The 55,796-nt window shown below is 36.2% G+C and carries 67 protein-coding genes (2 of these 67 running past the window's edge); 51 read left to right on the top strand and 16 right to left on the bottom strand.

What is annotated here, in order from left to right:
• The 5 genes from ACFO3O_RS03390 to ACFO3O_RS03370 form a co-directional block, all read right to left on the bottom strand.
• A protein-coding gene (locus ACFO3O_RS03390) for a hypothetical protein (RefSeq protein ID WP_379977090.1) crosses the window boundary here: on the bottom strand, positions 1–167 show its 5' portion. The gene continues 433 nt to the left of window position 1, outside the view; only the first 167 of its 600 coding nucleotides appear in the window; the start codon lies at positions 165–167; its stop codon lies off the left edge, out of view.
• A gap of 11 nt (positions 168–178) precedes the next feature.
• The gene (locus ACFO3O_RS03385; RefSeq protein ID WP_379977089.1) at positions 179–751 is read right to left on the bottom strand and encodes an anthranilate synthase component II; all 573 of its coding nucleotides are present in this window, start codon (positions 749–751) and stop codon (positions 179–181) included.
• 34 nt (positions 752–785) lie between these two features.
• Positions 786–2,183, bottom strand: a complete 1,398-nt coding sequence (locus tag ACFO3O_RS03380) for an anthranilate synthase component I family protein (protein WP_379977088.1) — start codon at positions 2,181–2,183, stop codon at positions 786–788.
• A 246-nt stretch (positions 2,184–2,429) separates the two neighbouring features.
• The gene (locus ACFO3O_RS03375) at positions 2,430–2,996 is read right to left on the bottom strand and encodes a YceI family protein (RefSeq protein ID WP_379977087.1); all 567 of its coding nucleotides are present in this window, start codon (positions 2,994–2,996) and stop codon (positions 2,430–2,432) included.
• Positions 2,997–3,014: 18 nt separating this feature from the next.
• A complete protein-coding gene (locus ACFO3O_RS03370) occupies positions 3,015–3,464 on the bottom strand; it encodes a MarR family winged helix-turn-helix transcriptional regulator (RefSeq protein WP_379977086.1) in 450 nt (149 codons plus the stop codon).
• 175 nt (positions 3,465–3,639) lie between these two features.
• Between ACFO3O_RS03370 and ACFO3O_RS03365 the strand changes: the two genes are divergently transcribed.
• The 5 genes from ACFO3O_RS03365 (at position 3,640) to ACFO3O_RS03345 (ending at position 7,180) form a co-directional block, all read left to right on the top strand.
• A complete protein-coding gene (locus ACFO3O_RS03365; RefSeq protein ID WP_379977085.1) occupies positions 3,640–4,119 on the top strand; it encodes a TlpA family protein disulfide reductase in 480 nt (159 codons plus the stop codon).
• Positions 4,116–4,763, top strand: coding sequence for a thioredoxin family protein (locus tag ACFO3O_RS03360; RefSeq protein WP_379977084.1), 648 nt, complete (start codon positions 4,116–4,118; stop codon positions 4,761–4,763). The genes ACFO3O_RS03365 and ACFO3O_RS03360 overlap by 4 nt, the downstream gene beginning before the upstream one ends.
• Positions 4,764–5,079: 316 nt before the next feature.
• Positions 5,080–6,468: an MBL fold metallo-hydrolase gene (locus ACFO3O_RS03355; RefSeq protein ID WP_379977083.1), complete on the top strand. Its 1,389-nt coding sequence runs from the start codon at positions 5,080–5,082 to the stop codon at positions 6,466–6,468.
• Between the two features lie 21 nt (positions 6,469–6,489).
• Entirely contained in the window at positions 6,490–6,792 is a 303-nt protein-coding gene (locus ACFO3O_RS03350; protein WP_379977082.1) for a rhodanese-like domain-containing protein, read from the top strand.
• A gap of 4 nt (positions 6,793–6,796) precedes the next feature.
• On the top strand, positions 6,797–7,180 hold the full coding sequence (locus ACFO3O_RS03345; RefSeq protein WP_379977081.1) for a rhodanese-like domain-containing protein: 384 nt from the start codon (positions 6,797–6,799) through the stop codon (positions 7,178–7,180).
• A 154-nt stretch (positions 7,181–7,334) separates the two neighbouring features.
• Here ACFO3O_RS03345 and ACFO3O_RS03340 read toward each other — a convergent pair whose 3' ends face one another.
• The 4 genes from ACFO3O_RS03340 to ACFO3O_RS03325 form a co-directional block, all read right to left on the bottom strand.
• Positions 7,335–8,165 (bottom strand): hypothetical protein, encoded by an 831-nt coding sequence (locus ACFO3O_RS03340; protein WP_379977080.1) that lies wholly within the window; start codon positions 8,163–8,165, stop codon positions 7,335–7,337.
• A 12-nt stretch (positions 8,166–8,177) separates the two neighbouring features.
• Complete coding sequence (locus ACFO3O_RS03335) at positions 8,178–9,656, bottom strand: RagB/SusD family nutrient uptake outer membrane protein (protein WP_379977079.1); 1,479 nt, start codon at positions 9,654–9,656, stop codon at positions 8,178–8,180.
• Between the two features lie 21 nt (positions 9,657–9,677).
• A complete protein-coding gene (locus ACFO3O_RS03330) occupies positions 9,678–12,716 on the bottom strand; it encodes a SusC/RagA family TonB-linked outer membrane protein (protein WP_379977078.1) in 3,039 nt (1,012 codons plus the stop codon).
• A 402-nt stretch (positions 12,717–13,118) separates the two neighbouring features.
• On the bottom strand, positions 13,119–14,816 hold the full coding sequence (locus ACFO3O_RS03325; protein WP_379977077.1) for a BamA/TamA family outer membrane protein: 1,698 nt from the start codon (positions 14,814–14,816) through the stop codon (positions 13,119–13,121).
• Positions 14,817–15,003: 187 nt separating this feature from the next.
• Between ACFO3O_RS03325 and rpsL the strand changes: the two genes are divergently transcribed.
• The 39 genes from rpsL to ACFO3O_RS03130 all read left to right on the top strand — a co-directional run bounded on the left by rpsL (position 15,004) and on the right by ACFO3O_RS03130 (position 40,505).
• Entirely contained in the window at positions 15,004–15,378 is a 375-nt protein-coding gene (gene rpsL / locus ACFO3O_RS03320) for a 30S ribosomal protein S12 (RefSeq protein WP_379977076.1), read from the top strand.
• A gap of 25 nt (positions 15,379–15,403) precedes the next feature.
• Positions 15,404–15,880, top strand: coding sequence for a 30S ribosomal protein S7 (gene rpsG / locus ACFO3O_RS03315; protein WP_379977075.1), 477 nt, complete (start codon positions 15,404–15,406; stop codon positions 15,878–15,880).
• A 3-nt stretch (positions 15,881–15,883) separates the two neighbouring features.
• Positions 15,884–18,007 (top strand): elongation factor G, encoded by a 2,124-nt coding sequence (fusA, locus tag ACFO3O_RS03310; protein WP_379977074.1) that lies wholly within the window; start codon positions 15,884–15,886, stop codon positions 18,005–18,007.
• An 11-nt stretch (positions 18,008–18,018) separates the two neighbouring features.
• A complete protein-coding gene (gene rpsJ, locus ACFO3O_RS03305; RefSeq protein ID WP_013073266.1) occupies positions 18,019–18,324 on the top strand; it encodes a 30S ribosomal protein S10 in 306 nt (101 codons plus the stop codon).
• Between the two features lie 149 nt (positions 18,325–18,473).
• Entirely contained in the window at positions 18,474–19,085 is a 612-nt protein-coding gene (gene rplC / locus ACFO3O_RS03300; protein ID WP_379977073.1) for a 50S ribosomal protein L3, read from the top strand.
• Positions 19,085–19,714, top strand: a complete 630-nt coding sequence (gene rplD, locus ACFO3O_RS03295) for a 50S ribosomal protein L4 (RefSeq protein WP_379977072.1) — start codon at positions 19,085–19,087, stop codon at positions 19,712–19,714. The genes rplC and rplD overlap by 1 nt, the downstream gene beginning before the upstream one ends.
• A gap of 6 nt (positions 19,715–19,720) precedes the next feature.
• A complete protein-coding gene (gene rplW / locus ACFO3O_RS03290; protein ID WP_379977071.1) occupies positions 19,721–20,011 on the top strand; it encodes a 50S ribosomal protein L23 in 291 nt (96 codons plus the stop codon).
• Positions 20,012–20,020: 9 nt separating this feature from the next.
• On the top strand, positions 20,021–20,845 hold the full coding sequence (rplB, locus tag ACFO3O_RS03285) for a 50S ribosomal protein L2 (protein ID WP_379977069.1): 825 nt from the start codon (positions 20,021–20,023) through the stop codon (positions 20,843–20,845).
• Between the two features lie 6 nt (positions 20,846–20,851).
• A complete protein-coding gene (gene rpsS / locus ACFO3O_RS03280) occupies positions 20,852–21,130 on the top strand; it encodes a 30S ribosomal protein S19 (protein WP_299209067.1) in 279 nt (92 codons plus the stop codon).
• Between the two features lie 8 nt (positions 21,131–21,138).
• Positions 21,139–21,549, top strand: a complete 411-nt coding sequence (gene rplV, locus ACFO3O_RS03275; RefSeq protein ID WP_379977068.1) for a 50S ribosomal protein L22 — start codon at positions 21,139–21,141, stop codon at positions 21,547–21,549.
• Between the two features lie 4 nt (positions 21,550–21,553).
• On the top strand, positions 21,554–22,270 hold the full coding sequence (rpsC, locus tag ACFO3O_RS03270) for a 30S ribosomal protein S3 (protein WP_089373246.1): 717 nt from the start codon (positions 21,554–21,556) through the stop codon (positions 22,268–22,270).
• A 20-nt stretch (positions 22,271–22,290) separates the two neighbouring features.
• Positions 22,291–22,713: a 50S ribosomal protein L16 gene (gene rplP, locus ACFO3O_RS03265; protein ID WP_299209080.1), complete on the top strand. Its 423-nt coding sequence runs from the start codon at positions 22,291–22,293 to the stop codon at positions 22,711–22,713.
• 11 nt (positions 22,714–22,724) lie between these two features.
• Positions 22,725–22,913, top strand: coding sequence for a 50S ribosomal protein L29 (gene rpmC, locus ACFO3O_RS03260; protein WP_379977067.1), 189 nt, complete (start codon positions 22,725–22,727; stop codon positions 22,911–22,913).
• A gap of 11 nt (positions 22,914–22,924) precedes the next feature.
• Positions 22,925–23,182 (top strand): 30S ribosomal protein S17, encoded by a 258-nt coding sequence (rpsQ, locus tag ACFO3O_RS03255; protein ID WP_089373243.1) that lies wholly within the window; start codon positions 22,925–22,927, stop codon positions 23,180–23,182.
• Positions 23,182–23,550 (top strand): 50S ribosomal protein L14, encoded by a 369-nt coding sequence (rplN, locus tag ACFO3O_RS03250; RefSeq protein WP_089373242.1) that lies wholly within the window; start codon positions 23,182–23,184, stop codon positions 23,548–23,550. Before rpsQ ends, rplN begins: the two co-directional genes overlap by 1 nt.
• 12 nt (positions 23,551–23,562) lie before the next feature.
• Positions 23,563–23,874 carry a 50S ribosomal protein L24 gene (gene rplX, locus ACFO3O_RS03245; protein WP_379977066.1) on the top strand — a complete coding sequence of 104 codons (312 nt, stop codon included), beginning with the start codon at positions 23,563–23,565 and terminating at the stop codon, positions 23,872–23,874.
• Positions 23,875–23,876: 2 nt separating this feature from the next.
• The gene (gene rplE, locus ACFO3O_RS03240; protein WP_379977064.1) at positions 23,877–24,428 is read left to right on the top strand and encodes a 50S ribosomal protein L5; all 552 of its coding nucleotides are present in this window, start codon (positions 23,877–23,879) and stop codon (positions 24,426–24,428) included.
• A 2-nt stretch (positions 24,429–24,430) separates the two neighbouring features.
• Entirely contained in the window at positions 24,431–24,700 is a 270-nt protein-coding gene (gene rpsN, locus ACFO3O_RS03235) for a 30S ribosomal protein S14 (RefSeq protein WP_379977063.1), read from the top strand.
• A gap of 60 nt (positions 24,701–24,760) precedes the next feature.
• Positions 24,761–25,159: a 30S ribosomal protein S8 gene (gene rpsH, locus ACFO3O_RS03230; protein WP_379977062.1), complete on the top strand. Its 399-nt coding sequence runs from the start codon at positions 24,761–24,763 to the stop codon at positions 25,157–25,159.
• Between the two features lie 20 nt (positions 25,160–25,179).
• Positions 25,180–25,722 carry a 50S ribosomal protein L6 gene (gene rplF / locus ACFO3O_RS03225; RefSeq protein WP_379977061.1) on the top strand — a complete coding sequence of 181 codons (543 nt, stop codon included), beginning with the start codon at positions 25,180–25,182 and terminating at the stop codon, positions 25,720–25,722.
• Positions 25,723–25,732: 10 nt separating this feature from the next.
• A complete protein-coding gene (rplR, locus tag ACFO3O_RS03220) occupies positions 25,733–26,086 on the top strand; it encodes a 50S ribosomal protein L18 (protein ID WP_379977060.1) in 354 nt (117 codons plus the stop codon).
• 7 nt (positions 26,087–26,093) lie between these two features.
• Complete coding sequence (rpsE, locus tag ACFO3O_RS03215) at positions 26,094–26,618, top strand: 30S ribosomal protein S5 (RefSeq protein ID WP_379977059.1); 525 nt, start codon at positions 26,094–26,096, stop codon at positions 26,616–26,618.
• Between the two features lie 11 nt (positions 26,619–26,629).
• Complete coding sequence (gene rpmD / locus ACFO3O_RS03210) at positions 26,630–26,809, top strand: 50S ribosomal protein L30 (RefSeq protein ID WP_379977058.1); 180 nt, start codon at positions 26,630–26,632, stop codon at positions 26,807–26,809.
• Between the two features lie 12 nt (positions 26,810–26,821).
• Positions 26,822–27,274 carry a 50S ribosomal protein L15 gene (gene rplO / locus ACFO3O_RS03205; protein ID WP_299217563.1) on the top strand — a complete coding sequence of 151 codons (453 nt, stop codon included), beginning with the start codon at positions 26,822–26,824 and terminating at the stop codon, positions 27,272–27,274.
• Positions 27,275–27,287: 13 nt separating this feature from the next.
• Entirely contained in the window at positions 27,288–28,643 is a 1,356-nt protein-coding gene (gene secY, locus ACFO3O_RS03200) for a preprotein translocase subunit SecY (protein WP_379977057.1), read from the top strand.
• Positions 28,643–28,858: a translation initiation factor IF-1 gene (gene infA / locus ACFO3O_RS03195; protein ID WP_013751343.1), complete on the top strand. Its 216-nt coding sequence runs from the start codon at positions 28,643–28,645 to the stop codon at positions 28,856–28,858. The genes secY and infA overlap by 1 nt, the downstream gene beginning before the upstream one ends.
• 18 nt (positions 28,859–28,876) lie before the next feature.
• The gene (gene ykgO, locus ACFO3O_RS03190; RefSeq protein ID WP_013305171.1) at positions 28,877–28,993 is read left to right on the top strand and encodes a type B 50S ribosomal protein L36; all 117 of its coding nucleotides are present in this window, start codon (positions 28,877–28,879) and stop codon (positions 28,991–28,993) included.
• Between the two features lie 5 nt (positions 28,994–28,998).
• Entirely contained in the window at positions 28,999–29,373 is a 375-nt protein-coding gene (rpsM, locus tag ACFO3O_RS03185) for a 30S ribosomal protein S13 (protein ID WP_379977056.1), read from the top strand.
• A 12-nt stretch (positions 29,374–29,385) separates the two neighbouring features.
• Entirely contained in the window at positions 29,386–29,769 is a 384-nt protein-coding gene (gene rpsK, locus ACFO3O_RS03180; RefSeq protein WP_089373230.1) for a 30S ribosomal protein S11, read from the top strand.
• An 83-nt stretch (positions 29,770–29,852) separates the two neighbouring features.
• Positions 29,853–30,458, top strand: coding sequence for a 30S ribosomal protein S4 (rpsD, locus tag ACFO3O_RS03175; RefSeq protein ID WP_379977055.1), 606 nt, complete (start codon positions 29,853–29,855; stop codon positions 30,456–30,458).
• A 26-nt stretch (positions 30,459–30,484) separates the two neighbouring features.
• The gene (locus tag ACFO3O_RS03170; RefSeq protein ID WP_379977054.1) at positions 30,485–31,477 is read left to right on the top strand and encodes a DNA-directed RNA polymerase subunit alpha; all 993 of its coding nucleotides are present in this window, start codon (positions 30,485–30,487) and stop codon (positions 31,475–31,477) included.
• A gap of 48 nt (positions 31,478–31,525) precedes the next feature.
• Positions 31,526–31,993 carry a 50S ribosomal protein L17 gene (gene rplQ, locus ACFO3O_RS03165; protein ID WP_379977053.1) on the top strand — a complete coding sequence of 156 codons (468 nt, stop codon included), beginning with the start codon at positions 31,526–31,528 and terminating at the stop codon, positions 31,991–31,993.
• Between the two features lie 136 nt (positions 31,994–32,129).
• The gene (locus ACFO3O_RS03160; protein WP_379977052.1) at positions 32,130–32,834 is read left to right on the top strand and encodes a hypothetical protein; all 705 of its coding nucleotides are present in this window, start codon (positions 32,130–32,132) and stop codon (positions 32,832–32,834) included.
• 571 nt (positions 32,835–33,405) lie between these two features.
• A complete protein-coding gene (locus ACFO3O_RS03155; RefSeq protein WP_379977051.1) occupies positions 33,406–34,110 on the top strand; it encodes a hypothetical protein in 705 nt (234 codons plus the stop codon).
• 111 nt (positions 34,111–34,221) lie between these two features.
• A complete protein-coding gene (gene carA, locus ACFO3O_RS03150; protein WP_379977050.1) occupies positions 34,222–35,334 on the top strand; it encodes a glutamine-hydrolyzing carbamoyl-phosphate synthase small subunit in 1,113 nt (370 codons plus the stop codon).
• A gap of 118 nt (positions 35,335–35,452) precedes the next feature.
• Entirely contained in the window at positions 35,453–36,742 is a 1,290-nt protein-coding gene (gene eno, locus ACFO3O_RS03145) for a phosphopyruvate hydratase (RefSeq protein ID WP_379977049.1), read from the top strand.
• 891 nt (positions 36,743–37,633) lie between these two features.
• The gene (locus tag ACFO3O_RS03140) at positions 37,634–38,920 is read left to right on the top strand and encodes a citrate synthase (protein ID WP_379977048.1); all 1,287 of its coding nucleotides are present in this window, start codon (positions 37,634–37,636) and stop codon (positions 38,918–38,920) included.
• 95 nt (positions 38,921–39,015) lie between these two features.
• Complete coding sequence (locus ACFO3O_RS03135; protein ID WP_379977047.1) at positions 39,016–39,492, top strand: GyrI-like domain-containing protein; 477 nt, start codon at positions 39,016–39,018, stop codon at positions 39,490–39,492.
• Positions 39,493–39,590: 98 nt separating this feature from the next.
• Positions 39,591–40,505, top strand: a complete 915-nt coding sequence (locus ACFO3O_RS03130) for a dimethylarginine dimethylaminohydrolase family protein (protein ID WP_379977045.1) — start codon at positions 39,591–39,593, stop codon at positions 40,503–40,505.
• Positions 40,506–40,559: 54 nt separating this feature from the next.
• Here the strand turns inward: ACFO3O_RS03130 and purT are convergent, their stop codons facing one another.
• On the bottom strand, positions 40,560–41,723 hold the full coding sequence (gene purT, locus ACFO3O_RS03125) for a formate-dependent phosphoribosylglycinamide formyltransferase (protein ID WP_379977044.1): 1,164 nt from the start codon (positions 41,721–41,723) through the stop codon (positions 40,560–40,562).
• Positions 41,724–41,783: 60 nt separating this feature from the next.
• Between purT and ACFO3O_RS03120 the strand changes: the two genes are divergently transcribed.
• A complete protein-coding gene (locus ACFO3O_RS03120) occupies positions 41,784–43,547 on the top strand; it encodes a T9SS type A sorting domain-containing protein (RefSeq protein ID WP_379977043.1) in 1,764 nt (587 codons plus the stop codon).
• A 47-nt stretch (positions 43,548–43,594) separates the two neighbouring features.
• Here the strand turns inward: ACFO3O_RS03120 and ACFO3O_RS03115 are convergent, their stop codons facing one another.
• The 4 genes from ACFO3O_RS03115 to ACFO3O_RS03100 form a co-directional block, all read right to left on the bottom strand.
• Positions 43,595–45,376, bottom strand: coding sequence for a DUF885 domain-containing protein (locus tag ACFO3O_RS03115; protein WP_379977042.1), 1,782 nt, complete (start codon positions 45,374–45,376; stop codon positions 43,595–43,597).
• Positions 45,377–45,501: 125 nt separating this feature from the next.
• Positions 45,502–45,789: a hypothetical protein gene (locus ACFO3O_RS03110; protein ID WP_379977040.1), complete on the bottom strand. Its 288-nt coding sequence runs from the start codon at positions 45,787–45,789 to the stop codon at positions 45,502–45,504.
• A 110-nt stretch (positions 45,790–45,899) separates the two neighbouring features.
• Positions 45,900–47,084 carry a pyridoxal phosphate-dependent aminotransferase gene (locus ACFO3O_RS03105; protein WP_379977039.1) on the bottom strand — a complete coding sequence of 395 codons (1,185 nt, stop codon included), beginning with the start codon at positions 47,082–47,084 and terminating at the stop codon, positions 45,900–45,902.
• 41 nt (positions 47,085–47,125) lie between these two features.
• Positions 47,126–48,226 carry a fatty acid desaturase family protein gene (locus ACFO3O_RS03100; protein WP_379977038.1) on the bottom strand — a complete coding sequence of 367 codons (1,101 nt, stop codon included), beginning with the start codon at positions 48,224–48,226 and terminating at the stop codon, positions 47,126–47,128.
• A gap of 195 nt (positions 48,227–48,421) precedes the next feature.
• Between ACFO3O_RS03100 and rsmG the strand changes: the two genes are divergently transcribed.
• The 5 genes from rsmG (at position 48,422) to dnaG (ending at position 53,896) form a co-directional block, all read left to right on the top strand.
• The gene (rsmG, locus tag ACFO3O_RS03095; RefSeq protein WP_379977037.1) at positions 48,422–49,051 is read left to right on the top strand and encodes a 16S rRNA (guanine(527)-N(7))-methyltransferase RsmG; all 630 of its coding nucleotides are present in this window, start codon (positions 48,422–48,424) and stop codon (positions 49,049–49,051) included.
• Positions 49,052–49,187: 136 nt separating this feature from the next.
• Entirely contained in the window at positions 49,188–49,760 is a 573-nt protein-coding gene (locus tag ACFO3O_RS03090) for an RNA polymerase sigma factor (RefSeq protein WP_379977036.1), read from the top strand.
• Entirely contained in the window at positions 49,735–50,559 is an 825-nt protein-coding gene (locus ACFO3O_RS03085) for a hypothetical protein (protein WP_379977035.1), read from the top strand. Before ACFO3O_RS03090 ends, ACFO3O_RS03085 begins: the two co-directional genes overlap by 26 nt.
• A gap of 71 nt (positions 50,560–50,630) precedes the next feature.
• A complete protein-coding gene (locus tag ACFO3O_RS03080) occupies positions 50,631–51,743 on the top strand; it encodes a porin family protein (protein WP_379977034.1) in 1,113 nt (370 codons plus the stop codon).
• 173 nt (positions 51,744–51,916) lie between these two features.
• The gene (dnaG, locus tag ACFO3O_RS03075; RefSeq protein ID WP_379977033.1) at positions 51,917–53,896 is read left to right on the top strand and encodes a DNA primase; all 1,980 of its coding nucleotides are present in this window, start codon (positions 51,917–51,919) and stop codon (positions 53,894–53,896) included.
• Here the strand turns inward: dnaG and ACFO3O_RS03070 are convergent.
• Both ACFO3O_RS03070 and nadE read right to left on the bottom strand, forming a co-directional pair.
• Entirely contained in the window at positions 53,893–54,534 is a 642-nt protein-coding gene (locus tag ACFO3O_RS03070) for a response regulator (protein ID WP_379977032.1), read from the bottom strand. The genes dnaG and ACFO3O_RS03070 overlap by 4 nt on opposite strands.
• Before the next feature lie 122 nt (positions 54,535–54,656).
• Positions 54,657–55,448 carry an NAD(+) synthase gene (gene nadE / locus ACFO3O_RS03065; RefSeq protein WP_379977031.1) on the bottom strand — a complete coding sequence of 264 codons (792 nt, stop codon included), beginning with the start codon at positions 55,446–55,448 and terminating at the stop codon, positions 54,657–54,659.
• A gap of 105 nt (positions 55,449–55,553) precedes the next feature.
• Between nadE and gldB the strand changes: the two genes are divergently transcribed.
• Positions 55,554–55,796: the beginning of a gliding motility lipoprotein GldB gene (gldB, locus tag ACFO3O_RS03060; RefSeq protein ID WP_379977029.1), read on the top strand. 705 nt of this gene lie beyond the right edge of the window; the window shows 243 of its 948 coding nt (coding positions 1–243); it begins with the start codon at positions 55,554–55,556; the stop codon falls past the right edge of the window.

Here is a 55,796-nt window from a genome sequence, read left to right as displayed (position 1 = left end):
GGTGGTTCTGGAATCGTATCTGTTTCATGAACTTCTGGTACCTCAGGAATTTCAGGAACTTCCATAGTAGTTTCTGGTGGCGTAGGAGGTTCTATTGTTTTGGGTTTGTCTTCTATACAAGAGGTTAACATACACAATAGCAAAACATAGAAAAAGATAGTTCTCATAACGGTCGGTTTTATTCGTTAGTAATCCAGTTTTTTATCATTGTTTTTCCATCAGGAGTTAATACACTCTCTGGATGAAATTGTACACCGCGTACATCATATATTTTATGTCTTAATGCCATAATTTGTCCTGTTTCATCTATTGCAGTCACTTCTAGGCTTTCTGGAAACCCTTCTTGTGAGACAACCCAAGAGTGGTATCTTCCAACAGCGATTTGTGGATCAAGTCCCTGAAATAATACCGTATCTTCTTTAATAATGTTAATTTGCGTTGCGACACCATGAAACACTTTATCAAGGTTGATAAGCGTACCACCAAAAACTTCTCCAATAGCTTGCTGTCCTAAACAAACCCCTAAAATGCTTTTGGTTGCTGCATATTTCTGAATCACTTCTTTAAGCAGTCCAGCCTCTTCAGGAATACCAGGTCCAGGTGACAATAAGATTTTTGAATAATCTTCACAGTCATCTATATGAAACTGATCATTACGCTTGACAACAACAGTACAATCTAACTCCTCTAAATAATGAACGAGGTTGTAAACGAAGCTATCATAGTTATCTATAACGAGTACTTTTTTCATCTATTTTATTTTTGGTCTATAAACGGGTCATAAATTATATATCCTCTGCAAGTTCTAGTGCTTTTGTTAAGGCGCCTAATTTATTATATACTTCTTGTAATTCTTTTGCTGGATCGCTACCTGAAACAACACCTGCTCCCGCTTGGTAATGTAGCGTATGATTTTTGCTCAGGAATGACCGTATAATGATGGCATGATTGAAATTGCCGTTAAAATCCATAAAACCAATAGCACCCCCATAAAATGTACGATTTCGGTTTTCATATTTTTCTAATAATTGCATGGCCATATGCTTAGGCGCACCACTAAGCGTTCCTGCTGGAAATGTATCTGCCACGACTTGTAAGGTACTTGAAGATTTATGTTTTTGCGCTGTTACTTTGCTTACAAGATGGATCACATGAGAAAAAAACTGTACTTCTCTATAGGTTTCTACCTGAACGCCATGCCCATTTCTAGAGAGATCATTGCGTGCAAGATCCACAAGCATGACATGTTCGCTATTTTCTTTTTCATCTACGGCAAGTTCTTTAGCAAGTACCGCGTCTTGTTCATCGTTTCCTGTACGTTTGAAGGTGCCTGCAATGGGATGGATTTCGGCTTTTCCTTCACTCACAATAAGCTGCGCTTCTGGCGATGATCCAAAAATCTTAAAATCACCGTAGTCAAAATAGAATAAATAGGGGGAAGGGTTGACGCTTCTCAGTGCTCTATATACATTAAATTCGTCACCTTTAAATTTTTGAGAGAATCGTTTGCTGGGGACAATTTGAAAAACATCCCCTCGTTGGCAGTGTTTCTTACACGTATTGACAAGATCTTTAAAACCTTGGTCAGAAATATTGGTAGTAACTTTGCCCTCTCTATTAAAGTCATACTCAGCAAAATTTTTGACTTTGAGAAGTTGTTCTATATCTGTGATGTTGTTTTGATCTCCTGTGGTATGGCAAAAAATATAAGCTTCATTATTAAAATGATTGATCGCTATGATATTTTGATATACTGCATAATACATATCGGGAATGGCGAGATCTGCTTCTTTCTTTAAGATGTTTATGTCTTCAAAATAATGCACCGCATCATAAGACATATATCCAAATAGGCCATTGTGGATGAATTTATAATCGGATGATGGGGAGGAGAACGCTTTCGCGAAAGCGTCCAAAATACCCACTACATCAGTTTCAGGAGTCATCTTCTGAGTCGTTGTGACGCCATCTGGAAATTGCTGCACAATCTCATTACGATCTACTTTGATCGAAGCAATCGGGTTGCAACAGATATAACTAAAACTATTGTCGTTTGCATGGTAGTCACTACTTTCTAATAATAGACTATTCGGAAAACGATCACGCAGACGAAGATATACAGATACCGGTGTAATGGTGTCTGCGAGTAGTTTTTTTGAATATGTTTTTAATGCGTATGTCATGATGTATACTTTTGTAAAAACTATTTTTTCTAAAAAAGAAAAAGCCTGTCGTAAGACAGGCTTTTGATATATAAATATACATAGGAGCTTCCTTACGAGAACGATTGTTTCGTATTCCACCACCAAGTATGTACTGTATTGTTTTTCATTTGAGGTGTAAATATAGGAAGCTAGTTTAAATAAAAAAAGCCCTGTTGCCAAATTTTATAAAATTAGTTGTAGGGCTCATGTTTTTGTAACCTTATATTAGAATGTTAAACTTACGGCAAGCTCAAAATCATCGTAGATAGCTTTGTCTTTTAAATCATCAAAAAAGCTTCCTGATCCGTATGTGATTCCAAATTTTGTACGATCTACTTCTAATTTTGTAGTCGCCTTGTTTCCATTAATGTTCATGCGTATTTTCATAGGCTGAGTGATTCCCTTGATGGTCATATTGCCAGAGACACTATAGCCGTCTCCACTTTTTGCAACATCCGTAATGGTAAATGTAGCGGTAGGGAAGTTGTTGACGCCAAAAAACTCATCTGTTTTCAAGTGTCCTTCTAATTTTTCTTTTCCTTTTCCAGCTTCTAGATCGGTTACTTCTAATGAAGTCATATTAATAATGAAATTTCCTCCTACAAGCTCATTTCCTTCCATAATTAAGGTGCCTTCTTGTAAGTCAATAGTTCCAGTATGTGATCCTGTTACTTTTTTACCCACCCATGTAATAGTGGCATCTTTTACTTTTACTTCTTTTTTAACTGGGTTTGTGGCAAACGCTCCTGTTACGATAAGGGCTAAAATTGCTGTAACTAATTTAGTTTTCATGTGTTTTTGTTTATATAATTAATGTCTGAGTTTATTGAGTAGTTTATTGAGCATCTCAAGCTCATTATCGTTTAATTGTGATGTGATTTTTTTTTCAGCGTGATCTATAACGGGATCTATAGTTTCTAATAAGGATAATCCTTTTGGAGTAATTGTGATTTCTACTTTTCTTCTATTGGAAGGACAAATCACACGATCTGAATATCCCTTTGCTATTAACTTATCTACGAGTCTTGTGGTATTACTCGTTTTGGATACCATGCGGGAGTTGATAGTAGATAAGTTTGCAGGTTTATTTTGTTGTCCCCTTAATATGCGTAATACATTAAATTGTGCTAGCGATATACCAAATGGCTTTATAGCTTCACTTACTATATCATTCGCCCAATTTGCTGAATACAAAAGGTTAATGGTTAGCTTTCGCGAAAGCGGTAACGTTTTGGTTTGTATGAGGTTTTCTATTGTCATTACAACTGTTGTATGTACAAATGTAATGTATCTTTTAGTATGTTTTGAGATTTTAACATTTTTTTTAAAATTTGATGCTAGAATCTACAGGGGTTTTTCTCATTTTTTAACGAATGAATGCCAAAGTTTGTTAATACATGATCTGAAATGGAAACCATACAATACTTTTGTTGCGATGAAATTTTATGTACTTATAGGACTGGTTCTTTTTTTAAGTTGTAGCAAGGATCATCAAAAAGAGGTTTCTTTCGTAACGGTAGATTATGAGGGATTAGAAAACTATTTAGAAGCGTCAGATGCTGCTGTTCATGTCGTAAATTTCTGGGCTACTTGGTGTAAGCCTTGTATAGAAGAATTGCCTCATTTTGAAACCATACGCGAAGAGTATCGTGGAAAAGATGTAAAAGTCATTTTGGTGAGTTTAGATTTTCCAGATCAAACAGAACGCCTAACAAATTTTATTAAGAAAAGAAATATCCAATCAGAGGTTGTATTCTTAGATGATGGGGATGGTAACAGTTGGATTCCTAAGGTAGATGTGAGTTGGTCAGGTGCTATTCCTGCTACTATTATATACAATAAAGAGAAACGTTCTTTTTATGAAAAATCGTTTACATATCAAGAACTAGAAAAAGAACTTAAATTATTTTTATGAAAACATTAAAAATCTTGACAGGTATTGCTTTTGTTGTGATTTTATCTGCTTTTGTTGTAAAATCAATCAATCCTACTAAAGTAGGCAGTACTAGAAACGGATATGGAAACGGCTACGCAATAGGAGACATTGCAAAAGATATTCACTTAAAGAATGTGGACGGTACCTTTGTGTCTTATTCAGATTATCCAAACGCCAAAGGCTTTATTGTTGTTTTTACGTGTAATACCTGCCCTTTCTCTGTGGCTAATGAAAATCGTATTATAGCATTAGATACTAAATACAAAAATGTTGGATTTCCTGTGATAGCTATCAATCCAAATGATCCAGAAATACAGCCAGGGGATAGTTTTGAAGCGATGCAAAAACGAGCAAAGGAAAAAGGGTTTACATTCCCTTACCTTCTAGACGAAGGACAAAAAGTATATCCTTCATATGGAGCTACAAAGACGCCTCACGTTTATTTACTTCAAAAAACCGAAAAAGGGAATGAGGTAAAATACATAGGCGCCATAGATGATAACTCTAGAAATCCTAACGCTGTAAACGTAAAATATCTAGAAAATGCAGTAGACGCATTACTTTCTGGTAACACCATAGAAATTACAGAAACAAAAGCTATAGGTTGTTCTATTAAATCGTAACTCTTTTTTCATCAACACATAAAAAAATCGAAACCTATAGGTTTCGATTTTTTTTATTCCTCTGTTTTACTAATGAGATAGTGTTTTAAAAAGGTGTGAAGCAATATCTCTAAAATAGCTAGTTGAACCTGCCTTTGCCAGCAGGTATGCTACTCCCTCTAAACAAGCAACACCTAAACCTTGTTCTATTTTAAGGTTGGAATCTAATATCGTAAAGTTTAGTTCAAAAATATAAAAAACATATTCTGTTGAATACTTTGTAGCTTGCTTAGAGGATTATTTATTTCCTTAAATTTGCAATAAATTAAATGCCCGAATGATCTTAGAACAGATATACACAAAATGTTTAGCTCAGGGAGCTTATTTTATAAGTTCACAAGGAGAAGCGATTATCATAGATCCTTTAAGAGAAGTGCAGCCTTACCTAGATCTTGCCAAAGAAAATAAGAGTGAGATCAAGTATATTTTTTTAACGCATTTTCATGCAGATTTTGTGAGTGGTCAAGTTGATTTAGCTAAAGCTACAGGAGCTACAGTTGTTCTTGGACCGAATGCAAAAGCAGGGTATTCTTACCACGGTGCAAAAGACGGAGAGGTTTTTCAAGTGGGAGCACTTCAAATAGAAGTGATCCATACGCCTGGACATACCATGGAGTCTAGCTGTTATTTGTTGCGTGATGAAGAAGGGAAGGAACAAGCACTGTTTACAGGTGACACTTTGTTTATTGGAGACGTAGGGCGCCCGGATCTTGCAGCAAAATCAACGCTTACCACAGAAGACTTAGCGGGACACTTATACGATAGTTTACACAATCGTATCATGCCATTACCAGATCATATTATCATATATCCTGCGCATGGGGCAGGATCTGCGTGTGGTAAAAATATGAGTAGTGAGACAAGTGACACGCTAGGGAATCAAAAGGAAACAAACTACGCTTTTAAATTACAGAAGCAAGATTTTATAAAAGAATTGATTACTGGACTCGCGGCACCTCCTGGTTATTTTCCAGAAAATGTAGCGATGAATAAGCGGGTGAATACAGATTTTGATACGATTATAGAAAGAGGAACTACCCCACTTTCTGTTTTGGAATTTGAAAAATTAGCGCTTCAGGAAGATGTGTTAGTGTTGGATACGAGGAGTGTTTCCGCTTTCGCGAAAGCGTCTCTACCCCAAGCTTGGTTTATAGGATTGAGTGGTCAGTTTGCGCCATGGGTAGGAGCTGTTGTGCAGGACATCAATCAAAAAATTATATTTATAGCAGACGAAGGAAAGGAAGAAGAAGTAGCGATGCGACTCTCAAGAGTTGGTTATGACCATAGTCTAGGATATCTCAAAGGAGGTATGGAAGCATGGATTGCAGTAGGTAAAGAAGTGGTAGAAACGCAAGAAGTGACCGCACAAGAATTTGTAGATGGACTCTCAAACGGAAGTATTGCTCACCCTGTAGATGTGCGGAAAGATGGAGAGTTTGCCACAAGTCATATAGAAGGAATACAGCATCTATCACTAGATGAAATTCATAAAAATAGCAAGGAATTAGATCCTGCTAAGACCTATCACGTACATTGTGCGGGAGGATATAGATCATTAATTTATGTGTCTATTGCTCGATCACAAGGGATAGATATGGTCAATGTCTTGGGAGGATATGCTGCCATCAAGAAAACAACATTAGGAAACGTTACATTAATAGCGTAAAAACAATTAAATTTTAGATAAATGAAAGATATAACAGTAGCCGAGTGGAAATCACTCATCGCAACCGATGACAATGCAGTTGTTCTGGATGTGCGTACGCAAGATGAAGTAGATGAGGGAGCTTTAGAAAATTCTAAACATATAGATATTTTTATGGGGCAAGGTTTTATTAACGAAGTCAAAAAACTTGATCCTGAAAAAAATTACTATATTTATTGTCGCTCGGGAGGCCGTAGCGTCCAGGCTTGTACTATTATGGAGCAGCTTGGTTTTAAAAACACTTATAATATGCTAGGCGGTTATAATGCTTGGGTAGAAAATTAAAAATATGCGTTTTACGATATCTCTATGTCTTTTTGTGCTTTTTCTTTCCTGTAAAGAAAAAACAACAACGCCTCGAGTAGAGGTTATCTCTGTGCAAGAGATGAAAGAAATACTTAAAGAAGAATCTGTACAACTCATTGATGTGCGTACACGCAACGAATATGCAACCAATCATATTAAAAATGCAAAAAATATCGTGTATCAAGGAGATGATTGGGAAGACCAAGTAGCAAAGCTTGATAAAGAGAAACCTGTGTATGTATACTGTCAAAAAGGAGGCAGAAGTGCTAAATGTGCTTCTTTACTAGAAAAAGCAGGGTTTGAAAAAGTATACGACTTAAATGGAGGAATCTCACAATGGATTGCAGAGGGTAATGCTGTGGAGTAGCTGTATTATTTCGTAAAAAAAATAGAAAAGTTTAATAAAAAAGCGTGCTTATAAGCACGCTTTTTTATTCTAAAAAGGCAATACAATGGAGTTTACCTAGCGAGTCATTATTTAAAAGTTTTAATCTTTCTTGTAATAACTCATCATCAATGAATTATTCAATGAATTTTAAATTAAACGAATGAACATTGCCATTGAACGGGGAGTAATTAAGTATTAATTCAAATCTTCCTATACAAGACAAAACAGTTCCTTCTGATGAACCTAATAAATAAAAATTAGGGGGAAAGTTGTTATCTGCAGAGACTGGACCATTTCCAAAAGCTAATCCATCCTCATTTACGGCAATGACGTTTCCAGCATCATTTAGTGTAATTATTAATGGATCGCTGCCTTCTATAGGAAATTCACCTTCAAGAATAGTAACTTGATTTTCTCCAGGGCCAAGTTCAATAGTTCTTGTCGTAGTTGTGTCTCCAAAGAAATCTCCAAAATCAGATTGTGTAACTTCATAAAGACCTTCTGGAATTTCTGAATATACAAAAGGACAGTTTATGCCAACAGAAAGTGTTGTGGTTACACTAGATCCTGTAACAAAGTCATCTTGAGATACGATTTCTAATATAATTGTTTCTGGATCTGCTACATTACCCACTACATCTTGAATGGTTACTGTCGTACTACCAAAAAACTCGTTAGCCGGAATAGTAATAGACATGGAGGAAATACTATAAAAGCTAGGGTCTAGCGTAGACAAATCACTTATTGTAAAAATGATAGTTCTTTCAGAATCAGATAGCGTCGTGCTGTTTATTTGTATCTCAAAATCTTGTGTTTCATCTATTTGAATAGAAAGATCTTGGGTTGAATTACTAAAACCGATAAGTGTTTGGTCAACTCCAGAACCAAATTCGGAGTCATCATCACATGATATACATGTGATGATACTCAATGTTACTAATAGTAAATATTTAATTTTTTCCATTTTTATTATTTTTTAGTATCCAATATTTTGAACATAGTTAGAATTTGCATTGATTTCAGCAATAGGTATTGGGAGTTGAAATCTAAAATCTCCCGCGGTAAGCGTGAATACTTCGGCTGGGGTTCCAGTGCCATCTCTTAAGTCTCCAAATGAAGATCTTTCAATAGATTCTCCTCTACGTTTTAAGTCAAAGAAGCGATGTCCTTCAAAGGCTAATTCTACTCTTCGTTCAAATTGTATGGCATCTTCAAGTGCTTGTCCAGTTTCTGTTCCTGGTGTAAATGGAGTATACCTTAATGCTCTTAATTCATCAAGTGTTGTAAGAGCTTGCCCCTCAAGACCTAATTCAAATTGCGCTTCTGCTTTATTAAGTACTACTTCGGCAGCTCTCATCACTTTAATGTCAAGTCTTCCGTTTACTTGTCCAGCCTCTCCTAAGAATTTTTTTATTCCATTGTGTTCAGCATCTCCATTAGCGCTGTCAAACTGTATCACATCTTTTCTTGCATCATCATCACTAATGCTATTGAAAAACTCAAAATCTACGGCGTATTCAGAAATTGTATTCGTAATTTCTCCAGCTTCTAGACTACCTTGACTATAAATGACACCTACATTATTAAAATTGGCTTCTGGACCTGCCGTATTTACAGAAAGTTCTATCACAATACCGTCATTAGAGGCATCAATATAAATATTAGGGAGCTCTTCTTGAGTTGCAAGTGATGTAGTTACTTCATTTGAAGCATCTATTGCATTTTGGTATTGACCTAGATAGAGATATACTCTTGATAGTAAGGCAAACACTCCATTACGCGTTAATCTGCCTTCAGAATTTGATTCTGAAATCAATGTGCTCGCTGTAAGAAGGTCTTCAACGATTTCTTCGTAATTTGTACCTATGGATTCTCTTTCGGGAAAAATAGGAGCAGGCTCTTCAAAATTCACATCACCGTCCTCTACTTTAATGTAAGAAATACCCAAAGCATTAATTGCGTCACTGGATTGCGTTGGAATAGGGCCATATACGCGTGCTAAGTCAAAATGAGCAAGTGCTCTTCCAGCGAATGCTTGTCCTAAAATATTATCTCTTGTTTCGCCAGCTTCTAATTTATCTATTTGAGAAATAACAATATTTGAAATATTGACAGCATTATATGCTTGACTAAAGTATAAGCTTATGGCGCCTCCAGTGGCTGCGGTATATTGATAATCATAATATACTTCGTTAGATCTTCTACCAGTGGTTACTAAAACAGCATTGTCAGACATAATATCTGGGATTCCTTGCAAAGCAGATCCTGGTGCCGAATAATAACCAAATAATTGGTTGTACATACCATCTACAGCCGTTTGAAATTCTGTAGGCCCTTGTAAAAAGTCTAAAGGGTTCACAGAAGTAAATGGTTCTAAATTGTCTATTTCATCACTACATGAGTATGTTATTCCCAGTAATAATGTTGCTACTATTATTAATTTTATTTTTTTCATTTCTGTTTTTTTTATTGTGATTTAAAAACCTATTTCTACGCCAAACGTATATGAACGTGTTTGTGGATAACTAAATAAATTAAAAGCGCCCGTTACAAATCCTGCTGCACCAGGTGCTGAGGTCTCAGCAGAGCCAATCCCTACTTCTGGATCTCCTTCAAAACCAGTGATAGTTAATATATTTTGCCCTGTCCCATAGATTCTCAAGGAACTAATGAATAATTTTTCAGTAAAAGCGCTTGGAAGGTTGTATGCTAAGGTTAATGATCTTAAGCGTAAGAAATCTCCTTTTTCAAGGAATCTAGTTGATGTTTGATCTGCTGTAGCTTGAAATAATGGGCTTGGAAGAACATCAGTGTCTCCTGGTTGTCTCCAGAAATTTAATGCTTCTGTTCGTAAGTTAGCATCTATGTTTCCAATGGCTACACCGGCTTGCCTCTGAAAATTAATAATATAGTTTCCAGTTTGAAAAGCCCAATCTGATCGTAAACTAAAGCCTTTCCAACTCACATTAGTATAAAAACCACCTTGAATATCTGGTGCAGGTGACTTACCTTCTAAAAGTGTTTGGAAGTCAGCACTGAAATTATCAGTAATTATATCGTTTTGATCAAGGTATAATGGAGCCCCATTTGCTGGGTTCACACCAGCATATCTAGGTAAGAAAAATGTGTTTAACTCTTCACCTTCTCTTAAAATAGTAGTTCCGTTAATAATATCTGCTCCATCAAGAAGTGATACCACTTCATTATTTAATTGGAATGAGATATTACCTCCTACAGAAAACCTTAGGTCACTATTTCTTAAAACGTCATAATTAAGAGAAATTTCTAATCCCTGATTTTCAATTTCACCTACGTTTGTTGTCACAGAATTATCAAGATCTCCTTGTGTTAAGGAAAGCGGTCTAGGTAATAAAAGCTCGTCAGAGTTTCTTTGGAAAAAATCTACAACTCCATTGAGACGATTATTAAATAACCCCCATTCAACACCTACGTCAAATGTTCTTTGTGCTTCCCATTGGATATCAGGATTTCCTAACCCAAAAGGAATTAGTGCTGCATTTCCATTAAATGTACTAAAACCCGCAAGGTTTAAAAACTGAAAATCTCCAATGGCTTGGTTGCCTGCTGTCCCTAATGAAGCTCTTAACTTTAAGTTACTTATAGTGTTGTTGTCAGTAAGGAAATCTTCATTTGAAAGGTTCCATGCGACACTAGTACTCCAGAAGTACCCTTCTTGATTATTTGGGCCAAACCTAGTGGATGTATCTCTACGGATACTTGCAGAAGCAACATATTTTCTGTCGTAATCATAGGTTAGAAATAGTCCTTGAGAAAAGAGTCTATTTCTAGCTTCATTAGAGCCTGCTGTTTGTGCTTCTGTAGCGACATCTTGAAATGGAATGTCTGGTGAGGGAAAACCTCTACTGGTAGAAAATTGGCTAGTAAAAACGCGTTCAATATATTCTAAAAGAAAATCAGCTTGAAGGTTATGTACTCCATTAAAAGTGTCTTTATAACTTAATGTGTTTGTCACATTGTAGCGTAAATCAATAGATGCGTTGTCTGTTTGGGTTCCAGGAAAATTCGCATCCCCTACAAACCCCTGGAGGACACCACCAGGCAATGATCTGTTTGTTCTATTGAATCTATTGGATGTGGCCCCTACTAGAAAATTGTTAGAAAATTTGTCAGAGATTTTGATATCTGCTCCTAGGCTACCAATAATTAAGAAATTTCTGTTGTCTTCTGGTTCTGTTTGCAGAGCTCTCGCAACAGGAAATCCAGTAGATGTAGGGTTAAATACATTTTCACCAGTATCATCAGTTACAATAGTGCCATCGTCATCTCTTAAAAAGAGAGGTTCATATGGATTGTAATCATATAAAGCTCTAAATGGGTTTTGTACATTATTTCGATCTCTAGGTAAATCTGATGTATTTCGAGATAAAGAGATGTTTGTGGTTACTTTTAACCATTCTTTAGCTTGGTATGAAGTATTTAAACGTACCGATGTTCTTTCAAAACCATCAATACGATCTATAATACCTGTGTTTTTGCTATATGCAAGAGATAAAAAATAATTTAGTTTCTCATCTCCTCCTGAAATGGAAAGCGCATTATTTTGAATAAACCCTTGTCTAAGAAGTTCGTTTTCCCAATTTGTATCTAAATCAATAAGCGCAGCAAGTTCTTCTGGCGTAGAGGTTGCTCCTGGTAAACTCTGTGCGGCAGTGACCCCTAATTCAGCAAATTGTCTTTCAATGTCAAGTTTTCCTCTTGCATCTAAAAGGTCAAATGGATCTGGAGTTCGTTGAGAAAAACCTATAGAGGAATTAAAACTAATTCTAGCTTCTCCGCTTTTTCCTTTTTTGGTTGTAATTAAAACAACCCCATTAGCTCCCCTAGAACCGTATAAACTTACTGTAGCTGCATCTTTTAAGATAGAAAAACTATCAATGTCATTTGGGTTAATGTTGTTAACGTCATTGGCGTCAATGGGAACCCCATCTACAACATATAAAGGAGTGGTCGAAGCGCTCAAAGAACCAATACCACGTATTTGGACAAATGCAGTTTGCCCAGGCCTTCCATTTGCTCCTACAACTTGCACTCCAGCCGCTTTGCCTTGCAGCGCGTTGTCTAAACTTGTAGAAGGCACCAAGTTTTCTATATCCTTGCCAGTAACGGTAGATATGGCTGATGTCGATAACTCTTTGGTTCTGCTTCCAAAACCTACAATGACGACTTCGTCGAGTGTATTGTCCACTTTTAAAGTAACCGTGATAGACGTTTGATTACCTACAGGTATTTCTACATTTTTGAACCCTACATAACTAAAGACAAGAATGTCTGTAGGGGTTATATTAGATAAGGAAAACTTACCATCAAAATCTGTTTGTGTACCATTGGACGTGCCTTTTACTAAAACGTTAGCTCCCGGTAAAGGACCTTCGGATTCGAGGACTGTTCCTGATACTGTTTTCTGTTGTGAAAAAGCAGTTTGAACTGCAAACACTAGAAATAGTGTTAACACTAGGCATGATTTTTTTTTCATTTTTTCAAGTATTTTTTATTACTAAATATTCACCATTTATTAGTCCTATGGTGAATTGTCTCTGAGTGAAATAGATGTATACTGTAGCATTTATGTTGAAGTGTAGAATTACGCTGCATTCAGTTTATGAATAGCTTCTAGTGAATTTATTTTATGTAATTCTTTTAAAATGCGTATCGGGTCATTATTTATCGTCCAAAATGGATTAAAATGGTAAGAAGGTGCAGCCCGATATTTTTCTATTTCGATTTAAATTTTGCCTTTTTGTAGCAGTTTGTAGATAATGCCGATAAAGACTTACTATTATGTTAATTTTAACATAATAACAAAAGAGAGGTGTTGCTTGAAAAGAATAGCAATAAGTGGTGTTTGTTGAAAATCAACACCTTGAGGAAATGTTGTTTAAAAACGAATTTCTAACTGAAAATGAAGCTTAGTATTTGAAAAACGAAAGACTTGATTTTCTGTTTTACCATTCGCTAGGTTTATTTTAAAAATTCCCGCTTTTGTTCGTAAACCAGCGCCCACTCCAAAACTGATTAGTTTTTCTCTTTGATTGGTGATCTCATTTTCAAAGTAGGCGAGATCTATAATGCTATGTACATAAATACTAGAGTTCAATACGTACCTATATTCAGTATTTAAAGTGCTAACAAGATTTGCGAAAATGCTATTTTCTTCAAAACCTCGAATACTCGTAATTCCCCCAAAACGATATTGCTCATTGGTAAGGTATGAGTCTGAGAGTAATACTTGCGTTCTATTTTTTAGATAAATCTGATTTGCCTCATTCAGTTTAAAGATATGACTTGCGATGGTGTTGACGCTTATCTGCTCTTCTTTTGTCTGTGATGAAACTCTGTTTCCAATTTCGCCATTCAGAATCAGTTGTGATTTAATGGGGAAGAAAAAGTCCGATTGTAACTTTGAAAAGGTAAAACCACCTAAAACTCTTTGCTGAGTGTAATCCTCTATGATTTCAACAGAAGTGTTTTCTGATTCAATGAGATCTTCAGATTGTTTTGATTTGTATCCTAGCGATACTGTGTTATTCGAATTGATTTGGTAAAATAAGCTCACTTCTTGGCTGTTTTCTGAAAATGTACTATCCCTTCTGAATAATGATAATTGTGTTTCAACACCCAGCGGACTTCTAAATAAATAGGGTAAGGTCGCTTTTACATGTAGCTGTGTCTGGTCGTCTCCATCACTTTTGTAATTAAGTAAGAGGGTTTCTCCATAATTCAGATTATTGGTTAGTATAAGATCTATGTATCCATCCAGTTGAAGTCTATTAGTCTCTTCATTGGTAGCAAACCCTAAAAACCCATCAAAGCGATTATTGACTTTTCGTTCTAAATAAAAATACACCGTTGTGCTGTCTTTTGTAAACAATACTTCAGGATCTTTCCTGGAAGAAATAAAACTCAGATCGTTTAGTCGTTCATTTTGTTCTAGCAATTCTTTTTGATTAAACAGTTTTCCTTCCCGTATTCTCGCATAGTGTTTTATAAAACCCTTGGGTGCTTTATCATATCCATTGATGACGATACGATTTGCATACCGATTTTCATCTTGCTCTACAACGAGGATGCCAGTAAGGGTGTTTGTTTGATTTTTGGCAAGGGATTGTAGTTGAAAGCTTGTAAATGGATTTCCACTATTTGCAGCAATGGCGGTTAAATTTTCTAAAACCGCTTTCGCGAAAGCGGTCTCCACAAGAATACTATCGTTCTCTATATTGATTTTTGCTTTCTTAAGATATTCCTTAATGTTTGGTTGTTTTTCCACATAGATTTTGACATATTTATAGTGCTTGCCTAATTGCATGTTGGAGGTATAAGAAGAATCGGTGTCTTTATTCCTGTTTTCTATAATATCTATGTACCCTAATTGAGATAGATTGATTTTTAGGCTGTCAATAGTGTTGAATAAAGGGGTTAGCTCTTTAAATTTTTTTGGATATCCAACACTGTCAATTATTTTGGTCTCGATTGGAGATGCGCCTTTTATGGTTAAGGAGATTTTTTCTTCTTGTGCATTTGTATAAGAAGTGCTTGTAATATATAAGGAGAAAAGAATGTAAATATAGCGTCTCAAAAAGTCTAGTAATTATAATGTAAAGCTAACGGTTTTTGTGGGTAAAAAGTGCTTTGAGGAGTATTTAATGAGAAACCCATTTAAAATAAGTGAAGTAATATTTGATTAATCTCAAAATAGTTGTACTTTTGCAAGCCCTTAAATAAGGGATAATTAATTTATAACAAATTTTAGGTAGAAAGAAATTATGCCAACAATTTCACAATTAGTACGAAAAGGAAGAGCCAAAATAACCAAGAAGAGTAAATCGGCTGCTTTAGATTCGTGTCCACAACGCCGCGGCGTATGTACTCGTGTTTACACGACTACACCTAAGAAACCAAACTCGGCAATGCGTAAAGTAGCGCGTGTCCGTCTTACAAATGGTAAAGAGGTGAATGCATACATCGGAGGAGAAGGTCACAATCTTCAGGAGCACTCGATAGTATTGGTTAGAGGTGGAAGGGTAAAAGATTTGCCAGGAGTTAGATATCACATTGTACGTGGAGCTTTAGACACCGCAGGTGTTGCAGGAAGACTACAATCGAGATCTAAATATGGTGCAAAACGCCCTAAAAAGTAATCATCAACACTTTTAAAGAGAAGAAATGAGAAAAAGACAGGCCAAAAAGAGACCACTTTTACCAGATCCACGCTTTAACGATCAGTTAGTAACTCGATTCGTTAATATGATGATGTGGGATGGAAAAAAATCGGTAGCCTTTAAAGTTTTTTACGATGCAATTGATATCGTAGAAGAAAAGAAAACAGACGACGAAAAATCTGCATTAGAAATGTGGAAAGATGCATTATCTAATGTAATGCCGCACGTAGAAGTACGTAGCCGTCGAGTAGGAGGTGCGACCTTCCAAATCCCTATGCAAATCCGTCCAGATCGTAAGATCTCAACAGCTATGAAATGGTTGATCGGATATGCAAGAAAAAGAAACGAAAAGTCAATGGCTTCTAAACTTGCTGCAGAAATTCTTGCTGCTGCAAAAGAAGAAGGTGCTGCAGTTAAAAAGCGTACTGATACGCATAAAATGGCTGAAGCAAACAAAGCATTCTCACACTTTAGATTCTAAGAAATGGCAAGAGATTTAAAATTCACTAGAAATATAGGTATTGCTGCTCATATTGATGCAGGAAAAACTACGACTACTGAACGTATCCTTTATTATACAGGAGTGAGTCACAAAATAGGTGAGGTTCATGATGGTGCTGCTACCATGGACTGGATGGAGCAAGAGCAAGAGCGTGGTATCACGATTACTTCTGCTGCAACAACTTGTGAGTGGAGATTCCCTATGGAAAATGGTCAGCCTACTGACGAAACCAAAGGATATCATTTCAATATTATAGATACTCCAGGTCACGTTGATTTTACCGTTGAGGTAAATCGTTCATTACGTGTACTTGATGGGTTAGTATTCTTGTTTAGTGCAGTTGATGGTGTTGAGCCACAATCTGAAACTAACTGGAGACTAGCTGATAATTACAAAGTGCCACGTATTGGTTTTGTAAATAAAATGGACCGTCAAGGGTCTAACTTTCTTGAGGTTTGTCAACAAGTAAAAGATATGTTAGGTTCTAATGCAGTGCCTATCGTATTAAATATTGGTGACGAAGAAGATTTCAAGGGAATCGTAGATTTAGTAAAAAACCGTGCTATTGTATGGCATGAAGAAGGGATGGGATCAACATTTGATGTGATCGATATTCCTGAAGATCTTAAAGAAGAGGCTAAAATGCTTCGTGGTAAACTTATTGAAGAGGTTGCTGCGTATGATGAGGACTTACTTGAGAAGTACATGGAGGATGAGGATTCTATCACAGAAGAAGAAGTGCATGCTGCGCTTCGTGCTGCTGTAATGGATATGTCTATCATTCCTATGATTTGTGGATCTGCATTCAAAAACAAAGGTGTTCAGTTTTTACTTGACGCCGTATGTCGTTACTTACCTTCTCCAACTGATAAGGAAGGTATCACTGGTATAAACCCAGAGACAGAAAAAGAAGAATTACGTAAGCCAGATGTAAAAGAGCCTTTTGCGGCTTTAGCATTTAAAATTGCAACAGATCCTTTTGTAGGTCGTTTAGCATTTTTTAGAGCGTATTCAGGTCGTTTAGATGCTGGTTCTTATGTATTAAATAACCGTTCTGGTAAGAAAGAGCGTATCTCTCGTATCTATCAAATGCACGCTAACAAGCAAAAAGCAATTGATTATATAGAGGCTGGAGATATCGGGGCTGCTGTTGGATTTAAATCTATCAAAACAGGAGATACACTTACAGACGAAAAGCATCCTATAGTTCTTGAATCTATGGACTTCCCAGATCCAGTAATTGGTATTGCAGTGGAGCCTAAGACAAAGGCAGATGTTGATAAATTAGGTATCGGATTGGCTAAATTAGCTGAAGAAGATCCAACATTTACAGTACGTTCTGACGAGGCTTCAGGCCAGACAATTATATCTGGAATGGGTGAGCTTCACTTAGATGTAATTGTAGATCGTTTAAAGCGTGAATTTAAAGTAGAAGTAAATCAAGGTCAGCCTCAGGTTGAGTACAAAGAAGCTATTACTGCAGCAGCAGATCATAGAGAAGTGTACAAAAAGCAATCGGGTGGACGTGGTAAATTTGCTGATATTGTATTTACAATTGAGCCAGCAGACGAAGGTGTTGTTGGACTTCAGTTTGAATCTGTAATTAAAGGTGGTAACGTTCCTAAGGAATTTATCCCTTCTATTGAAAAAGGATTCAAAATGGCGATGGTAAATGGACCATTAGCAGGTTATGAAGTAGATTCTATGAAAGTAACGCTTAAGGACGGATCTTACCATGATGTGGATTCTGATCAGTTGTCTTTCGAGCTTGCTGCTAAATTAGGATTTAAAAACTCTGCAAAAGCTGCTAAGGCAGTAATTATGGAGCCAATAATGAAACTAGAAGTGATTACTCCTGAAGAAAACATGGGAGATATCGTAGGAGATTTGAACCGTCGTCGCGGACAAGTAAGTGACATGGGAGATCGTGCTGGAGCAAAAACAGTAAAAGCAACGGTACCTCTTTCAGAAATGTTTGGATATGTAACTACATTAAGAACATTATCTTCTGGACGCGCAACATCAACAATGGAATTTTCTCACTATGCAGAAACACCTTCTAATATTTCAGAAGAGGTTATTGCAGCATCTAAAGGAACAAACTAATTACTAAGGATATGAGTCAAAAAATAAGAATCAAATTAAAGTCTTACGACCACAACTTAGTAGATAAGTCTGCTGAGAAAATCGTAAAGACAGTAAAAACGACAGGAGCTGTAGTAACTGGACCAATTCCACTTCCTACGCACAAGAAAATTTTTACAGTACTACGTTCTCCACACGTAAATAAGAAATCTCGTGAGCAGTTTGAGCTTAGCTCTTACAAGCGTTTGCTAGATATCTATAGTTCTTCTTCAAAAACGATTGATGCGTTAATGAAGTTAGAGTTACCTAGTGGAGTAGAAGTAGAGATAAAAGTGTGATAGATTGAGTACGCTTTCGCGAAAGCGTACTCATCTCTATAAAATGTCCTGAGCTGCGTGCAAGGGAAAAACGGAAAAAATACATTCAGGGTTGAAGGTATTTAACCCTGTTTTTTTGAGTTGAATTTTAATAATTAATATATATAAATATGTCTGGGTTAATCGGAAAAAAAGTAGGTATGACCAGCATCTTTGACGAAAATGGTAAGAATATGCCATGTACAGTCTTAGAAGTAGGTCCCTGCGTAGTTACCCAAGTCAGAACCACAGAAACTGACGGGTATGAAGCCCTTCAACTTGGTTTCGATGACGCAAAAAAGGCAAACAAAGCTGCTAGTGGTCACGCTAAAAAAGCAGGTACGGTTGCAAAACGCAAAGTTGTCGAGTTTCAAGGATTTGAAGGAGAATTTAAATTAGGAGATACACTTACGGTAGATCACTTTGAAGAAGGTGAATTTGTAGATGTATCAGGAACATCAAAAGGAAAAGGTTTCCAAGGAGTTGTTAAGCGTCACGGTTTTGCTGGAGTTGGACAAGCAACTCACGGTCAACACAACCGTTTGAGAGCGCCAGGTTCTATTGGGGCTGCATCATATCCTGCACGTGTATTCAAAGGAATGCGTATGGCAGGTCGTATGGGAGGTGATCAAGTGAAAGTTCAAAATTTAAGAGTTTTAAAAGTAGTAGCAGATAAAAACCTACTTGTTGTAAAAGGATGTGTTCCTGGTCACAAAAACGCTTATGTAACCATTCAGAAATAATGAAAGTATCAGTTGTAGATATTAAAGGAAAAGAAACAGGGAGAGAGGCAAACCTTTCTGATGCTGTTTTTGCTATTGAGCCTAATAATCATGCTGTATACTTAGACGTTAAGCAATATCTTGCTAATCAACGTCAAGGAACTCATAAGGCAAAAGAGAGAGCTGAAATTTCAGGGTCTACTCGTAAGATAAAAAAACAAAAAGGAACTGGTACAGCTCGTGCGGGAAGTATTAAGTCTGGTGTTTTTAAAGGAGGAGGAAGAATGTTTGGTCCAAGACCAAGAAACTATTCCTTCAAACTTAATAAAGGAATGAAAAGATTAGCACGTCGTTCAGCACTTTCTTTAAAGGCTAACGATAAGGCTATTATGGTTGTAGAAGACTTTAATTTTGAGTCTCCAAAAACAAAAGATTTTATAAATGTTCTTAAAGCTTTAGGGCTTGAGAATAAAAAATCCTTGATAGTGTTGGGAGAGTCAAATAATAATGTATATTTGTCGTCACGCAATTTAAAGAGCTCTGAAGTTATAACAAACTCAGAATTAAGTACTTATAAGATTATGAATGCTAATAATGTTGTATTGCTTGAAGGTTCTTTAGAAGGTATTGAGACAAACTTAGCAAAATAAGACGTCATGAGTATTTTAATAAAACCTGTTATTACGGAAAAAGCTACGATGGATAGTGAGGTTAATAATCGCTATACTTTCGAAGTAAGTATGAGAACAAATAAGGTTGAAATTAAGAAAGCAGTTGAGTCTGCTTATGGCGTTTCAGTTGAAAAAGTTCGAACAATGAATGTCCGTCCTGATCGCAAATCTCGTTATACGAAATCTGGGGTCATTACTGGTAAAACAAATGCTATTAAAAAAGCAATTGTACAGTTGGCGGAAGGTGATACAATAGATTTTTATAACAACATTTAATGTAAAAAAATGTCAGTAAGAAAACTAAAACCTATCACTCCAGGGCAGCGATTTAGAGTTGTAAATGGTTTCGACCAGATTACAACTGACAAGCCGGAAAAGAGCCTATTGGTTCCGAAAAAACGCTCAGGGGGTAGAAACAACACGGGAAAAATGACCATACGCCAAGTTGGTGGAGGTCATAAGCAAAGGTACCGTATTATTGATTTTAAACGTAACAAGGAAGGAGTTCCTGGTACCGTAGCTTCAATTCAATACGATCCAAACAGAACAGCATTTATTGCATTGCTTCATTATCAAGATGGTGAAAAGCGTTATGTAATTGCTCAAAACGGTCTTCAGGTAGGTCAAAACCTAGTGTCTGGTCCAAATGTGGCTCCAGAAATAGGAAATGCAATGCCTCTTTCAGATATTCCATTAGGTACAATTATTTCATGTATTGAGTTACGTCCAGGTCAAGGAGCTGTTATGGCTCGTAGTGCTGGGGCATTTGCTCAATTAATGGCGCGTGATGGGAAATTTGCAACAGTTAAATTACCATCAGGAGAAACAAGATTGATTCTTCTTACGTGTATGGCAACAGTAGGCGCTGTGTCTAATAGTGATCATCAGCTTTTAGTATCTGGTAAAGCAGGTAGAAGCCGTTGGTTAGGAAGAAGGCCTCGTGTACGTCCAGTAGTGATGAACCCTGTCGATCACCCAATGGGAGGTGGGGAAGGTAAATCTTCTGGAGGTCACCCTCGTAATAGAAACGGTGTTCCTGCAAAAGGATACAGAACACGTTCTAAGACGAAGTCGAGTAATAAATATATTGTAGAACGTAGAAAGAAATAATAAGATATGGCACGTTCATTAAAAAAAGGACCTTACGTTCACTATAAGTTAGAAAAGAAAGTTGCTGCAAACGTTGAAGGCAATAAAAAGACTGTAATCAAAACATGGTCTAGAGCTTCAATGATTACTCCAGATTTTGTGGGGCAAACAATAGCAGTACATAATGGTCGCCAATTTGTTCCGGTATACGTTACTGAAAACATGGTAGGACATAAATTAGGAGAATTTTCACCAACACGCTCTTATAGAGGGCATGGTGGTGCGAAAAATAAAGGTAAAAAATAATTGAAGTCATGGGAGTTCGTAAAAGAGAATCAGCAGAAGCGCGCAAGGCAGCTAATAAGCAAATAGCTTTCGCGAAATTGAATAACTGCCCGACTTCGCCTAGAAAAATGCGTTTAGTAGCAGATATGATACGTGGCGCAAAGGTGGAGAGAGCACTTCAATTGTTAAAATTTAGTAATAAAGAAGCATCTCGTAAAGTTGAGAAGTTAGTTCTTTCTGCCATTGCAAATTGGGAGGCTAAGAACGCGGAAGCAAGTTTGGAGGATGCAGACCTTTTTATTAAAGAGATCAAAGTGGATAGTGGTGCGATGTTAAAAAGACTTCGTCCAGCGCCACAAGGTCGCGCACACAGAATAAGAAAACGTAGCAATCACGTAACAGTCGTGCTTGGTGCAAACGATAACACACAAAGCAATTAATTAGATGGGACAGAAGACAAATCCAATCGGAAATCGCCTAGGAATTATCAGAGGATGGGAATCTAACTGGTATGGTGGTAACGACTACGGTGACAAACTTGCCGAAGACGATAAGATTAGACGATATATTCACGCTCGTTTAAGTAAAGCTAGTGTGTCACGTGTAATTATTGAGCGTACACTTAAACTTGTAACCGTTACTATCACTACTGCTAGACCTGGTATTATTATTGGGAAAGGTGGACAAGAGGTAGACAAGTTGAAAGAAGAGCTTAAGAAGATTACTGAAAAAGAAGTACAAATTAATATCCACGAAATTAAACGACCAGAACTTGATGCGTTCTTGGTGGGATCTAGTGTTGCTCGTCAGATTGAAAGTCGTATCTCTTTCCGTCGTGCAATCAAGATGGCTATTGCGGCTGCAATGCGTATGAATGCAGAGGGTATTAAAATCCAGATTTCTGGACGTTTGAATGGTGCTGAAATGGCGCGTTCTGAGTCTTATAAAGATGGACGTATTCCTTTATCAACATTTAGAGCCGACATAGATTATGCTTTAGTTGAAGCCCATACTACTTATGGTAGACTGGGGATTAAAGTATGGATTATGAAAGGCGAAGTATATGGCAAAAGAGAACTTTCTCCGTTAGTTGGTTTACAAAAGAAATCAGGTAAAGGTGGTTCGGGTAAAGATAACCGCGGATCTCGCCGTAGAAAGTAATTTTTTAAAAGAACAAGAAAATGTTACAGCCTAAAAAAACAAAATTCCGTAAGCAGCAGAAGGGTCGTATGAAAGGTCTCTCTCAAAGAGGGCACACGCTTTCAAATGGAACTTTTGGAATTAAGTCAACAGACTCTAGTTTCATTACTGCTAGACAAATAGAAGCCGCTCGTATTGCAGCAACACGTTACATGAAAAGAGAAGGTCAGTTATGGATCAAAATCTTTCCAGACAAGCCTATTACCAAAAAACCTCTTGAGGTTCGTATGGGTAAGGGTAAAGGTGCTGTAGAATATTGGGCAGCTGTAGTAAAACCAGGACGTATTTTATTTGAAGTAGGTGGAGTGCCTGAGCCAGTGGCTAAAGAAGCACTTAGACTTGCAGCTCAAAAACTTCCTGTGAGAACAAAATATATTGTAGCTAGAGACTTTTCAGCTGAATAAATTATAAGATAATGAAACAATCAGAAGTAAAAGGATTATCTGTAGCAGAATTACAAGAAGAACTTGGAAAAGCTAGAAGATCTTATTCAGATCTTAAAATGGCACACACAATTTCTCCGTTAGAAAATCCTATTCAATTGCGTGGTTTAAGACGTACAGTCGCAAGAATAGCAACTGAATTAACTAAAAGAGAACAATAACGCTGCTTAAGATGGAAAAAAGAAATTTAAGAAAAGAGCGTATAGGTGTAGTTACTAGTAACAAGATGCAAAAATCAATTGTTGTATCTGAGGTTAAAAAAGTAAAACACCCTATGTATGGAAAATTCGTTTTAAAAACGAAAAAATACGTAGCACACGACGAAACAAACGACTGCAACGAAGGAGATACTGTTAGGATCATGGAAACACGTCCTATGAGTAAATCTAAATGTTGGAGATTAGTAGAAATCATTGAAAGAGCTAAGTAATGTTACAGCAAGAATCAAGATTAAAAGTAGCAGATAACACAGGAGCAAAAGAAGTTTTGACAATCCGTGTGTTGGGAGGTACTAAGAGAAGATATGCTTCTGTAGGGGATAAAATTGTAGTATCTGTAAAAGATGCTACACCTAACGGTCAAGTAAAAAAAGGAGCCGTATCTACAGCAGTAGTTGTGCGTACTAAGAAAGAAGTACGTCGTCCAGATGGATCATATATTCGTTTTGATGACAATGCTTGTGTTCTTTTAAACGCTCAGGGCGAAATGCGAGGAACTCGTGTTTTTGGACCAGTAGCGAGAGAACTTCGTGACAAACAGTTCATGAAGATTGTATCATTAGCACCTGAAGTGCTTTAATACATAAAGAAGATGGCAAAACTTAAAATTAAATCAGGAGATACCGTTCGTGTTATGGCTGGAGCCCAGAAGGGAAAAGAAGGTAAAGTAACCAAGGTGTTTGTCGATAAAAATAAAGTTATCGTAGAGGGTATAAACATGGTGAAAAAACATGAAAAGCCTAGTGCTGCAAATCCTCAGGGTGGTATTAAAGAAAAAGAAGCACCCCTTCAAATTTCTAATGTGTCTTTAATAGACCAGAACGGTAAAGCTACACGTGTAGGTTTCCGTATGGAAGGAGATAAGAAGGTTCGTTTCGCTAAAACAACAAACGAAATCATATAGTCATGGGATACGTACCAAGATTAAAACAAGAGTTTAAAGACCGAATAACGGCTTCTCTTACAGAAGAATTTGGCTATAAGAATATAATGCAAGTTCCTAAACTTAATAAGATCATAGTATCTAGAGGTGTTGGAGCCGCTGTTGCTGATAAAAAATTGGTTGAAAATGCAGTAGAAGAAATTACCCTAATTACTGGGCAAAGAGCTGTTGCTACAATTTCTAAGAAAGACGTTGCTTCTTTTAAGTTGCGTAAGGGAATGCCAATTGGTACCAAAGTTACATTACGTGGTGAGCGTATGTATGAATTTCTTGATAGATTGATTACATCTGCACTTCCTCGAGTTAGAGACTTTGGAGGTATAAATGCTACTGGATTTGATGGTAGAGGTAACTACAGTATGGGAATTACTGAGCAAATTATCTTTCCAGAAATCAATATCGATAGAATAAAGAAGATTGAAGGAATGAATATTACCTTTGAAACTTCTGCAACTACAGATAAAGAAGCAAAATCATTGTTAACAGAACTGGGTTTACCTTTCAAAAAGAATTAATTATGGCTAAAGAATCAATGAAAGCCCGTGAGGTGAAAAGAGCAAAAACAGTAGCTAAGTATGCGGAAAAACGTAAAGCTTTAAAAGAGGCTGGCGATTATGAAGCATTACAAAAACTACCTAAAAATGCATCTCCTATCCGTATGCACAACCGTTGTAAACTAACAGGTCGTCCAAAAGGATATATGAGACAATTTGGTCTTTCTCGTGTTACATTCAGAGAAATGGCAAACCAAGGTCTTATACCAGGTGTTAAAAAAGCTAGTTGGTAAAATTATTAATAAGTAGAAGGTTTCGTGAAAACGAAAAACCACTACTGTAAATTCATATAAATGAACACAGATCCAATTGCAGATTTTCTAACTAGAATTAGAAACGCAGCTGCAGCAAACCACAGAGTCGTTGAGATTCCAGCATCAAACCTTAAAAAGGAGATGACTAAAATTTTATTTGACCAAGGTTACATTTTAAGTTACAAATTTGAAAAAGGTAAATCTCAAGATACTATCAAAATTGCTTTGAAGTATGACGGGACTACTAAAGAGTCTGTAATAAGAGATATACAAAGAATAAGTAAACCTGGTTTACGTAAATACGCTTCATCCTCAGATATACCTCGTATATTGAATGGTTTAGGGATTGCTATCGTGTCTACTTCTAAAGGAGTAATGACAGGAAAGCAAGCACATCAAGCAAATGTAGGTGGCGAAGTACTTTGTTACGTTTACTAACCAGTTAAAAAGACAAAGAAATGTCAAGAATAGGTAAAAGTCCAATTACAATTCCAGATGGTGTTACTGTAAACGTAGCTGACGGAATTGTAACCGTAAAAGGAAAATTAGGTGAACTTACACAAGAGTTTTCAGAAATTACTATTAAAGTAGAAGATGGAACCGTTACTCTTGAAAGACCTTCTGATAAAAAAGATGTTAGAGCTAAGCACGGTTTATACCGTTCGCTTATTTTTAATATGATTGAAGGAGTGTCAAAAGGATGGACCAAAGAATTAGAGCTTATTGGAGTAGGATATCGTGCCAGTAACCAAGGTCAAAAATTAGATTTAGCTGTTGGTTTTTCTCACAATATCGTTTTAGAGGTAGCTCCAGAGGTAAAAGTGGAAACTGTATCTGAAAAAGGTAAAAATCCAATTGTAAAATTAACTTCTTTCGACAAACAATTAGTAGGGCAAGTAGCGGCGAAAATTCGTGCTTTCCGTAAGCCAGAACCTTACAAAGGAAAAGGTATTAAGTTTGTTGGTGAGATCATTAGAAGAAAAGCAGGTAAATCTGCATAATACATAGGTTATGGCATTATCAAAAAGTGAAAAAAGAAATAGAATTCATTTAAGAATTCGTAAGACTATTTCTGGAACTGCAGAGCGCCCTAGACTCTGTGTATATAGAAGCAATAAAGAGATTTACGCACAGATCATTGATGATTTGTCTGGTAAAACTTTAGGAGCTGCTTCTTCTAGAGATAAAGGGATTGCTTCAGGAGCAAGTAAATCTGAAACAGCAAAACTTGTTGGAAAAGCAATTGCTGAAAAGGCTGTAAAGTCAGGTGTTGAATCTGTTGTATTTGACAGAGGAGGTTATCTGTATCATGGTAGAGTAAAACAACTAGCAGAAGGCGCTCGTGAAGGCGGACTTAAATTCTAAATAAATTATGTACCAGAATTATAAAAACGTAGAGTTAGTAAAACCTAGTGGTTTAGAACTTAAAGATCGCTTAGTAGGTGTTCAACGTGTTACTAAAGTAACAAAAGGAGGTAGAGCCTTTGGTTTTTCTGCTATTGTTGTAGTAGGTGATGAAAATGGAGTTGTTGGTCAAGGATTAGGGAAATCTAAAGAAGTTGCATCTGCAATTGCAAAAGCAGTTGAAGATGCTAAGAAAAATTTAGTTCGTATTCCTTTAAACAAGAAAACCATTCCTCACGAACAAAAAGGAAAATATGGTGGAGCTAGAGTATTATTATTACCTGCTGCTGCCGGTACAGGAGTAATTGCTGGTGGAGCTATAAGAGCGGTATTGGAATCTGTAGGAATACATGATGTACTATCTAAAAACCAAGGATCATCAAATCCTCACAATGTTGTAAAGGCTACTTTTGATGCATTACTTAAATTAAGAAGTGCAGAAACTGTAGCAAAACAAAGAGGAATTTCGTTAGATAAAGTCTTTAAAGGATAAACCAAGTAGTTATGGCAAAGATAAAAGTAACAAAGATCCGTAGTGCGATCAATCGCCCTATCGATCAGAAGAGAACCCTTGAGGCTCTTGGATTAAAAAAGATGGGCCAAGTAAAGGAGCATGAAAATACTCCAAACATACTTGGTATGATAAATAAAGTAAGTCATTTAGTTTCTGTTGAAGAAGCTTAAATATTTAGATAGATGAATTTAAATACTTTACAACCTGCAAAGGGTTCGGTTAAGAAAAACGATAGCCGTAGAGGACGTGGTCAGGCAACTGGTAACGGTGGAACAGCTGGTCGTGGTCATAAAGGACAAAAGTCTCGTTCTGGATATTCCAAGAAAATTGGTTTTGAAGGAGGTCAAATGCCTTTACAAAGGCGTGTTCCTAAATTTGGATTTAAAAACGTGAATCGTAAAGAATATGCGGGCGTTAATTTAGATACACTCCAAGAATATGTTGATGCTGGTCGTATTAAAGACGAAGTTACTTTAGATGTGCTAATAGAAAATCGTCTTGTTGGTAAAAATGACCTAGTGAAAATATTAGGAAGAGGAGAGCTCAAAGCAAAGCTTAAAGTAACTGCTCACAAATTTACAGCATCAGCTAAACAAGCTGTTGAGGCTGTTGGAGGTGAAGCAGTAACTTTATAATTGATATAAGAGGATGAAATTTATAGATACAATAAAAAATATTTGGAAGATTGACGAGCTTAAGAATCGCATTATGCTTACGTTAATGCTTCTCCTCGTATATCGTTTTGGTGCTCAAGTAGTATTGCCAGGTATAGATGCCTCTCAGTTAGGAGGCCTTAGAGGAAGTGTTGGAGACAACAACCTCTTAAGCCTTTTAAGTGCATTTACAGGTGGAGCTTTTTCAAATGCATCTGTCTTTGCTCTTGGTATTATGCCTTATATTTCTGCATCTATTGTAGTTCAACTTATGGGAATTGCTATTCCTTATTTACAAAAACTACAAAAAGAAGGAGAAAGCGGAAGGCGTAAAATAAATCAAATAACTAGATGGTTAACTATAGCTATTTGTTTACTTCAAGCTCCTGGGTACCTAGCAGCACTACCAACATTAATGGGTGGAACTGATGCTTTTGTATTAGGACTTACCCCTACCTTCTATGTTTCATCTGTATTAATACTCGTTACAGGTTGTATTTTTGCAATGTGGTTAGGAGAAAAGATTACTGATAAAGGTATAGGTAATGGTATTTCACTGTTAATTATGGTAGGTATTATTGCGACTATGCCAATTTCATTTGTACAAGAATGGGCAGCTCGTGTTACTGAGTCTAACGGGGGAATTATTATGATCCTTATAGAATTAGTAATATGGTTTGTGATTATATTGTTATCCGTTTTACTTGTTATGGCTGTTCGTCAAATTCCAGTCTCATACGCTAGGCGTACTGCAAGTGGAGCTTATGAAAAGAATGTTTTTGGTAACAGACAGTACATACCACTTAAATTGAATGCTTCTGGTGTAATGCCAATAATCTTTGCACAAGCTATTATGTTTGTTCCAGGTTTAATAGGTGGTGCTGGTTTTCTCGCAGATACAAGCACAGGCCAATGGCTACAACAAGAATTTGGAGGAAACATATTTGGATTTTGGTATAACCTTGTATTCGGATTATTGATCATTGTGTTCACTTATTTCTATACTGCAATAACAGTCCCAACAAATAAGATGGCTGATGATTTAAAACGAAGCGGAGGTTTCATTGCAGGTATTCGTCCTGGAAGTGAAACTGCTGAATATTTAGACAAAATCATGTCTCAAATAACATTACCTGGTTCTGTTTTCTTAGCATTAATTGCAATTTTTCCTGCAATTGCTCATAAGCTTATAGGAATACAACAAGGGTGGGCACTTTTTTATGGTGGAACATCATTACTGATTATGGTTGGTGTAGCTATAGATACAATGCAACAAGTAAACTCATACCTGCTTAATAGACATTATGATGGTCTTATGAAATCAGGTAAAAATCGTAAAGCAGTAGCATAATGGCAAAACAAGCAGCTATAGAACAAGATGGATCAATTATAGAAGCATTGTCTAACGCAATGTTTAGAGTTGAATTAGAAAATGGCCACGTTGTGACTGCGCACATTTCAGGTAAGATGCGTATGCACTATATTAAATTATTACCTGGAGATAAAGTAAAATTAGAAATGAGTCCTTATGATTTATCTAAGGCTCGTATAACATACCGTTACTAACGGGTAAATAAGCTTGATATGAAAGTAAGAGCGTCTGTAAAGAAGAGAAGTGCCGACTGCAAAATTGTACGTCGTAAAGGCAGATTATACGTAATTAATAAAAAGAACCCTAGGTTTAAACAAAGACAAGGTTAAGAATTATGGCTAGAATTGCAGGGATAGATATCCCAAAACAAAAGAGAGGTGTAATTGCGCTAACATACATCTTTGGAATCGGTAGAAGTAGAGCTGAAGAAATTTTGGCTACTGCTAATGTATCAGAAGACAAAAAAGTTTCTGATTGGGATGACGACGAAATAGGTCGAATTCGTGATGCAGTAGGTAACTACACAATCGAAGGAGAATTACGTAGTGAAGTTTCGTTAAACATCAAACGTTTAATGGATATCGGATGCTACAGAGGTATTCGTCATCGTACAGGACTTCCATTAAGAGGTCAACGTACTAAGAATAACTCTCGTACAAGAAAAGGAAAGCGTAAAACTGTTGCAAACAAGAAGAAAGCAACTAAATAATAACTTGTAGTAATGGCAAAGCAAAGTACAAAAAAACGTAAAGTTGTTGTAGAGTCTGTAGGTGAAGCACACATCTCAGCTTCTTTTAATAATTTGATTATTTCGTTAACAAATAAAAAAGGAGATGTGATTTCTTGGTCATCTGCTGGTAAAATGGGTTTCAGAGGTTCTAAAAAGAACACTCCTTATGCTGCTCAAACTGCTGCAGAAGACTGTGCAAAAGTTGCTCACGAAGCAGGTTTGCGTAAAGTAAAAGTGTATGTAAAAGGACCAGGTAATGGACGTGAGTCTGCTATCAGATCTATACATAATAGTGGTATTGAAGTTACAGAAATTATTGACGTAACTCCAGCACCACACAATGGATGTCGTCCTCCAAAAAGACGTCGCGTTTAATTTTAATTTAATAATATCTAGAGGGAATATGGTTTGCGAAGGATTGACCTTAATTCCTAACCCCCTCAAAAAAAACTTTTTTAATGGCAAGATATACCGGTCCTAAGACTAAAATTGCTCGTAAGTTTAGTGAAGCAATTTTTGGAGAAGATAAATCTTTTGAAAAAAGAAATTATCCTCCAGGACAACATGGAAACAACAGACGTAGAGGAAAAAAATCTGAGTACGCTGTTCAATTACAAGAAAAACAAAAAGCTAAATATACCTACGGTATACTAGAGCGTCAGTTTAGAAACCTATATGCAAAAGCAAATAGGTCAAACGGAATTACTGGTGAAGTTCTACTTCAACTGTGTGAGCAACGTCTAGATAACGTTGTCTTTAGAATGGGGATTTCTCCTTCTAGAAGCGGTTCACGTCAGTTAGTTTCACACCGTCATATTACTGTAAATGGAAGTATCGTAAATATTCCATCTTATCAAGTAAAACCTGGAGATGTAGTAGCTGTTCGCGAAAAATCAAAATCATTAGAAGTTATCGCAAATTCATTATCTAACGCAAGTCAGGTCTATGAGTGGATCTCTTGGAATAATGATAAAAAAGAAGGTACTTTTGTAGCTGTTCCTCAGCGTCTTCAGATACCTGAAAATATCAATGAGCAATTCATCGTCGAATTGTACTCTAAGTAAAATTAACTAAAGCTAGAAAACACGATATGGCAATATTAAATTTCCAAAAGCCTGATAAAGTCATTATGATTGACTCTACTGATTTTGAAGGTAAATTTGAGTTTAGACCTTTAGAACCGGGTTATGGTTTAACTGTAGGAAACGCTTTAAGACGTGTATTACTTTCTTCTTTAGAAGGTTTTGCAATCACCTCTGTACGTATAGAAGGCGTTGATCATGAGTTTTCTACAATAGCTGGAGTAGTTGAAGATGTTACTGAAATTATTTTAAATTTAAAACAAGTACGTTTTAAAAGACAGATAGAAGAAATAGACAACGAGACTGTCACTATTTCTCTTTCAGGAATAGATCAACTGACCGCTGGAGATTTTCAGAAATTTATTTCTGGATTCCAAGTGCTTAACCCAGACCTTATTATCGCCAACATGGATAAGAAGGTCAATATTAATATGGAAATTACCATAGAAAAGGGAAGAGGATACGTACCAGCAGAAGAAAATAAAAAATCAAACGCACCTTTAGGAACTATATTTACAGATTCTATCTATACACCTATCAGAAATGTAAAGTATAGTATTGAGAATTACCGTGTAGAGCAAAAGACAGATTATGAAAAACTAATCTTTGAAATTATCACTGACGGTTCTATTCATCCAAAAGAAGCTCTTACAGAAGCTGCAAAGACACTTATACATCACTTCATGTTATTTTCTGATGAGCGTATCACTCTGGAAGCAGATGAGATTGCTCAAACAGAAACTTATGATGAAGAATCACTTCACATGAGACAGTTGCTAAAGACAAAACTTATAGACATGGACCTTTCAGTACGTGCACTTAATTGTCTTAAAGCTGCAGAAGTAGATACATTAGGAGATCTTGTTTCTTTCAATAAAAATGACTTAATGAAGTTTAGAAACTTTGGTAAGAAATCTTTGACAGAACTTGAAGAACTAGTAAATGTAAAAGGGTTAAACTTTGGTATGGATTTATCAAAATATAAATTAGATAAAGATTAGTTATCATTTGTACGCTTTCGCGAAAGCGAATAAATAACATTAAGAATAATGAGACACGGAAAGAAATTTAATCATTTAGGAAGAAAAACAGCCCATAGGAAGTCTATGCTTGCTAATATGGCTTGTTCTCTAATTGAACATAAAAGAATAAATACAACTGTTGCAAAAGCAAAAGCTCTAAAGCAGTTTGTAGAGCCTTTAGTTACAAAATCTAAAGAAGACACTACTCATAACAGACGTATTGTTTTCGCTCGTTTACGTCAAAAAGATGCCGTAACAGAACTTTTTAGAGATGTAGCTGTAAAAGTAGGAGATCGTCCAGGAGGATATACTCGTATTATTAAATTAGGTAATCGTTTAGGGGATAATGCTGATATGGCAATGATCGAACTAGTAGATTACAATGAAATTTATAATGCTGGTAAGACCACTAAAAAGAAGTCTACGCGTCGTGGAAGATCAAAGAAAACTGAAGTGGCACCTGTTGTAGAGACAACCTCTAACGAGGAAGAATAAATCGGGAAACCTGCTACAAATAGGTTAAATAGTATCGGGATTTACCGCAAGGTAGATCCCTTTTTTTATTTTTACGTTATTTAAGTTTGGCAAAATATTTGACTTAGATAAAATCTAATTTAGAAATACAAAAACTATGAAGAAATTAATGATCGTTTTGGTATCTTTTATGCTTGCAATAGGATTTGGTCATGCACAAGCTGTCGATGCTAATAACAATGTGTTAAACGCCCTTGCCACCTACGGACCTGATGGTGCAAATATTGGAGCTTCTAGCGTTGTACGTAATCCTCCTAGACCTATTGAAGGAACGGTATACTTATTTAATAGCTGGAATAACAAAGCATTAATCCTTACAACCGCTCGAGAAAAACCTTTTGAACTTAACGGTAATATTAATTTTAATGCAAAGCGTAACGCTTTTGAATCTAAGATTGACAGTAAAACAATCTTTACTTTTGATTTTACAAATATTGATAAATTTATTGTTAACAAGAGAGTGTTTAAAAATATTTACTCCCCTGTAGATGGTGGTTATAGAATATTTGAAGTTATAGCAGAGTCAAAAGACTTTGAGATATATAAAGATTATAGTATCGATATTAGAGAAGGTAACCCTAATCCACTTCTCGCACGTGCCAATGATAAATATATCATGAAGGATAGCTACTATGTCAAAAAAGGAAGTTCTTTCAGAAAGCTGAAGCTTAAAAAATCAGATATACTTAAAGCTGCGGGTTCTAAATCATCGATTGTTGAGCAATATGCAAAAGATAATAATCTTGATTTTAAAGATGAGAGAGATGTACAAAAGATTGTAAGTTATTATATGTCTTTATAATATAAACCTCGGTTACTGTTTTAAATCTAAAAAGAGCTTTTTCAAAAGCTCTTTTTTTGTGTATAATCATTTTAATTTAAATAATATAGATTAAAATCATTCCTTTAAGAACACTAGAGTTTTCGTTTGACAGCTATTTTATATAGAACTAAGTTGGTTGAGGCCTTGTGTTAACAGGAGACGGTTTTAATTCATAACTTCTTTCTTTTATTACTTTTTAAAACCTAGCTCTAAAAATTGGAAACTGTTTAAGTTGGTATATTTGAATTATCAAATTAGATAATTGTTTTAGTAGGTAATAAAGCACACGATAATAAATTAAAAATTTATAACAAAGTTTACGTTGTTTTTAGACTAACATTGCCTTGTGGCTATAAATTGCGTAAAATTGAAGGGTACCTTTTCTAGATGTAACTTTCAACAAGAAAGAATAGTTCGGAATTCTTGTTACAAAAAGGTTAAATAGTATCGGGAGTTACTGCAAGATGGATCCCTTTTTTTATTTTTACAATGTCAAAATTTATCAGAATATTTGGCCTACAACATAATATAACTTAGAAATATAAAAACTATGAAAAATTTAATAATCATTTTAGTATCCTTTTTGTTTACAACAGGATACAGTTATGCGCAGGCTGTTGATGCTAACAATAATGCATTAAACGCACTCGCTACTTATGGACCTGATGGTGCAAATATTGGAGCTTCCAGTATTGTACGTAATCCTCCAAGACCTATTGACGGAACCGTGTACTTGTTTGACAGTTGGAATAATAAAACATTAATCCTTACAAACAGTCAAGAAAAGCCTTTTGAATTAAATAGTAACATCAATTTCAACACAAAGCTTAATGCTTTTGAATCTAAAATTGATAGTGAAACAATTTTCACTTTTGATTTTACAAACATTGATAAAATTATCATCAATAATAGAGTATTTAAAAATATTTATTCTCCTGTAGACGGTGGTTATAGAATTTTTGAGGTGATCGCAGCGTCTAAAGACTTTGAGATTTATAAAAATTACAGCATAGATATCAAAGAAGGGAGTCCTAATCCACAACTGGCTCGTGCCAATGATAAATATATAATTAAAGATAGTTACTATCTAAAGAAAGGAAAGTCTTTTAAAAAGCTTAAGCTTAAAAAGTCAGATATTCTCAAAGCGACAGGTTCTAAATCTTCGCTAGTTGAAGATTATGCAAAAGAGAATAAGCTTAATTTTAAAAATGAAAGAGATGTACAAAAGATTGTAGGGTATTACATGAGTTTATAGTATCACTATCTTAGATTATTATCAAAATAAAAAAAGGGCTTTTTAAAAAAGCTCTTTTTTTATGCCTAACTATTTTAAGCGATATAATATATTTGCACAAATTATAATTATATGAAATATCAGTCTCGACGTCCAGCACTCATTTTACTTGCAGACGGAACCGTATTCTATGGGAAATCTGTCGGAAATGTAGAAGGAACTTCTTTTGGTGAAGTGTGTTTTAATACAGGAATGACAGGGTATCAAGAAATTTTCACAGATCCCTCTTATTTTGGTCAACTTATGGTGACTACAAATGCGCATATAGGAAACTATGGTGCTACTAATGAAGAGACAGAGTCTGATGGAGTTAAGATATCAGGTCTGATATGTAGAAACTTTAGTTACACGTACTCGAGACAAGACGCTCAAGAATCGCTAGAAGATTTTCTTGCGACTAATAACTTATTTGCAATATCTGATGTTGATACAAGAGCTTTGGTTGCTTATATAAGGGATCATGGCGCAATGAATGCAGTAATATCGACAGATGTAGATAATGTAGAAGGTCTTAAAGAACAATTGAAGAGGGTTCCTAGTATGAACGGCTTGGAATTAGCTTCAAAAGTTTCTACAAAAGAGCCTTATTATTTTGGAGATGAAAATGCAGATATAAAAATAGCAGCTTTAGATATAGGAATTAAACGTAATATCTTACGTAATTTTTCAAAAAGAGGTGCGTATATAAAAGTATTTCCTTACGATACTTCTTATCAGGAGATGAAAAGTTGGAATGCAGATGGTTACTTTTTGTCTAATGGGCCTGGAGATCCAGAACCTTTAGAAAATGCTATTCAAGTCGCTAAAGATATTATAAATGAAGATCAACCTTTGTTTGGAATATGTCTAGGACATCAAGTAATTGCTCTGGCTAATGGGATTTCTACCTATAAAATGCATAATGGACATCGAGGAATAAATCATCCTATAAAAAACTTGGTGACAGGAAAAGGAGAAATTACCTCTCAAAACCATGGGTTTGCAATAAATAGAGAAGAAACAGAAGCCAATCCTGACGTGGAGATCACACATGTACACCTTAATGATCATACTGTTGCGGGAATCAAAATAAAAGATAAAAATTGTTTCTCTGTGCAATATCACCCAGAAGCGAGTCCTGGTCCAAATGATGCAACTTATCTGTTTGATCAGTTTATAGAAAATATTAATAAGAGTAAAGCATAGCCTAATATATTCGTTTTTAGTAACCCCTAGTATGCGAAAACGTTATCGCTACTATTTGTCAATTTTTCAGGTAGTGAGCATGACAAATTGTATCTTTCAACCACTAAAATAATTTACTATGAGCATAATAATAGATATACACGCAAGACAAATTTTTGACTCTCGAGGAAACCCTACTGTAGAAGTAGATGTATTTACTGAAAATGGAATAATGGGCCGTGCAGCTGTTCCTTCTGGGGCTTCTACAGGAGAACATGAAGCTGTAGAGTTAAGAGATGGAGGAGATGCTTATATGGGAAAAGGCGTAAAAGAAGCTGTAAGCAATGTTAATACAATTATTGCGGCAGAATTACTAGGAACATCAGTTTTTGAACAAAACTTAATAGATCAAATGATGATTGATCTTGATGGCACTCCTAATAAATCTAAACTAGGAGCAAATGCGATCTTAGGCGTTTCTTTGGCTTGCGCTAAAGCAGCGGCTGCTGAGTTGAATTTACCTTTATACAGATATGTAGGAGGGGTAAGCGCAAATACGCTACCAGTTCCTATGATGAATATTATAAACGGAGGGTCACATAGTGATGCACCCATCGCTTTTCAAGAGTTTATGGTAATGCCAGTAAAAGCGAACAGCTTCACCGAAGCTATGAAAATGGGTACAGAAATTTTTCATAATCTTAAAAAAGTACTTCACGATAGAAACCTAAGTACAGCTGTTGGTGATGAAGGAGGTTTTGCTCCAGCATTAGATGGAACAGAAGACGCGTTAGATTCTATAAAAATAGCCGTTGAAAAATCTGGATATTCTTGGGGAGATGAAATTATGATTGCATTAGATTGTGCTGCAGCCGAGTTTTATGTAAACGGAAAATACGATTACACAAAATTTGAAGGGGCTTCAGGAGTTATTAGAACCAGTGAAGAGCAAGCAGATTATCTAACCTCTCTCGCAGAAAATTATCCAATTATATCTATCGAAGATGGAATGGATGAAAATGACTGGCAAGGTTGGAAGTATTTAACAGATAAAGCAGGAGATAAAGTACAATTAGTAGGTGACGATTTATTCGTAACTAACGTAGAGCGTCTCTCAAGAGGGATAGAAAATGGAATCGCAAACTCTATCCTTATTAAGGTAAACCAAATAGGAACCTTAACAGAGACTATTGCAGCCGTTAACATGGCTCACAATGCAGGATACACTTCTGTGATGTCGCATAGATCTGGAGAAACAGAAGATAATACCATTGCAGATCTCGCAGTGGCGCTAAATACAGGGCAAATTAAAACAGGATCTGCTTCAAGATCTGATAGAATGGCAAAGTATAACCAGTTACTTCGTATAGAAGAGCAACTGGGAGATACAGCCTATTTTCCAGGTGAAAAGGCATTTAAACTAAAATAATATATCAATTTTACAGCAAAAAAAGCCTCCATGTTGGAGGCTTTTTTATGTTAAAAAATCGATTAAATACATATATTTAGGATAAAGTGCTGGGATTTTAATCCCTATTTAATCGATTTAAATTCTAAAATATAGGAAAATAGAATTTATTTTTTATTTTAAACAACTGTTTATCATCAGTTTAAAATAGTTATTAACATTTGTAAGAATTATCTTTCTTTTATTTTTTGTTGCTTATCTGCTTTTTATATATTTTTATCATCCAAATCATTAAGAAATTAAAAGATAACCTACTTAGTCTACGCTGACTATCTGTTAGTTGAAAGTTATAACAAACTTAACTCAATCTTTTAAATTCTTAGCTCAACGATTGTATTGCACGTTAGTGAATAAACAAGCAAAATGATTTTAAGTTGGGTAAAGAGCGGGAGATGAAGCTTCATAGCCTAATAACTCGCTCTTTTTAAGAATTATTTTTTGGTATTTTGAATACCAAAATTTAGGTTTGAAGTTGGGTAAAGAGCTTATGCTATGGTATAGGCTCTTTTTTATTTAATATGTTTTTTAAATGGAGAGATACTGGCTGACTATACGAGTTAGCCCTTAAACGAATCTTGATCCTATTTGTGATTTTTATTTTGTACGGTTCGCTTTCGCGAAAGCGTATAAGCCTCTTTTTATCGTCATTTGTGAAGACACCAATTTTTAATACGAATAGGCTCTGGAATCGTACAAGCCTCAATTCATTCTAATAATTTGTGCTTTTACTGTATTTTAAGTTTTTTTTAAGTGCTTTACTGTAGAGGAACATAAAAAAAATCGACTGTTTTTTCGTAAATTAGCAAACATCTTAAAAAAGAGGATAACTACCTTAAAATATACAAAAAAAGCATGGCAGAAAAAGCAACGCTAACCATAGGAGATCAATCTTATGATTTCCCTATCATAACTGGAACAGAAAACGAAAAAGCAATCGATATCAATACCCTAAGAGGAGTTACCGGGGGTATTACAACAATTGATCCTGGATATAAAAATACAGGTTCTTGTGAAAGTGCGATTACCTATTTAGACGGCGAAAAAGGAATTTTACGTTATAGAGGGTATTCTATCGAGTCACTCGCAGAAAAAGCAGACTTTTTAGAAGTGGCTTATTTGTTGATCTTTGGAGAACTTCCTACAAAAGTAGAGCTTGAAAAATTCCATGCTGATATAAAAGCAGAATCTCATGTAGATGAAGACATGAAGAAAATCTTAGACGGTTTTCCTAAGTCTGCACACCCTATGGGTGTTTTAAGTGCGCTTACGTCTGCACTTATTGCTTTCAATCCAACTTCGGTAAATGTAGATTCAGAGGAGGATATGTACAAGACAATTGTGAAGTTGCTGGCAAAATTCCCAGTACTTGCATCTTGGGCATTACGAAAAAAGAAAAGTCAGCCATTAGATTATGGAGATAATAACTTAGGGTATGTAGCAAATCTGCATAAGATGATGTTTTCAAAGCCTAATCAAGATTATAAAGTTGATCAGTCAATTATAGATGCCTTAGATAAACTATTAATATTACATGCCGATCATGAGCAAAATTGTTCTACTTCAACGGTGCGTATGGTAGGGTCTGCTCATGCAGGATTATTCGCTTCTACTTCTGCAGGAATTTCAGCATTGTGGGGTCCACTTCACGGAGGAGCCAACCAAGCGGTTATAGAAATGCTAGAAGCCATAAAAGAAGACGGCGGCGATACAAAAAAATACATGGCAAAAGCAAAGGATAAAAAAGATCCTTTTCGTTTAATGGGCTTTGGACATAGAGTTTATAAAAACTTTGATCCACGAGCAAAAATTATTAAAGTTGCAGCAGATGATGTTTTGAATATGCTAGGGATAGAAGATCCAGTTCTAGATATTGCAAAAGGCCTAGAAAAAGAAGCATTAGAAGATCCTTACTTCGTAGATCGTAAATTATATCCTAACGTCGATTTTTATTCTGGGATTATTTACAGAGCGCTAGGAATTCCAGTAGAAATGTTTACTGTTATGTTTGCCTTAGGTCGTTTACCTGGCTGGATCGCACAATGGAAAGAAATGCGTGAGCGTAAAGAACCTATTGGACGCCCGCGTCAAGTATATATTGGAGAGAATTTACGCGAATTCAGACCTGTTTCAGAAAGATAGACACACATCTTATAACGATACATCAAAAAGAGTGAACCTTTAGGTTTGCTCTTTTTTTGATATATTCACTTCCGTGAAAACGTATAATCATGTACATGCCAGAAATTAAACTAACTACGGAAAAAATAATCATAGGTTTGCGCGAGGTAATGTCACTTTCTAATAATACCACACCAATGCTATGGAAGAAATTTGGACCAAGACGAAAAGAAATAATAGATACAACTTGCGTCGGAAGCTACAGTATTCAAGTGTATGATGAAAAATTTACAAGAGGAGAATTTTTACCAACGACCCGTTTTGAAAAATGGGCAGGTGTAGAAGTAGTAGCTAAAGACAAAGTGCCTTTGGGAATGGAAGTTCTTACAATTCCAGCGGGGAAGTGGGCTGTATTCCAATATCAAGGCATGGCGACTCAGTTTTATAAAATGGCTCAGTATATTTATGAAGAATGGTTACCAAATTCAGAATACAAACTTGACCACCGACCTCACTTTGAATATATGCCTCCTGATTATCTTGGCCCAATGCATCCAGATGCAAAAGAAGAGGTATGGATACCTATAAAATAATTACTTTGCTTATCATTCTGATTAAAAATAAGTTGAGTTGTAGAAATGTGTTTCTTTTATTTCTTGTGATCATACTTCGAGATTAGTATCTTAGTCCAATGCTTAAATTACATGTAAAAGACGAGACTTCACGGTTACGTGCAGTCATTTTAGGAACTGCAGAGAGCTGTGGTCCTGTGCCTACACTCGAAGATGCCTATGACCCTAAGAGTGCATTGCATATTCAAGCTGGGACGTACCCTTTAGAAAAAGACATGGTCGCTGAGATGGAAGCTGTCGCTTCAGTCTTTAAAAAGTATAACGTTCAGGTATTTCGACCTAACGTTATTAAGGATTATAATCAGATTTTTTCTAGAGATATTGGATTTGTCATAGACGATAAATTTATAAAAGCAAACATACTCCCAGATCGAGAAAGAGAAATAGAGGCTATACAATATGTACTAAACCAAATTCCGTCTACCCATATTTTTCGCTTACCAGAAGATGCACACGTAGAGGGTGGTGATGTTATGCCTTGGGGGGAGTATATTTTTGTTGGAACTTACAGAGGAGATGATTATGCTGATTTTATCACCGCTAGAACTAATGAAAAGGCTGTTCAATATTTGGTAGCACTATTTCCTAAAAAAAAGGTAGTCTCTTTTGACTTGCGTAAACACAATACAGATCCTAAAGAAAATGCACTTCATCTAGATTGTTGTTTTCAACCCGTAGGAACCGATAAAGCCATTATTCATAAAAATGGTTTTCTTAAAGAAGAAGAGTATGAGTGGTTGGTAAATTTATTCGGGAAAGAGAATGTATTTGAAATTTCTAAAGACGAAATGTATAACATGAATAGTAATGTCTTTAGTATCGCCCCAGACGTTGTGATATCAGAAAAAAACTTCACACGTTTAAATGCGTGGTTACGATCTCATCAGATCACTGTAGAAGAGGTGCCTTATGCTGAAATAGCAAAACAAGAAGGCTTGCTACGATGTAGTACGCTCCCTTTGATTAGAGATTAAAGAGAAAAATAAGAGAATAAAAACTGTTTTCCTGAATAAGGAAAACAGTTTTTTTTATGGATTCACTTTTACTTTTGAAGCTAGTTCTTTTGCGCGCTCTGTAACCGCTTTAATATCTCCATCTAAGTTGTCGTAAGTGACAACAACACCCATCCGTCTGTAGGGTCTTGAACTTGGTTTTCCAAAGAGTCTGAAATCAGATTTTGTAGCGTTTGCTACTTCCTCAATCCCGCTAAAAGTAGGATTGTCAGAATGCTCATTTGCTAGAATAACAGCACTGGCTCCTATACGTTCTTGTGTGATTTCTGAAATAGGTAATCCTAAAACAGCGCGTAGATGTAGTTCAAACTCATTAAAATTCTGTGTATTTCCTAAGGTGACCATACCTGTATCGTGAGGTCTTGGTGAGAGTTCTGAGAAATAAACACCATCATCAGCTATAAAAAACTCAACACCCCATAAACCAGCACCTCCTAATGCAGTTGTTACTTTTGCTGCCATATCCTGTGCTGTTTGTAGGTGTTTAGATTGCATAGTGGCAGGTTGCCAACTTTCTTGGTAGTCGCCTCTTTCTTGTCGGTGGCCAATAGGAGGGCAGAATAAGGTTTTCCCGTTACGTTGAGTGACTGTAAGTAATGTGATTTCATAATTAAAATTCACAAAGCCTTCTACGATCACTTCAGCGACATCTCCTCGAGATCCTTCTTGTGAATAGTCCCATGCTTTTTGAATATCGGCTTCGGTTTTGATGGTGCTTTGCCCTTTTCCACTGGAGGACATAAGTGGCTTTACTACACAAGGCATTCCTATTTCTTGTATGGCTGCTGATAACGCTTTCGCGGAAGCGGCATACCTATAATCAGCCGTTTTCAAACCCAGTTCTTTGGCAGCTAGGTCCCGTATCGATTTACGATTCATCGTATAATTAGCAGCTTTTGCACTTGGAATGACCGTGTATCCATCCTTTTCATAGGCGTAAAAACGTTCCGTACGAATGGCTTCTATTTCTGGTACAATGTAATCTGGCTGATGCTTTGCAACAATATGATCTAAGGCATCACCATCTAACATATTGATCACTTCAAACCCATGTGCAACCTGCATAGCGGGTGCATTTGCATAGCTATCTACTGCAATCACGATTTGTCCTAAACGTTGTGCGGCAATGACAAATTCTTTACCGAGTTCTCCAGAACCTAAAAGGAGGATTTTAGACATATTGTTGTATATTTAACTAACTAATTGATCTATTGCGTGATGAGGCTAAAACTACTTTTTTTGCTATTACTAATTTTTCAAACTTCGTATAGCCAGATTGCTAAAATACAATTTATCCACAACGCTCCCGATATTTCTATTACTGAAGTTGATGTATATGTAGATGATATTCTTGTCGTAGATAATCTTGCCTTTAAAACGGGTTCTGCATTTATAGATATTCCTTTTGATGGCAATATGGCGCAGATTTCCATTTCAAATGCTACAGATGAAAGTGATGTTTTAGTGTCTCGTGAACGTATGTTGGTAGATCAAGAAAATTATTATGTGGTTTTGAATGGAATATATAATTCAGAAGGGTATGAAGATGCTGAGCCTTTTGATGTATCTATATATGAAGGAGCTAGATTGGAAGCGAGTGATGAAAACGGCTTTGAATCGCCATTAGATGTTATAGTTCATCACGGAATACTAGGTGTTGAAAATCAAGTTGTAGTGGATGGGACTCAGATTTTAGCTGGACCTGTCGCTTTTGCAAATTGGATGTCGTTTTCTGAGTACTCAGGATATTCTCCTTGGGAAAGTAATGTGAATATTGGATGTGAATTACATGAATCATACTCGATACCTCAATATTTATATTTTCCTTACAGATTTGAGCTTGAAACCGAAAATTTAGGATTAGAAAATCAAACAGTTATTATGCTATTGACAGGGTTTAGATATCCCGAGAATAATAATGATGGAGAACCTTTAAATGCTTGGTACCTTCCTGTAGAGGGAGGAGATTTTGTGTTGCTAAGTGAAGATAAAATTGCAAATATCCAATTTGTCCATAATGCACCAGACGCTTCTATAGAAGAAGTAGATGTGTTTGCCAACGGAATGCTAGTAGCAGATAATTTAAGTTTTAAAACAGGAACCTCTTTTGTACCTGTGGTTATAGACCAAAATGATGCTGTTAATATTTCAATTAGAGATGCTAGTAATGGGGATATATTATTAAATGAGTATGTGCAATCACTGACAGATCAAGAAAATTATTATGCAGTCATTGACGGTATTTTAGATACCGATGCATATACAGATGTTGAGCCTTTTGGAGTTTATGTGTATGAAGGCGCACAATTAGAAGCCTCAGATCCAGACGCTGGATTAGGTTTAGATATTCTTGTGCATCATGGTGCTATAGGTTTTGATCATACATTAGATGTTTATGCAAATCAGAATTTAAGTTTTAATTTCGAAATGGCTGAGTTACTTTCTTTTTCTGATTATTCTAGCAACTTAGAGAATGATGATAGTAGTAGCGATTATTCCACATGGTCAAGCTATGATGATATCTATATAACCATCGGAGACTATGGCGGGATTGTAGGTGGAGATTTGCTCTCTGATTTTGAATTCAATTTTAACTTTGAATTACCATCAGAAAATATAGACCTAGAAAATCAAGCTATTCTTATGTTACTTTCTGGTTTTCAGAATCCGAGCACTAATAATGATGGACAGCCCTTTGATGTTTTTTATCTCACACCAGAGGGAGGCGAGTTTAGATCTGCTACTTTAAGTCTTGATGATAGTACGGCATCTTCTATTTTAGTATATCCAAATCCAGTTCAAGATATTCTTACTGTAAAAACGCTTTCTACTCAGGTTACGGGGGCTATATATGATATGCGGGGTAGGTTAATTTATAACAATATTTTAATTCAGGATACCACAACCATTGATGTAACCGCTCTAACATCAGGAATCTATTTTCTTCAACTAACAGATCAAAATAATAATGCGTCTACCGTGAGACGCATTATTAAAACGTAATATGTTGTTTTGTAAAGTATTTTATACGCTTTCGCGAAAGCGTACTTCTACTTTTTACTAGCAATCCAAGTATTGATTTTATCCTCGAGAAGTGCAAGGGGAATACAGCCCGTTTCTAAAACTTCTTTGTGAAATTCTCTAATATCAAATTGATCACCCAGAGCTTCGGTAGCTTTGGCTCTGAGTTCACGTATTTTTAATTGCCCTATTTTATAAGATAATGCCTGTCCCGGCATTGCCATATAACGCTCAATTTCTGAAGTGATACCCGCTTCGCTTTCAGCTTCATTATCTAGGCAATACGCAATCGCTTTTTCTCTGCTCCAACCTTTGGTGTGAATTCCTGTATCTACCACAAGTCTCACCGCGCGATGCATTTCTGCGCCTAACATCCCAAAAAGTTGATACGGATCTGTATATAGTCCAAGTTCAGAACCAAGCGATTCAGTATATAATGCCCAGCCTTCTCCGTAGGCACTGTACCATAATGTTTTTCTAAACTTTGGTAATTCTGTATTTTCTTGTGTAAGCGAAATCTGGAAGTGATGCCCAGGAATCGCTTCATGTAAAAACAAAGATTCATCTGAGTATACGTTATATGTTGACGCATCAGGAATTGGAGTGTAAAATATCCCAGGGCGTGTACCATCTAAAGAACCAGGGTTGTATTCTGCACTCGCAGAATTTTCTCTGAAAGCTTCGGTACGTCTTACCTCAAAAGGTGTTTTAGGTTGTAGGCTAAATAATTCATCTACTTTTGGTTTAATAGTTGCATGCATTTTATTGAAGTTAGCAATGATTTCTTCTGGTGTAGAAAAAGGCATGAGTTCTTTATTGGTACGTACAAAGTCAAAAAAGGCTTTAAGATCTCCGTCAAAACCAACTTGCTCTTTTATTTTTTCCATTTCCGTACGGATGCGTGCTACCTCACTCAATCCAAGTTTATGAATCTCATCGGCGCTCATGGTTGTGGTGGTGAAGTACTTTATAGCAAAATTGTAATAATCAGATCCATCAGGAAGATCACCATACCCAGAAGATTCCCGACCTGCTTCCATATATTCATTTTTTAGAAAATCGGCCATCTTTTTGTAAGCAGGAATGATTTTGTATTGAATCATTGCTGTGTAAGCTTCGGTAATCGCTTTTTGATCCTCTTCAGAAATACTCTCTGGAAAATTGGTGACAGGTGTGTAAAATAGGTTTGAGGAGACATCAGGTTTTGCTAAAGCCTCCATTTGTGGAATCACTTTTTGAATTAGCGATTTAGGAAGAACATACCCTTCTTTTATTCCTTGTCTCATATTTTTTTCAGCACTAGAGAGCCAAACAAGATATTGATCTACCCGTGTTTGCCAGTTTTTATAATCTGCTACGGTGTTAAAAGGCTGTGCGCTTACACCACTAGCTAATTGACCGAACATCAAATGTGGAGACCACATTTGATCTATAGGCATCAGGTCTTTCTTATACGTTAAGCCCTCAAGATTTACATCACAATCCCATTGTAAAATAGCTTTGCTTAATTTTTCAGTATCCGTGAGTGTCGCATCTGGATAGTTTGATAATTGAGATTTATAAGACTCATAATATTCTTTTAGGTTGGTCTTATATGCTGGGGACAATATATCTGGGAATTGATCATTATATCGATTGTCTCCTGCCATGGTGGCACTCAAAGGATTGAGTTGAAGTCCCTCTTCATAATAATTGTCAAGTAACTCAGCAAAAGGAATTACAGCGGTTTCTTTACTAGTGTCTGATGTTGCTTCTTTTTTGCAAGAAATTATAAAGACGGTAATTAGGCACAGAAATGTGATTTTTTTCATAAGATATACGCTTTCGCGAAAGCAGAAAAAGCATCCACTTTTGCTTAGTTGTTTATCTAGTAAATATACGAGTCTTTACTTAAATTTTGTAGGGCGTAGGATCTAGAAATAACGAATAAACTTCATTAACTTCCAGCAAGAGGGGTTCCGAAAATCCCAACAGCGAGTTCTGCCCAAATCAGTAAGAATAGAATAATCACTCCTATTGTTATTAATGTTCGGGAGGTACTGTTTTTAAGTGTTTTATGGATGTAATTGATCGCGAGTCCAGCGCTGATAAGTAGTGCGCCAACGACTATGAAATCCATGAGACTCCATTGTACTTCGTCGGTAAATTGCATAGCAATTAGTGGGATTAATAAAATTAATCCAGTAATGAGAAAGATACCGTAAACTCTTTTGACTTTAAACATACTATTAAATATAGTAATTTTTATGTGTAATGAAAAAGCCTTCTTTTTTATGAAGAAGGCTTTGATGTTTTAAATATGTAGTGACTCACTTTTGTGAAACTATCCCTTGATTATGAAACGGCATCTTTGATGCGTTTGATAGCTTCTGTAATTTGTTCCTTACTTGCGGCGTATGAAATTCGGATGCAGTTTGGATTTCCAAATGCCTCTCCGGTAACGGTAGCAACATTTGCATGTTCTAATAAGTACATGGCAAAGTCTGACGCATTTTTGATAGTAACACCATTGAGTGTTTTTCCAAAAAATGCAGTAACTTCTGGGAATACGTAAAAAGCACCATCTGGATTATTACATACAAATCCGTCAATGTCATTAAGGAGGTTAAGAATAAGGGTGCGTCTATTCTTGAACTCGTCAATCATGTATTGTACTTTACTTGGGTTAGCTTCTAACGCAGTAATCACAGCGCGTTGTGCAATACAGTTAGCTCCACTAGTGATTTGGCCTTGCATTTTATTACAAGCTCTTGCAATTTCAGTAGGTCCTCCGATGTATCCTATGCGCCATCCAGTCATAGCAAATGCTTTGGACACACCATTTACAGTGACCGTACGATCATACATGTCAGGAAATTGAGCCATGCTAGCGTGTCCGCCTACATAATTAATGTGCTCATAAATCTCATCACTCACTACCGTTATTTGTGGGTACTTAACAAGAACGTCGGCAAGGGCACGTAATTCTTCTTTGCTATATACAGAGCCAGAAGGGTTACAAGGAGAGCTGTACCATAGCATTTTTGTTTTTGGTGTAATCGCTGCTTCCAGTTGTTCTGGAGTCATTTTAAAATCAGTGTCTATAGAAGTTTTTACTTCCACAGGAACACCTTCGGCTATTTTTACGATATCACTATAGCTTACCCAGTATGGGCAAGGTAATATCACTTCATCTCCAGGATTTAAAACCACCAAGGCAACATTAGCTAGTGATTGTTTTGCACCCGTAGACACTACTATTTGAGAGAGATCATATGTAAGATTATTGTCTCGTTTAAACTTGGTTATGATCGCATTTTTGAGTTCTACATATCCATCAACAGGTGAATAAGAGTTATAATTATCATTGATGGCTTGTATCGCTGCATCTTTGATGAAATCTGGCGTGTTAAAGTCAGGTTCCCCAAGACTTAATCCTATTATGTCTTTTCCTTCGGCACGAAGTTCTCTTGCTTTTGCTGCCATGGCAAGTGTGGCAGAGGTTGCCATGTTTATTACACGATTAGAAAGTACGCTCATTTCTGTGTTGATATAAATTGGATAATGGTTATCGTTTATTTTTATGCAGTTGCATTCGCGGGTGGCATTCCCATTTCACGTAAGTGACGGAAATGTGCTATAATAGCCTTACGTGTTGTCTTATACTCAAAGTAAGGTAAGTTAAACTCGTTTGCAGTTTCTCTCACAATCTTACTAATCTTGGTGTAATGCACGTGGCTTATATGCGGAAAGATATGATGCTCTACTTGGTGATTTAATCCTCCAGAAAACCAATTCATAATACGGTTCTTGGTAGAGAAATTGACAGTCGTAAATAACTGATGTATCGCCCATGTATTTTTCATAGTTCCTGTTTCATCAGGCAACGGCATATGTGCCTCTTCTACCATGTGTGCTAATTGGAATATTAAGCTTAAGATCACTCCAGCGGTGTAGTGCATAATAAAGAAACCTAATAATACTTTCCACCAAACAATATTTGAAAATATAAGAGGAATCACAATCCACATGCTTATGTAAATGATTTTAGTAATTACTAAAGTACTCCACTGCTTGGTAGGGCTTTGTATTTTACCATAAGATAATTTGCGTTTAATATAACGCTTCATTTGTGTAATATCTGCTGTAATTACCCAGTTAATGGTAAGAAGTCCGTATAAGATAAACGAGTAATAATGCTGGAACTTATGATGCTTGCGCCAATCACCATGCTTAGAAAAGCGTAGCACACGCCCAGCTTCCATGTCTTCGTCATGGCCGTGAATGTTTGTGTAGGTATGGTGAAGTACATTATGTTGTACTTGCCAGTTGTATACATTGCCAGCTAATATGTAAATACTTCCTCCCATGAGTTTATTTACCCATTTTTTACTAGAGAAAGAGCCGTGATTTCCATCATGCATTACATTCATTCCTACCCCAGCCATGCCTATACCCATAACAAAGGTTAATAGTAATTGAATCCATCCTGGCATATCTAATGTTAAAAATAAGAAATAAGGGACAAGGTACATAGAGAACATCACTATGGCTTTGCCATATAGCTTCCAGTTTCCAGTACGTTTTATGTTATTTTCTTTGAAATAGGTGTTTACGCGCTTGTTCAGAGTTCTAAAGAATTTTGCAGAATCTACGCGTGAAAATTTAATTGTGGTTTCCATAAATAATGTAAAAATAGTGCCTTCATATTACTAAATTAAGGAAGGCATAATTGTTATTGTTTTAAGGGGGTAGCTTTTTGAAAAGCGGAAACTCAAAACTTTTTACACAAAAATAATGATATATTCCACAATCGGAAGGGTCTTGCGTTAAAATTAACGTGTAATTTGGGTACTTTTGCCTAATAAATTCTACGTATGGATATCATTACAAAGTACTTTCCGAACTTAACTGAACTGCAAATGGAGCAGTTTGCAACACTTAAGATTTTGTATAAAGACTGGAATCTTAAAATTAATGTGGTGAGTCGTAAAGATATAGATGAAATATATCTACGTCATGTACTCCATTCTTTGGGGATTGCAAAGGTGATGGGATTTAAGCCGGGCGCTCATGTATTGGATGTAGGGACTGGAGGTGGTTTTCCAGGGATTCCTCTAGCCATTTTATTTCCAGAAACCCAGTTTCATTTGGTAGATAGTATTGGTAAAAAGATCAAAGTGGTAGAAGAGGTCGTCGCTGGGCTAGGTCTTACCAATGTAAAAACGACAAATGATCGTGTAGAGAATGTCCCAGGACACTATGACTTTATTGTCAGTAGGGCAGTAGCACAGATGGAAACCTTTGTGCGCTGGGTACGAAATCACATAAAAAAGAAAAGTATACACGAACTCAAAAACGGAATTCTATACCTTAAGGGAGGTGACTTGACCGAAGAGCTTGCGAAATTTACAACCGCTCAAACTTTTGAACTAACCAATTATTACGAAGAAGACTTTTTTGAAACTAAAAAAGTAGTGTACCTTCCTATGAAATACAAAGGGTAGTTTTTTTATTTCTTCAAGTAGCTAACGTTTAGTGTTTTTGTAATTAATTTAAAAATAATTGATTATTTTTTATCCATCAGGCAACCTTTTTTAAAAAAGGTGCGTCTATATACATAGAAACCATCTTGCAGAATTGATGAAAGTCATACAATTTACAAACGAAAAACAACTTATTAAAAAGGCGATCAAGCAGGATCGAGCTGCGCAAAGACGCCTCTATGAGTTGCATTCTCCAAAAATGCTAAGTGTTTGTAGATATTATATAAAAGATATTCATCAAGCGGAAGAGGCTATGTGTAATGGATTTTTAAAAGTATTTACACATTTGCCAAGTTATAAAGGAGAAGGAAGTTTTGAAGGATGGATTCGGAGAATTATGGTAAGAGAGAGCATTTCTTATTTGCGAACTGTCAAGAAATTATATTTCTCAGAAGATGGAGATTTTGAAACAGGCGACAGTGTAAATAATATTAAAGATGAATTAGACGTATCTCACATACAACAACTCATCGATGCGTTGCCAGAGGGCTACCGAATTGTGTTTGTGATGTATGCCATTGAAGGCTATAAACATCAAGAAATAGCAAAGTCATTAGGTATTTCTGAAAGCACGTCAAAGTCACAATTATTTAAAGCACGTAAGCTGTTACAATCAAAGTTAAACGCACAAAATAAACTAAGTTATGGCACCGATCAAGCTAGAGGATAATATGAAAGAGCGTTTAGAAGAGCGCAAGATTGAGCCTACCATGGCGGCTTGGGATCGAATCTCTTCAAAATTGGACGCAGAACAAGGAGTAAAGAAAAGTAAGCGAGTCTTATGGTTGTCTATCGCAGCTAGTTTTGTGGGTGGAGCACTCGTTACTTTATTCTTATTTCAAAATATGAGTACAGATACAGCACCCGTATTGGTTAATGAAAATGAATCCCCTGTATTTATAGACCCAACGGAAGAAATAAAGCCAAGAGATACTAAGGAAGATAAAATACTTCAAGAAGTAAAAGAAACGATGGTTTTAGAGCAGAAAGCTACCAAAACGGAAGAATCGATCGTAAAAACAAACATAAATACTCAGAGTGCTTCAGCAGTAAAAAGTAATGTCACTGTTCAAGAAAAAGATACTTCTGTAGATCAGACTACGGGTATTGTTTATGTTGAAAAAGAAGATTTTAAAACTAAAGACGCTATAAAAAATAAGTCCGCTTTCGCGAACCTGCCTCGCCGGCAGGCAGGAGCAGAAACCGAAATAAAAGAAGCAATAATAGCGCAAGTAGAAAACCCTGATGCAGCTATAAATGCAGAGGTGGAGGCACTTCTTAAAAATGCACAACGAGAAATTATAAGCACAAAAACATTTAATCAAAAAACAAACACTGTAGATGCAAATGCTCTGCTTCTAGACGTAGAAGCAGAGGTAGCTCCCACATCTTTTAGAAACAAAATCTTCGAGGCAGTCATCGACGGTTTTGAAAGAACTAAAGATGCTGTCGTTAACAGGAATAACTAAAATTAATTCATCAATTCGCTTTTGAAGAGCTCTTATCAAGCATCATTTTCAAAAGTATAAAACACACAATTATGAGAAAAATAATACTCTTCGCCCTGGTGGCGAACATGGGATTCTTTGGTCAAAACGTATATGCCCAAGACATATCAGAAGAAACAGAAACACAAGCTCAAAAAGAATTTAGAGATAAACAGATAAAAGAGCGTATTGAATACTTAAATCAAAAAAAAGCAGACGCTATAGAATATGAGAAAAACCAACTTAAAGGTAGAGTATCTTACATTAATAGACAACTTGAAAAAGGTAAAATAACCGCAGAAGAAGCTGAAGTTCAAAAGAAAGAAATAGCAACATATATTGCTAAAAATATAGATTATAAAACGACCATTATTGATACTCAAATTGCATTAGTAGAGCGTAATGGGGTCCAGTATCAGCCATCACAAGTGGAGATAGGTTTTGGAGGCGAAGATGAAGACGGGAAAAGAGTTTTTGGTATTGCTATAGATAATGGAGAGGGAAGAAGAAAAGTAAATCATCACAGACGCACACGTTCTGACTTTGTATTTGCTTTTGGTTTGAATAATGCACTTGCTGACGGAAGATCCTTGGAAGATTCTCCATACAAAGTTGCGGGAAGTCGTTTTGCAGAACTCGGTGTTGCTTGGACTACAAGAGTGTTTGAAAATAGTGGTTGGTTACGTTTTAAATATGGATTTTCATTCCAGTTTAACGGTTTAAAACCGACAGATAATAGGATTTTTGTAAGAGAAGGAGATCAAGTGGTGCTACAGGAGTTTGAGAATAACTTGGATAAAAGTAAACTCCGATTAGGGAACTTAGTGGTTCCTGTACATTTTGAATTTGGACCTTCAAAAAGAAAAGGCGAAGGAGAGGATATTCGTTTCTCTACGCACAATAAGTTTAAAATAGGGGTAGGGGGCTATGCTGGACTCAACCTTGGAACCATGCAAAAGTTAAAGTTTGACAATGGAGAAGGAAATGACGTGAAATTAAAACAGCGTGGTGGATTCAACACGAATAGTTTCGTCTACGGTTTAAGTGGATATTTAGGGTATGATAATGTAGGGCTTTATGTAAAGTATGATCTCAATCCAATTTTTAAAGACAACCTTGTAGAAGAACGTAATATTTCTCTAGGGCTTCGTTTTGATTTGGATTAGGCATAAAGAAGCTAGGTTGAACTAACCCCGCTGTATGGCGGGGTATTTTTTTGTATGCGCTTTCGCGAAAGCGGAATTTTTTGTCACCCCTATTTTTCCAATAGAGATCTCAATCAGATAGCACCGTAATATCCTCACTTTTTCCTTATTTTTACAGACTAACTTTTTAAGAATTGATCTCAAGAGAAACCATAGATAAAGTTTTTGAAACGGCTCGTGTAGAGGAGGTGATCGGAGATTTTGTAGTGCTCAAAAAGTCAGGAAGTAACTTCAAGGGACTTAGTCCTTTTTCTGATGAACGAACCCCTAGTTTTATGGTCTCCCCTGTAAAGCAAATCTGGAAAGATTTCTCTAGTGGGAAAGGCGGTAACTCTGTGGCCTTCTTAATGGAGCATGAGCATTTTACCTATCCTGAAGCTATCAAGTATCTTGCAAAAAAATATAATATAGAGGTAGAAGAAACGGAGCAAACTGATGAGCAAAAAGAACAAGCCACGGTTAGAGAGAATCTATATATAGTCAGTGAATATGCCCGAGATTATTACCATAAAACCTTATTAAATTCTGAGCAAGGGAAAGCCATAGGAGGGACGTATTTTAAAGAACGTGGTTTTACGGCAGATACGATCAAGAAATTTGAATTAGGCTATAATCCAGACCAATGGGATGCTTTTACAAGTGAAGCCTTGCGAAAAGGATACCAACTAGAGTTTTTAGAAAAAACAGGACTCACTATCGTAAAGGAAGAAAAGCAATTTGACCGTTTTAAGGGACGGGTGATGTTTCCTATTCACTCGATGAGTGGGCGTGTTCTTGGGTTTGGAGGTCGTATTTTAACTAGTGATAAAAAAGCGGCAAAATATCTGAATTCACCCGAGAGTGATATCTATCATAAAAGTAAGGTGTTATATGGTATTTATTATGCAAAACAGTCCATTGCTAAAGAAGATAATTGCTACCTAGTAGAAGGCTACACAGATGTCATCCAAATGCATCAATCTGGAATAGAAAACGTAGTGTCTTCTTCAGGAACGGCACTCACGCCAGAACAGATCCGATTGATCAATCGATTGACTAAAAATATTACGGTGCTTTTTGATGGCGATGCTGCAGGGCAAAGAGCTGCGATACGAGGGATTGATTTAATCCTTGAACAGGGGATGAATGTAAAAGTATGTTCGTTTCCAGAGGGAGAAGATCCGGATAGCTTTTCGCGAAAGCATAACAAAGAAGAAATCCTTTCCTATTTTAATGAAAATGCGAAAGATTTTATTCAGTATAAAGCCAATCTTCTTGTAGAAGAAGCTGCGGGTGATCCTATAAAGAAGGCAAGCACGGTACGCGATATGGTAGAAAGTATTTCAAAAATACCAGATACTATTAAGCGAGAGATCTATGTGCAAGAATGTTCTCGTATTATGGAGATTTCTGAATCAGTATTGTACAATACACTGGCTCAAATCCTCAATAAAAATAAAAAAGAAGCAGTTAAGAAAGACCATACGGCTACTGCTTCAGAAGCACTTTCAAAAGTGCCAGATCAAGCGCCAAATCAAATAGAAAAGACAGATGTTCTCTACGAACTTGAACGCAAATTGATAGAGGCTCTACTGTTATATGGAGATGCAGAAGAAGATTTTGAAGATCTTGTCCTTAAAGAAACAGACGATGGGGTTTTAGAGTTAGAACCTGTGGTGAGTAAAGCAAAGGTCTTTGAAAAAATTTATCTTGATTTGCAAGATGATGAGGTAGCATTTACAAATGATTTGTTTAGATCTTTGTATCCAAAAATTATTGAACGATTACATCAGGATGAAAACTTTAAAATAGAAACGTTTATCAATGAGTTAAACGGTGAGGAATCTTCAGAAATCTCTAATATTATCCTTAGTTACGAAAAGTATACATTGCACAGATGGGTAGACAGAGAAGTGTATGTAAAAACACGAGATAAATCTATAGCGCAATTTGTATCAGAGATCGTATTGAGTTTGCGAGGATATCTTATTTCTAAGAAAATCAATAATTTATCTTCAGAAGTATCAAGTACAGAGAGTAATAGTGAACTCTTAAGTGATATAAGAGATTATATAAACCTTAAGAAGCTGATTCATGAAAAGTTAGGCAGGGTGTTCTCTGCAAAAACGCCTTAAATACTGGTGTTGTTTTGTAATAAGCGGGCATGTTTGATTAACTCGGCGACATTTTGAGCTTCTAGTTTTTTAAGCAAACGCATTTTATAAGTACTGACCGTTTTTTCGTTAATGTTTAAATTGGCTGCAATTTCTTTATTACGTTTTCCATTAGATAAAAGATTAAGGACTTCAATCTCTCTACTAGATAGCTTCATGTATTTATAGGCGAGTCCTTGTGTAGTATTTCCGTCACTAATAAGTCGTTTGCTTAGCGACTCGTTCAAATAAATACCACCACGTTGTATCTGATTTATAGCGTCAATAACACGTTGTATAGAGGCTGTTTTTGAAACATAACCAGCGGCACCATACTTAATGGCACTGAGGGCATACATCTCTTCTGGATGACAACTTAGCACAAGAATTTTTACGTGAGGAAATTCTCTTTTGATCGCTTTTATGGCTGTAATACTATTAAGATTGGGGATATCTATTTCAAGTATTAGAATATCCACTTCAGTTTTGGTGAGTACTTTTAATAAATCATTTCCGTCACTTATAGTACCGATGACTTCATAATTTCCTTCGTTGTTTAAAATTGAGGTAATCCCCTTTCTTGTGATAGGGTGATGGTCCGCAATTAGAACTTTGTCCATAGAATATGTGTTTCAATATGTTACAGAACAAGTCATTTAAGGGGGGAACTTGTTTAGGGTTTCCGAATTTACAAAGAAAACAATCGGATGTATCGATTTTTAATTACAAATCGATAAAACGTTTATTTATGTAGATGAACGGGTATTTTACAGACGGGTATGGGCAACATTTTGTGTTGGTTTGCATTATTTAGTTTTTTGTAAAGCGAAAAAACACGCTTTTCTTCACCTTCAAAATCACTGTCAATTTTTCCTATTTCATCTTGAAGCATCGCCCATTCTAGTTGATCATAAGAAGCGCCTATTTGGTCTTCATCAGTTCGATCATCTCCCCACAATCCATCTGTTGGCTTGGCTTGTAAAATGCTTTGTGGTACGTTAACAGTTGCAGCAAGTTGATATACTTCAGACTTCATTAAATCTGCAATAGGGCTTAGGTCAACACCACCATCTCCGTATTTTGTGTAAAATCCAACGCCAAAATCTTCCACTTTATTTCCAGTTCCTGCGACCAGATATTTATGTAAACCCGCAAAGTAATATAAAGTGGTCATTCTCATTCTTGCACGAGCATTGGCTAGACTTAAAAATAGATTGTCGTTGTCTGACGCATCAGGAACAGCAGTCTTAAACGTTTCAAAAAAAGGTGTAAGATCTACTTCCAGACTAGAAACATTAGGAAAGCGCTCTTTAAGTTGTGCAATATGTTCTCTCCCTCTTGAAACCTGACTTTGCGCTTGATGAATGGGCATTTCTACGCAAAGGGTTGGAAATCCTGTTTTTGCGCAAAGTGTAGAGGTAAGTGCACTGTCAATTCCGCCACTTATTCCTACAACAAAACCATTCATCTTAGCGTTTGTGGCATATTCTTTTAACCAGTTTACAATATAATCTACTACTTTATCGGCTTGCATATGTATGTCTTTAAGTTTGTAACCCGTATTTTTGCATTTTAAAAGACAGGTCAAAAAATGAATTTTCTTTTCTTACGTTTAAGAAGTCTAAAGATACAAATTCACATGAAAAAAATACTTGGTATAGCGCTGATTTTACTTGCGTTTATGGCTTGCAAAAACGATAAGCAACTCAATCCCGAGATAGAGGCGATATCTGTAGCCATATCTATAGACCGTTTTGATAGGCAGTTTGCAAACACAACTCCAGCGAAGTTACCTGATTTGAAAAGCAAGTACCCTTATCTGTTTTCAAAACAGTATAGTGATGAATTCTGGGAAGCAAAGCTATCGGATACATTACAAAAA

The organism is Dokdonia ponticola, from assembly GCF_042653865.1.
GTDB classification, from domain to species: Bacteria; Bacteroidota; Bacteroidia; order Flavobacteriales; family Flavobacteriaceae; genus Dokdonia; species Dokdonia ponticola.
The sequence above is the reverse complement of the archived record's forward strand: the minus strand, read 5'-3'. Positions and strand labels throughout refer to the sequence as shown.

What these genes read in the sequence shown, in the direction of transcription:
- rpsD (WP_379977055.1), top strand. Translation starts at nt 29,853, where the DNA reads ATGGCAAGATATACCGGTCCTAAGACTAAAATTGCTCGTAAGTTTAGT.
- purT (WP_379977044.1), bottom strand. Translation starts at nt 41,723, where the DNA reads ATGTCTAAAATCCTCCTTTTAGGTTCTGGAGAACTCGGTAAAGAATTT.
- eno (WP_379977049.1), top strand. Translation starts at nt 35,453, where the DNA reads ATGAGCATAATAATAGATATACACGCAAGACAAATTTTTGACTCTCGA.
- rpsG (WP_379977075.1), top strand. Translation starts at nt 15,404, where the DNA reads ATGAGAAAAAGACAGGCCAAAAAGAGACCACTTTTACCAGATCCACGC.
- rplR (WP_379977060.1), top strand. Translation starts at nt 25,733, where the DNA reads ATGGCATTATCAAAAAGTGAAAAAAGAAATAGAATTCATTTAAGAATT.
- rsmG (WP_379977037.1), top strand. Translation starts at nt 48,422, where the DNA reads ATGGATATCATTACAAAGTACTTTCCGAACTTAACTGAACTGCAAATG.
- rplQ (WP_379977053.1), top strand. Translation starts at nt 31,526, where the DNA reads ATGAGACACGGAAAGAAATTTAATCATTTAGGAAGAAAAACAGCCCAT.
- ACFO3O_RS03370 (WP_379977086.1), bottom strand. Translation starts at nt 3,464, where the DNA reads ATGACAATAGAAAACCTCATACAAACCAAAACGTTACCGCTTTCGCGA.
- ACFO3O_RS03160 (WP_379977052.1), top strand. Translation starts at nt 32,130, where the DNA reads ATGAAGAAATTAATGATCGTTTTGGTATCTTTTATGCTTGCAATAGGA.
- rpsK (WP_089373230.1), top strand. Translation starts at nt 29,386, where the DNA reads ATGGCAAAGCAAAGTACAAAAAAACGTAAAGTTGTTGTAGAGTCTGTA.
- rpmC (WP_379977067.1), top strand. Translation starts at nt 22,725, where the DNA reads ATGAAACAATCAGAAGTAAAAGGATTATCTGTAGCAGAATTACAAGAA.
- rplC (WP_379977073.1), top strand. Translation starts at nt 18,474, where the DNA reads ATGTCTGGGTTAATCGGAAAAAAAGTAGGTATGACCAGCATCTTTGAC.
- rplD (WP_379977072.1), top strand. Translation starts at nt 19,085, where the DNA reads ATGAAAGTATCAGTTGTAGATATTAAAGGAAAAGAAACAGGGAGAGAG.
- rpsH (WP_379977062.1), top strand. Translation starts at nt 24,761, where the DNA reads ATGAACACAGATCCAATTGCAGATTTTCTAACTAGAATTAGAAACGCA.
- ACFO3O_RS03100 (WP_379977038.1), bottom strand. Translation starts at nt 48,226, where the DNA reads ATGGAAACCACAATTAAATTTTCACGCGTAGATTCTGCAAAATTCTTT.
- ACFO3O_RS03135 (WP_379977047.1), top strand. Translation starts at nt 39,016, where the DNA reads ATGCCAGAAATTAAACTAACTACGGAAAAAATAATCATAGGTTTGCGC.
- ACFO3O_RS03155 (WP_379977051.1), top strand. Translation starts at nt 33,406, where the DNA reads ATGAAAAATTTAATAATCATTTTAGTATCCTTTTTGTTTACAACAGGA.
- rpsJ (WP_013073266.1), top strand. Translation starts at nt 18,019, where the DNA reads ATGAGTCAAAAAATAAGAATCAAATTAAAGTCTTACGACCACAACTTA.
- rplO (WP_299217563.1), top strand. Translation starts at nt 26,822, where the DNA reads ATGAATTTAAATACTTTACAACCTGCAAAGGGTTCGGTTAAGAAAAAC.
- rplN (WP_089373242.1), top strand. Translation starts at nt 23,182, where the DNA reads ATGTTACAGCAAGAATCAAGATTAAAAGTAGCAGATAACACAGGAGCA.
- rpsE (WP_379977059.1), top strand. Translation starts at nt 26,094, where the DNA reads ATGTACCAGAATTATAAAAACGTAGAGTTAGTAAAACCTAGTGGTTTA.
- ACFO3O_RS03365 (WP_379977085.1), top strand. Translation starts at nt 3,640, where the DNA reads ATGAAATTTTATGTACTTATAGGACTGGTTCTTTTTTTAAGTTGTAGC.
- ACFO3O_RS03355 (WP_379977083.1), top strand. Translation starts at nt 5,080, where the DNA reads ATGATCTTAGAACAGATATACACAAAATGTTTAGCTCAGGGAGCTTAT.
- rplB (WP_379977069.1), top strand. Translation starts at nt 20,021, where the DNA reads ATGTCAGTAAGAAAACTAAAACCTATCACTCCAGGGCAGCGATTTAGA.
- ACFO3O_RS03340 (WP_379977080.1), bottom strand. Translation starts at nt 8,165, where the DNA reads ATGGAAAAAATTAAATATTTACTATTAGTAACATTGAGTATCATCACA.
- rpsL (WP_379977076.1), top strand. Translation starts at nt 15,004, where the DNA reads ATGCCAACAATTTCACAATTAGTACGAAAAGGAAGAGCCAAAATAACC.
- ACFO3O_RS03140 (WP_379977048.1), top strand. Translation starts at nt 37,634, where the DNA reads ATGGCAGAAAAAGCAACGCTAACCATAGGAGATCAATCTTATGATTTC.
- rplP (WP_299209080.1), top strand. Translation starts at nt 22,291, where the DNA reads ATGTTACAGCCTAAAAAAACAAAATTCCGTAAGCAGCAGAAGGGTCGT.
- fusA (WP_379977074.1), top strand. Translation starts at nt 15,884, where the DNA reads ATGGCAAGAGATTTAAAATTCACTAGAAATATAGGTATTGCTGCTCAT.
- rplV (WP_379977068.1), top strand. Translation starts at nt 21,139, where the DNA reads ATGGGAGTTCGTAAAAGAGAATCAGCAGAAGCGCGCAAGGCAGCTAAT.
- ACFO3O_RS03330 (WP_379977078.1), bottom strand. Translation starts at nt 12,716, where the DNA reads ATGAAAAAAAAATCATGCCTAGTGTTAACACTATTTCTAGTGTTTGCA.
- ACFO3O_RS03080 (WP_379977034.1), top strand. Translation starts at nt 50,631, where the DNA reads ATGAGAAAAATAATACTCTTCGCCCTGGTGGCGAACATGGGATTCTTT.
- ACFO3O_RS03335 (WP_379977079.1), bottom strand. Translation starts at nt 9,656, where the DNA reads ATGAAAAAAATAAAATTAATAATAGTAGCAACATTATTACTGGGAATA.
- nadE (WP_379977031.1), bottom strand. Translation starts at nt 55,448, where the DNA reads ATGCAAGCCGATAAAGTAGTAGATTATATTGTAAACTGGTTAAAAGAA.
- ACFO3O_RS03090 (WP_379977036.1), top strand. Translation starts at nt 49,188, where the DNA reads ATGAAAGTCATACAATTTACAAACGAAAAACAACTTATTAAAAAGGCG.
- ykgO (WP_013305171.1), top strand. Translation starts at nt 28,877, where the DNA reads ATGAAAGTAAGAGCGTCTGTAAAGAAGAGAAGTGCCGACTGCAAAATT.
- ACFO3O_RS03070 (WP_379977032.1), bottom strand. Translation starts at nt 54,534, where the DNA reads ATGGACAAAGTTCTAATTGCGGACCATCACCCTATCACAAGAAAGGGG.
- ACFO3O_RS03105 (WP_379977039.1), bottom strand. Translation starts at nt 47,084, where the DNA reads ATGAGCGTACTTTCTAATCGTGTAATAAACATGGCAACCTCTGCCACA.
- rpmD (WP_379977058.1), top strand. Translation starts at nt 26,630, where the DNA reads ATGGCAAAGATAAAAGTAACAAAGATCCGTAGTGCGATCAATCGCCCT.
- ACFO3O_RS03350 (WP_379977082.1), top strand. Translation starts at nt 6,490, where the DNA reads ATGAAAGATATAACAGTAGCCGAGTGGAAATCACTCATCGCAACCGAT.
- ACFO3O_RS03085 (WP_379977035.1), top strand. Translation starts at nt 49,735, where the DNA reads ATGGCACCGATCAAGCTAGAGGATAATATGAAAGAGCGTTTAGAAGAG.
- rpsS (WP_299209067.1), top strand. Translation starts at nt 20,852, where the DNA reads ATGGCACGTTCATTAAAAAAAGGACCTTACGTTCACTATAAGTTAGAA.
- carA (WP_379977050.1), top strand. Translation starts at nt 34,222, where the DNA reads ATGAAATATCAGTCTCGACGTCCAGCACTCATTTTACTTGCAGACGGA.
- rpsM (WP_379977056.1), top strand. Translation starts at nt 28,999, where the DNA reads ATGGCTAGAATTGCAGGGATAGATATCCCAAAACAAAAGAGAGGTGTA.
- ACFO3O_RS03115 (WP_379977042.1), bottom strand. Translation starts at nt 45,376, where the DNA reads ATGAAAAAAATCACATTTCTGTGCCTAATTACCGTCTTTATAATTTCT.
- rpsC (WP_089373246.1), top strand. Translation starts at nt 21,554, where the DNA reads ATGGGACAGAAGACAAATCCAATCGGAAATCGCCTAGGAATTATCAGA.
- infA (WP_013751343.1), top strand. Translation starts at nt 28,643, where the DNA reads ATGGCAAAACAAGCAGCTATAGAACAAGATGGATCAATTATAGAAGCA.
- ACFO3O_RS03130 (WP_379977045.1), top strand. Translation starts at nt 39,591, where the DNA reads ATGCTTAAATTACATGTAAAAGACGAGACTTCACGGTTACGTGCAGTC.
- ACFO3O_RS03170 (WP_379977054.1), top strand. Translation starts at nt 30,485, where the DNA reads ATGGCAATATTAAATTTCCAAAAGCCTGATAAAGTCATTATGATTGAC.
- ACFO3O_RS03110 (WP_379977040.1), bottom strand. Translation starts at nt 45,789, where the DNA reads ATGTTTAAAGTCAAAAGAGTTTACGGTATCTTTCTCATTACTGGATTA.
- rpsN (WP_379977063.1), top strand. Translation starts at nt 24,431, where the DNA reads ATGGCTAAAGAATCAATGAAAGCCCGTGAGGTGAAAAGAGCAAAAACA.
- rplE (WP_379977064.1), top strand. Translation starts at nt 23,877, where the DNA reads ATGGGATACGTACCAAGATTAAAACAAGAGTTTAAAGACCGAATAACG.
- ACFO3O_RS03375 (WP_379977087.1), bottom strand. Translation starts at nt 2,996, where the DNA reads ATGAAAACTAAATTAGTTACAGCAATTTTAGCCCTTATCGTAACAGGA.
- secY (WP_379977057.1), top strand. Translation starts at nt 27,288, where the DNA reads ATGAAATTTATAGATACAATAAAAAATATTTGGAAGATTGACGAGCTT.
- rplW (WP_379977071.1), top strand. Translation starts at nt 19,721, where the DNA reads ATGAGTATTTTAATAAAACCTGTTATTACGGAAAAAGCTACGATGGAT.
- rpsQ (WP_089373243.1), top strand. Translation starts at nt 22,925, where the DNA reads ATGGAAAAAAGAAATTTAAGAAAAGAGCGTATAGGTGTAGTTACTAGT.
- rplX (WP_379977066.1), top strand. Translation starts at nt 23,563, where the DNA reads ATGGCAAAACTTAAAATTAAATCAGGAGATACCGTTCGTGTTATGGCT.
- ACFO3O_RS03385 (WP_379977089.1), bottom strand. Translation starts at nt 751, where the DNA reads ATGAAAAAAGTACTCGTTATAGATAACTATGATAGCTTCGTTTACAAC.
- ACFO3O_RS03345 (WP_379977081.1), top strand. Translation starts at nt 6,797, where the DNA reads ATGCGTTTTACGATATCTCTATGTCTTTTTGTGCTTTTTCTTTCCTGT.
- ACFO3O_RS03360 (WP_379977084.1), top strand. Translation starts at nt 4,116, where the DNA reads ATGAAAACATTAAAAATCTTGACAGGTATTGCTTTTGTTGTGATTTTA.
- ACFO3O_RS03380 (WP_379977088.1), bottom strand. Translation starts at nt 2,183, where the DNA reads ATGACATACGCATTAAAAACATATTCAAAAAAACTACTCGCAGACACC.
- rplF (WP_379977061.1), top strand. Translation starts at nt 25,180, where the DNA reads ATGTCAAGAATAGGTAAAAGTCCAATTACAATTCCAGATGGTGTTACT.